At 73.7% G+C, this 42,935-nt stretch carries 39 protein-coding genes; 25 read left to right on the forward strand and 14 right to left on the reverse strand.

Annotation, left to right across the window (positions count from 1 at the left end; genetic code table 11):
- From GA0115242_RS18605 to GA0115242_RS18615, 3 genes are all read left to right on the forward strand, one after another.
- Positions 1 to 861: WS/DGAT domain-containing protein (locus GA0115242_RS18605; protein ID WP_141721639.1), on the forward strand; the 861-nt coding region annotated here is incomplete at its 5' end.
- A 102-nt stretch (positions 862 to 963) separates the two neighbouring features.
- Positions 964 to 2,439 carry an SDR family oxidoreductase gene (locus GA0115242_RS18610; protein WP_093829881.1) on the forward strand — a complete coding sequence of 492 codons (1,476 nt, stop codon included), beginning with the start codon at positions 964 to 966 and terminating at the stop codon, positions 2,437 to 2,439.
- 74 nt (positions 2,440 to 2,513) lie between these two features.
- Positions 2,514 to 2,750 (forward strand): hypothetical protein, encoded by a 237-nt coding sequence (locus GA0115242_RS18615; protein ID WP_093829883.1) that lies wholly within the window; start codon positions 2,514 to 2,516, stop codon positions 2,748 to 2,750.
- 37 nt (positions 2,751 to 2,787) lie between these two features.
- Here the strand turns inward: GA0115242_RS18615 and GA0115242_RS18620 are convergent, their stop codons facing one another.
- Both GA0115242_RS18620 and GA0115242_RS18625 read right to left on the reverse strand, forming a co-directional pair.
- Complete coding sequence (locus GA0115242_RS18620; protein WP_093829885.1) at positions 2,788 to 3,597, reverse strand: SDR family oxidoreductase; 810 nt, start codon at positions 3,595 to 3,597, stop codon at positions 2,788 to 2,790.
- Positions 3,598 to 3,622: 25 nt separating this feature from the next.
- Positions 3,623 to 4,072 (reverse strand): hypothetical protein, encoded by a 450-nt coding sequence (locus GA0115242_RS18625; protein WP_093829887.1) that lies wholly within the window; start codon positions 4,070 to 4,072, stop codon positions 3,623 to 3,625.
- A 457-nt stretch (positions 4,073 to 4,529) separates the two neighbouring features.
- On the opposite strand from GA0115242_RS18625, the gene GA0115242_RS18630 reads away from it, so the two are divergent.
- Positions 4,530 to 4,709: a hypothetical protein gene (locus GA0115242_RS18630; protein WP_093829889.1), complete on the forward strand. Its 180-nt coding sequence runs from the start codon at positions 4,530 to 4,532 to the stop codon at positions 4,707 to 4,709.
- Between the two features lie 52 nt (positions 4,710 to 4,761).
- Positions 4,762 to 5,244, forward strand: a complete 483-nt coding sequence (locus GA0115242_RS18635) for a GNAT family N-acetyltransferase (protein WP_093829891.1) — start codon at positions 4,762 to 4,764, stop codon at positions 5,242 to 5,244.
- A gap of 54 nt (positions 5,245 to 5,298) precedes the next feature.
- On the opposite strand, the gene GA0115242_RS18640 is transcribed toward GA0115242_RS18635, so the two are convergent.
- Positions 5,299 to 6,642 carry an amidase gene (locus GA0115242_RS18640; RefSeq protein WP_093829893.1) on the reverse strand — a complete coding sequence of 448 codons (1,344 nt, stop codon included), beginning with the start codon at positions 6,640 to 6,642 and terminating at the stop codon, positions 5,299 to 5,301.
- 714 nt (positions 6,643 to 7,356) lie between these two features.
- On the opposite strand from GA0115242_RS18640, the gene GA0115242_RS18645 reads away from it, so the two are divergent.
- Complete coding sequence (locus GA0115242_RS18645) at positions 7,357 to 9,207, forward strand: beta-N-acetylhexosaminidase (protein WP_093829895.1); 1,851 nt, start codon at positions 7,357 to 7,359, stop codon at positions 9,205 to 9,207.
- 185 nt (positions 9,208 to 9,392) lie between these two features.
- Here GA0115242_RS18645 and GA0115242_RS18650 read toward each other — a convergent pair whose 3' ends face one another.
- Positions 9,393 to 10,460, reverse strand: coding sequence for a LacI family DNA-binding transcriptional regulator (locus tag GA0115242_RS18650; protein WP_093829897.1), 1,068 nt, complete (start codon positions 10,458 to 10,460; stop codon positions 9,393 to 9,395).
- Positions 10,461 to 10,680: 220 nt separating this feature from the next.
- Between GA0115242_RS18650 and GA0115242_RS18655 the strand changes: the two genes are divergently transcribed.
- The 6 genes from GA0115242_RS18655 (at position 10,681) to GA0115242_RS18680 (ending at position 18,792) form a co-directional block, all read left to right on the forward strand.
- A complete protein-coding gene (locus GA0115242_RS18655; RefSeq protein ID WP_093829899.1) occupies positions 10,681 to 11,973 on the forward strand; it encodes an ABC transporter substrate-binding protein in 1,293 nt (430 codons plus the stop codon).
- A gap of 5 nt (positions 11,974 to 11,978) precedes the next feature.
- Positions 11,979 to 12,884, forward strand: a complete 906-nt coding sequence (locus tag GA0115242_RS18660) for a carbohydrate ABC transporter permease (RefSeq protein ID WP_093829901.1) — start codon at positions 11,979 to 11,981, stop codon at positions 12,882 to 12,884.
- Complete coding sequence (locus GA0115242_RS18665) at positions 12,881 to 13,780, forward strand: carbohydrate ABC transporter permease (protein ID WP_093829903.1); 900 nt, start codon at positions 12,881 to 12,883, stop codon at positions 13,778 to 13,780. Before GA0115242_RS18660 ends, GA0115242_RS18665 begins: the two co-directional genes overlap by 4 nt.
- Positions 13,781 to 13,838: 58 nt before the next feature.
- Positions 13,839 to 15,098, forward strand: coding sequence for a glycoside hydrolase 5 family protein (locus GA0115242_RS18670; RefSeq protein ID WP_093829905.1), 1,260 nt, complete (start codon positions 13,839 to 13,841; stop codon positions 15,096 to 15,098).
- Positions 15,099 to 15,232: 134 nt separating this feature from the next.
- Positions 15,233 to 18,250, forward strand: coding sequence for an alpha-mannosidase (locus GA0115242_RS18675; protein WP_093829907.1), 3,018 nt, complete (start codon positions 15,233 to 15,235; stop codon positions 18,248 to 18,250).
- A 74-nt stretch (positions 18,251 to 18,324) separates the two neighbouring features.
- Positions 18,325 to 18,792 carry a DUF4231 domain-containing protein gene (locus GA0115242_RS18680; RefSeq protein WP_093829909.1) on the forward strand — a complete coding sequence of 156 codons (468 nt, stop codon included), beginning with the start codon at positions 18,325 to 18,327 and terminating at the stop codon, positions 18,790 to 18,792.
- A gap of 13 nt (positions 18,793 to 18,805) precedes the next feature.
- Here the strand turns inward: GA0115242_RS18680 and GA0115242_RS18685 are convergent, their stop codons facing one another.
- On the reverse strand, positions 18,806 to 19,543 hold the full coding sequence (locus GA0115242_RS18685) for a FadR/GntR family transcriptional regulator (protein ID WP_093829911.1): 738 nt from the start codon (positions 19,541 to 19,543) through the stop codon (positions 18,806 to 18,808).
- A 162-nt stretch (positions 19,544 to 19,705) separates the two neighbouring features.
- Here GA0115242_RS18685 and GA0115242_RS18690 point away from each other — a divergent pair, with 162 nt between their 5' ends.
- Genes GA0115242_RS18690 through GA0115242_RS18715 form a run of 6 tightly spaced genes read left to right on the forward strand, consistent with a single transcriptional unit; the run spans position 19,706 to position 26,417 of the window.
- Positions 19,706 to 20,785 (forward strand): sugar ABC transporter substrate-binding protein, encoded by a 1,080-nt coding sequence (locus tag GA0115242_RS18690; RefSeq protein WP_093829913.1) that lies wholly within the window; start codon positions 19,706 to 19,708, stop codon positions 20,783 to 20,785.
- The gene (locus GA0115242_RS18695) at positions 20,782 to 22,290 is read left to right on the forward strand and encodes a sugar ABC transporter ATP-binding protein (protein WP_093829915.1); all 1,509 of its coding nucleotides are present in this window, start codon (positions 20,782 to 20,784) and stop codon (positions 22,288 to 22,290) included. The genes GA0115242_RS18690 and GA0115242_RS18695 overlap by 4 nt, the downstream gene beginning before the upstream one ends.
- The gene (locus GA0115242_RS18700; protein WP_093829917.1) at positions 22,283 to 23,308 is read left to right on the forward strand and encodes an ABC transporter permease; all 1,026 of its coding nucleotides are present in this window, start codon (positions 22,283 to 22,285) and stop codon (positions 23,306 to 23,308) included. Before GA0115242_RS18695 ends, GA0115242_RS18700 begins: the two co-directional genes overlap by 8 nt.
- 27 nt (positions 23,309 to 23,335) lie before the next feature.
- Positions 23,336 to 24,676 (forward strand): L-fuconate dehydratase, encoded by a 1,341-nt coding sequence (locus tag GA0115242_RS18705; RefSeq protein WP_093829919.1) that lies wholly within the window; start codon positions 23,336 to 23,338, stop codon positions 24,674 to 24,676.
- The gene (locus GA0115242_RS18710) at positions 24,673 to 25,428 is read left to right on the forward strand and encodes an SDR family NAD(P)-dependent oxidoreductase (protein WP_093829921.1); all 756 of its coding nucleotides are present in this window, start codon (positions 24,673 to 24,675) and stop codon (positions 25,426 to 25,428) included. Before GA0115242_RS18705 ends, GA0115242_RS18710 begins: the two co-directional genes overlap by 4 nt.
- On the forward strand, positions 25,425 to 26,417 hold the full coding sequence (locus tag GA0115242_RS18715; RefSeq protein WP_093829923.1) for an aldo/keto reductase: 993 nt from the start codon (positions 25,425 to 25,427) through the stop codon (positions 26,415 to 26,417). Before GA0115242_RS18710 ends, GA0115242_RS18715 begins: the two co-directional genes overlap by 4 nt.
- A 17-nt stretch (positions 26,418 to 26,434) precedes the next feature.
- On the opposite strand, the gene GA0115242_RS18720 is transcribed toward GA0115242_RS18715, so the two are convergent.
- Entirely contained in the window at positions 26,435 to 27,841 is a 1,407-nt protein-coding gene (locus GA0115242_RS18720; protein ID WP_093829925.1) for a lipase maturation factor family protein, read from the reverse strand.
- Positions 27,842 to 27,960: 119 nt separating this feature from the next.
- On the opposite strand from GA0115242_RS18720, the gene GA0115242_RS18725 reads away from it, so the two are divergent.
- From GA0115242_RS18725 to GA0115242_RS18735, 3 genes are read left to right on the forward strand one after another with little or no spacing between them, the layout of a single operon-like run.
- Positions 27,961 to 28,149: a hypothetical protein gene (locus tag GA0115242_RS18725; RefSeq protein WP_093829927.1), complete on the forward strand. Its 189-nt coding sequence runs from the start codon at positions 27,961 to 27,963 to the stop codon at positions 28,147 to 28,149.
- Positions 28,150 to 28,205: 56 nt separating this feature from the next.
- Complete coding sequence (locus GA0115242_RS18730; protein WP_093829929.1) at positions 28,206 to 30,296, forward strand: SpoIIE family protein phosphatase; 2,091 nt, start codon at positions 28,206 to 28,208, stop codon at positions 30,294 to 30,296.
- Positions 30,297 to 30,336: 40 nt separating this feature from the next.
- Positions 30,337 to 31,200, forward strand: a complete 864-nt coding sequence (locus GA0115242_RS18735; protein WP_093829931.1) for an Fpg/Nei family DNA glycosylase — start codon at positions 30,337 to 30,339, stop codon at positions 31,198 to 31,200.
- A gap of 21 nt (positions 31,201 to 31,221) precedes the next feature.
- Here GA0115242_RS18735 and GA0115242_RS18740 read toward each other — a convergent pair whose 3' ends face one another.
- The 3 genes from GA0115242_RS18740 to GA0115242_RS18750 form a co-directional block, all read right to left on the reverse strand.
- On the reverse strand, positions 31,222 to 31,875 hold the full coding sequence (locus tag GA0115242_RS18740) for a zf-HC2 domain-containing protein (protein ID WP_093829933.1): 654 nt from the start codon (positions 31,873 to 31,875) through the stop codon (positions 31,222 to 31,224).
- Positions 31,876 to 32,026: 151 nt separating this feature from the next.
- Entirely contained in the window at positions 32,027 to 32,539 is a 513-nt protein-coding gene (locus GA0115242_RS18745; protein ID WP_093829935.1) for a hypothetical protein, read from the reverse strand.
- A 137-nt stretch (positions 32,540 to 32,676) separates the two neighbouring features.
- Positions 32,677 to 33,222: a sigma-70 family RNA polymerase sigma factor gene (locus tag GA0115242_RS18750; RefSeq protein WP_093829937.1), complete on the reverse strand. Its 546-nt coding sequence runs from the start codon at positions 33,220 to 33,222 to the stop codon at positions 32,677 to 32,679.
- Positions 33,223 to 33,459: 237 nt separating this feature from the next.
- Here GA0115242_RS18750 and GA0115242_RS18755 point away from each other — a divergent pair, with 237 nt between their 5' ends.
- Positions 33,460 to 34,611 (forward strand): CapA family protein, encoded by a 1,152-nt coding sequence (locus tag GA0115242_RS18755; protein ID WP_093829939.1) that lies wholly within the window; start codon positions 33,460 to 33,462, stop codon positions 34,609 to 34,611.
- An 82-nt stretch (positions 34,612 to 34,693) separates the two neighbouring features.
- Here the strand turns inward: GA0115242_RS18755 and GA0115242_RS18760 are convergent, their stop codons facing one another.
- Positions 34,694 to 35,155 carry a universal stress protein gene (locus GA0115242_RS18760; RefSeq protein ID WP_093829941.1) on the reverse strand — a complete coding sequence of 154 codons (462 nt, stop codon included), beginning with the start codon at positions 35,153 to 35,155 and terminating at the stop codon, positions 34,694 to 34,696.
- A gap of 100 nt (positions 35,156 to 35,255) precedes the next feature.
- Here GA0115242_RS18760 and lysX point away from each other — a divergent pair, with 100 nt between their 5' ends.
- Both lysX and GA0115242_RS18770 read left to right on the forward strand, forming a co-directional pair.
- Complete coding sequence (lysX, locus tag GA0115242_RS18765) at positions 35,256 to 38,531, forward strand: bifunctional lysylphosphatidylglycerol synthetase/lysine--tRNA ligase LysX (RefSeq protein WP_093829943.1); 3,276 nt, start codon at positions 35,256 to 35,258, stop codon at positions 38,529 to 38,531.
- An 89-nt stretch (positions 38,532 to 38,620) separates the two neighbouring features.
- Complete coding sequence (locus GA0115242_RS18770) at positions 38,621 to 39,457, forward strand: polysaccharide deacetylase family protein (RefSeq protein ID WP_093829945.1); 837 nt, start codon at positions 38,621 to 38,623, stop codon at positions 39,455 to 39,457.
- A gap of 30 nt (positions 39,458 to 39,487) precedes the next feature.
- On the opposite strand, the gene GA0115242_RS18775 is transcribed toward GA0115242_RS18770, so the two are convergent.
- A complete protein-coding gene (locus GA0115242_RS18775) occupies positions 39,488 to 40,147 on the reverse strand; it encodes a class F sortase (protein WP_093829947.1) in 660 nt (219 codons plus the stop codon).
- A gap of 331 nt (positions 40,148 to 40,478) precedes the next feature.
- On the opposite strand from GA0115242_RS18775, the gene GA0115242_RS18780 reads away from it, so the two are divergent.
- Positions 40,479 to 40,964, forward strand: a complete 486-nt coding sequence (locus GA0115242_RS18780) for a hypothetical protein (protein WP_093829949.1) — start codon at positions 40,479 to 40,481, stop codon at positions 40,962 to 40,964.
- 142 nt (positions 40,965 to 41,106) lie between these two features.
- On the opposite strand, the gene GA0115242_RS18785 is transcribed toward GA0115242_RS18780, so the two are convergent.
- The 3 genes from GA0115242_RS18785 to GA0115242_RS41690 all read right to left on the reverse strand — a co-directional run bounded on the left by GA0115242_RS18785 (position 41,107) and on the right by GA0115242_RS41690 (position 42,824).
- Positions 41,107 to 41,691, reverse strand: coding sequence for a hypothetical protein (locus GA0115242_RS18785; RefSeq protein ID WP_093829951.1), 585 nt, complete (start codon positions 41,689 to 41,691; stop codon positions 41,107 to 41,109).
- Positions 41,692 to 41,912: 221 nt separating this feature from the next.
- Positions 41,913 to 42,677 (reverse strand): bestrophin-like domain, encoded by a 765-nt coding sequence (locus GA0115242_RS18790; protein WP_093829953.1) that lies wholly within the window; start codon positions 42,675 to 42,677, stop codon positions 41,913 to 41,915.
- A 15-nt stretch (positions 42,678 to 42,692) separates the two neighbouring features.
- A complete protein-coding gene (locus tag GA0115242_RS41690) occupies positions 42,693 to 42,824 on the reverse strand; it encodes a hypothetical protein (protein WP_256089470.1) in 132 nt (43 codons plus the stop codon).
- Between the last annotated feature and the right edge of the window lie 111 nt (positions 42,825 to 42,935).

Here is a 42,935-nt window from a genome sequence, read left to right on the forward strand (position 1 = left end):
GCCCTCCTCGACCCGCTGGACGTGCCCGCGCCCCGCCGCCGACCCGCGCCGCCGCCCGCCGTGCGCAGCCTGCCCGAGCTGGTCAGGGGCGCCCTCGCCGACGTCGGCCGGGCCCTCGACATCGGCGCCTCGGTCGCCGTCTCCGGACTGGGGGTGCGCTCCTCGGCCGCGCTCACCTCCGAGGCCACCGGCACCCGGCGCACCGCCGGCGTGGTCATCGACCTCGACGACGTGCACCGCGTCCGCAAGACCGCCGGCGGCACCGTCAACGACGTCCTGATCGCCGTCGTCGCGGGCGCCCTGCGGCGCTGGCTCGACGAACGCGGCGACGGCAGCGACGGCGTCGCCCCCCGCGCCCTGATCCCGGTCTCCCGGCGCCGCCCGCGCACCGCCCACCCGCAGGGCAACCGGCTCTCCGGGTACGTGATGCGGCTGCCCGTGCACGACCCCGACCCGCTCGGCAGGCTCGGCACCGTGCGGGCCGCCATGGACCGCAACAAGGACGCGGGACCCCACCGCGGCGCGGGCGCCGTCGCCCTCCTCGCCGACCACGTGCCGCCGCTCGCCCACCGGCTCGGCGGACCCCTGGTCGGCCAGGCCGCCCGGCTCTGGTTCGACATCCTGGTGACCAGCGTGCCGCTGCCCGGCGTCGGCCTGCTGCTCGGCGGCCACCCGGTCACCGCGGTCTTCCCGTTCGCCCCGCTGGCCCGCGGCCAGTCCCTCGCCGTGGCCGTCTCGACCTACCGAGGCAACGTCCACTACGGCCTGGTCGCGGACGCGGCGGCCGTCCCCGACCTCGACCGGCTGGCCGCCGCGCTCACCGAGGAGATGGCCGCGCTGCGCACCGCCTGCGGCTCCTGAACGGACCGGGTTTGGTGGACGGCCCGGCGCTCCGTAAAATTCCCTGTTCGACAGCGGGCGCGACCGAGCGCCGCGACGGCAGACCAGGGAACGGCAGCGGCCATGACGGTGACAGACAACGGCTCGACGACCACGGACGAGGTCGTTCCCGTGCCCGGCATCGACCCCGAGCGGCTCGCCGTCTGCCTCAGCGTGCTCGACGAACTCGACCGGCTGGACGTCGACCACCCCGACGCGATCGCCGTGCGCCGGGCCACCGCCGGCATCTACCGCACGGTCAAGCAGCGCCGCCGCCAGGAGCGCCGCGCCTCCAAGACCGCCCACGACAAGGCGGTCACCGAGGCCACCGCGACCGGCTCGGCCCAGCGCATCGACGACGAGACGGAGGGCATCCTGCCCTCGTCGGCCACCGAGCAGGGCAGGCTCGCCGGGATACTCCAGCGGCCCCGCTCCTGCTACACCTGCAAGTCCCGGTACGTCGAGGTCGACTACTTCTACCACCAGCTCTGCCCGAGCTGCGCCGCCGAGAACCGCGCCCGCCGCGAGGCCCGCGCCGACCTCACCGGCAAGCGCGCCCTGCTCACCGGCGGGCGCGCCAAGATCGGCATGTACATCGCGCTGCGGCTGCTGCGCGACGGCGCCCACACCACCATCACCACCCGCTTCCCCGGCGACGCCGTCCGCCGCTTCAAGGCCCAGCCCGACAGCGCCGACTGGATCGGCCGCCTGAAGATCGTCGGCATCGACCTGCGCGACCCGGCGCAGGTCGTCGCGCTCGCCGACTCCGTCGCCGCCGAGGGCCCGCTCGACATCCTGATCAACAACGCCGCCCAGACCGTGCGCCGCTCCCCGCAGGCGTACAGCGAGCTGGTCACCGCCGAGTCCGCGCCGCTGCCCGCGGGCGAGCTGCCCGCCTCCGAGGTCATCGGCACGTTCGGCTCCGGCGCGGTCGCCGCCCTCCCGGTGGCCGGTGGCGGCGCCCTCACCGCGCAGGACGTCACCGATCTCGCCCTGATCTCGGGCTCGGCCTCGCTGGAGCGGATCGCCGCCGGTACCGCCATCGACGCCGGTGGCCTGGTGCCCGACCTGCACGACACCAACAGCTGGATCCAGGCCGTGGAGGAGGTCACGCCGGTCGAGCTGCTCGAGGTGCAGCTGTGCAACTCGACGGCGCCGTTCATCCTGATCAGCCGCCTGCGTGCGGCGATGGCGGCCGCCGAGTCGCCCCGCACCTACATCGTCAACGTCTCCGCCATGGAGGGCGTCTTCAACCGCGGCTACAAGGGCGCGGGCCACCCGCACACCAACATGGCCAAGGCCGCCCTGAACATGCTGACGCGCACCAGCGCCCAGGAGATGTTCGAGAAGGACGGCATCCTGATGACGGCCGTCGACACGGGCTGGATCACCGACGAGCGGCCGCACCCGGACAAGCTCAGGATGGCCGAGGCGGGCTTCCACGCCCCGCTCGACCTGATCGACGGGGCCGCTCGGGTATACGATCCGATTGTGCGTGGAGAACAGGGCGAGGACCTGTACGGCGTCTTCCTGAAGGACTACGCACCCGGCAAGTGGTGATCCGCCTGCCCCGTGCCCGCCCCTGAGCCGTCCGGGAACCCCGGCCCTGCGGAACAGCCGCGCCGGGAGTCGTCATGGCAAGTCCGAGTCCGCACATCGATCCGCGCGCCTTCGGGGACGCCCGGAACCACTACGCGACCGACGACCAGTTCTACGGCAGGGACCGGCCCGCGCAGCCCGTCCTGCCCGAGGACCGGCCACGCGGCGGCGTCACGGGAGAGGTGGCCCGCCACCGGGGCACCTGGGCGACCGTGGGGCTGGTGGCCGTCATCGTGCTGCTGGTCCTGATCGGGATCGCCCTGTTCCCGTGAGGGAGTGAGCAGGCCCCGCCGCGGCCCGGGGGCGCCGTCACCGACCGGACTCCGGCGGGGTCCGTGTCCTGAGCCGGTCGTGGACGGCGTACCCGGCCGAGTGCGCCGTCCGCACCCGGGTGCCGCCGTCCACCAGCAGGTCCGCGCCGGTGACCCACTCCGCCGCGTCCGACACCAGCCACAGCACCGCCCGCGCGACGTCGTCCGGCTCGCCGATCCGCCCGAGCGGCAGCCCCGCCGCGACCTCCGCCTCGGCCCCCTCCCAGACGAACCGCGCGAGATCGGTCCGCACCAGACCGGGGGAGACGGCGTTCACCCGCACCCCGGGCGCCAGCTCGCCCGCGAGCTGCCGGGTCAGGTGCGCCAGGGCCGCCTTGCTCGTCCCGTACGCCCCGACGTTCGGCCCCACGTGCTCGGCGCCCTCCGTGCCGACGTTGACGACCACGCCCCCGTGCTCCCGCAGCCACCCCCGCCACGCGCACCGCACCAGCCGCAGCGGCGCCTCCACGTTCACCGCGAACGCCCGCCGCCACTGGTCCGGGTCGACGTCCATCAGCGGCCCGTAGGGCTGGTTGGTCGCCGCGTTGTTCACCACGATGTCCAGCCGCCCGAACGCGCGCAGCGCCGCCTCCACCACCTCCCGGGGGTGCCCGGGGTCCGCGAGGTCGCCCGCGACCCCGACCCCGCCGAGCGCCCCGGCGACGGCCCGGACCTCCGCCGCGTCCCGCGCGGTCACGCACACCCGCGCGCCCGCCCCGGACAGCCGCTCGGCGACGGCCCGGCCGATCCCGCGCGTCGCCCCGGTGACGACGGCGGCCCTGCCGCTGAGCCCGTACGACGGCGTCATCGCCGTACCGTCTCACGACGGACCGTCAGTCGTAAGCCCCGAGACGGGAGTTGCGCTCGGCGACGAGTTCCAGGACGGTCCGCCAGTCCTCCAGCACCCCGGCGTCGAAGCCGCCGTGGCGGCTCTCCTCGTCCGCGTGGCGCAGCCGCAGCAGGTCGTCGTCGCTGCCGGGTCCCGCGCGGTGGTGGGAGCGCACCAGCCGGGCCACCCGCTCGCCGAGCAGCGCGCGCACCGCGTCCGCCGCGCGGTCCTGGTGCGCCCGCTCCCCGCCCGGCCCCAGCAGCGGCCCGATGACCTGCACAAGCCCCGCCACCTGCAGCTCCTTGTCGGCCGGGCGCCCGCGGCGCAGCAGCGCGGCGGTCCGCAGCGCGCGCTGGTGCAGGTCGGCGCGGCCGTCCGGTGGTCCTGGGGAGTCCCACGAGCCCCGGCAGGCGTACAGCAGATCCATCAGCTCTTCGACACTGCGCAGCTCCATGCGCCGGTCCTCTCCGCCGGACGAGCCGTTTGCCGCGCGTCAGCAGATCATGGCCGCCTTGCGAATCGGCCAACGGGACCTGAACTGCGCTCCGGGCCGGACGCCCCGAGCGACGTCCTCTGTAGGCCGTTCGGGTGAAGGCAGATCGGGTCGTAAGCGGGCGAACAGTGGCATAGCATGTCCAGTGACTGCGCGCGGACTTGAGGGATTACCCGGTGTTTCCCCTCCCTATCGAGCGAGCCCCCGCTCATCTGGTTAATGTGGACCGGACGGACAGCACCAGGGTTCCACCCACACCCACGTCCGTCCCGGGGCATGCCGGTGCACAGCGGCCTGCTCGTACGGAAGACCGGCGCCACCGCGTCCGAACTGCTCGACCCACACCCGAGCGGGGTGTCACAGATCGGTCCGGACGACCGGCCCGCCCCGAGGGTGACCGACACATAAGGAGTGCGCGGTGACACCAGAAGAGACGAAGACTCGCGACGAACGCCCCAAGGAACCCGTGAAGGCCGCCGCCGGCCGCCGCAAGGGACAGCTCGGCAGCCTCGACGTGTGGGCCAGGTCCGCCCCGATCCGGCTGGCCGGGTACGAGGACGACCTCGCCGAGCCCCACATCCTGCCCAGCGTCGACTGAGCCGTCCGGCCCCCGCGACCGCCGACCGCGGGGGCGTGCCAGACTCACCCCCATGATCATCAGGGAAGCCACAGCCGGTGACTGGCCGCAGATCTGGCCCTTCTGGCACCGGATCGTCGCCGCCGCCGAGACCTACGCCTGGGACCCGGACACCTCCGAGGAGGCCGCCCGGGTCCTGTGGATGAACCCGGCGAAGCGCGTGTTCGTCGCCGAGGACGAGACCGGCGCCGTCGTCGCCTCCGCCTACCTCACCCCGAACTACGCGGGACCCGCCGCCCGCATCGCCAACGCGGGCTTCATGGTCGACCCGGACCGCTCGGGCCGTGGTCACGGCCGCGCCCTCGCCGAACACCTGCTGACCGCCGCCGCTGCCGAGGGCTACCGGGGCATGGTCTTCAACGCCGTCGTCGAGACGAACCCCGCGGTCGCCCTGTGGACCTCCCTCGGGTTCACGATCCTCGGCACCGTCCCCGACGCCTTCGAGCACCCCCGGCACGGACGGGTGGGGCTGCACGTGATGTACCGGGCGCTGTAGCCCGCTCGCGCTCGGCCGCGGGCCCGTCGACGGCGGGCGCACCGGCGGGGTCGGTCAGTCGAGCGGTGCCGTCCGCCGCCACGGGCGCAGGGACTCGATCCGCGCGGCCAGGTCCAGCAGGTCCTGCTCGGAGCCGGGGGGTCCGGCCAGTTGCACGGCGCACGGCGCACCCGAGGGCAGGGAGCCGAACGGCACCGACATCGCGGGCCAGCCGGTCAGGTTCCACGGCGGCGACAGCGGTGAACAGGCGCTGTTCACCAGGGCGTTGCGCAGCCAGCTCCGCTCGTGCCAGGGCTCGGCGGCGGGGGAGCGGCGGGCCAGCGCCGGGGTGAGCAGGATGTCGTGCTCGGCGAAGAACGGCTCCAGACGGCGGCGCAGCGCGTCCCGGGCGGTGCTCGCGCGCACCCCCTTCAGGAACCGGCGTCCCAGGGCCGCCTGGGTGCGGGTGCGGCGGGTGAGGAGCGCCGGGTCGAGACCCTCCGCGTCGACCGCGACGCCCGCGGTCCAGTGGGCCAGCGCGGTGACGGCCAGGGCGGCGGGGTACGGCGGTTCGGCCCGCCTGACCTGGTGACCGGCCTTGATCAGCACCCCGGCCGCGTCCCGCGCCGCCGCCCGGAACGGCGCGTCGACCGGGACCCCGGCCACCGGGCTGCGCAGCGAGACGGCGATCCTGCGCGTCCCGGTCATCGGCGCCCAGGACGGCTCGGTGCCCGCGAGGACGGCGCACATCAGCCGGGCGTCCGCGACCGTCGTCGCCAGCGGGCCGTTCTCGGACATCCCGAACCAGTCGCCCCCGCCGATCCGCGCGGGGAGCACCCCGTACCCCGGTTTCAGCGTGACGAGACCGCAGGCGGCCGCCGGGATGCGCAGCGAGCCCATGCCGTCGTTGCCGAGGGCGATCGGCGCCATCCCGGCGGCGACGGCGGCCGCGCTGCCGCCCGAGGAGCCGCCCGCCGAGCGGGTGAGGTCCCACGGGTTGCGGGTGATGCCGTGGACGCCGTCGGTGGTGCCGAACACGCACAGCTCGGGCACGTTCGTGAGGCCGACGACGACCGCGCCCGCCGCCCGCAGCCTGGCCACCGTCACATGGTCCGCCGCCGCGGGCGTGTCCGGTGTCGCCGCCGACCCGTTCCGCTTCGGCTCGCCGCGCACGTCCAGGTTGTCCTTGACGGCCAACGGCACCCCGGCGAGCGGGAGTTCGGCGAGGTCGCCGCGGGCGGCCAGTTCGTCCGCCTCGGCGAGCGCCGCCTCGGCCCTGACCGCGCGGAACGCCCCGACGCGCCCGTCCAGCCGCGCGATCCGGTCGAGGTGCTCGGCCACCACCTCACGCGGCGTGGCCCGCTTCTCCCGGACGGCGGCGGCGATCTCGACGGCGCTGCGGCCGACCCAACTGGTCACGACGGCTCCTCGGGGTGCGGTGCGTGGTCCTCGCGCGTACGGAAGCACTCTGCCCGGCCGGACACCGCACGTCGAGGGCGACGGGCCGCGCGGGCGCAACCGGCCCAACGGGTCCCCAGGGAGCACCGGTTGGGGACCGGCACGTCCGGCTGATGATGGGGGATCGGGGGATCGCCCGATGCTGCTCATCGAGCGTCGAGTGGCGACGGGCGGGTGCCGGGTGGCGATGGGCGGGTGCCGGGTGCCGGGTGCCGGGTCGCGGGTGCCGAGCGGCGGGTGGCGGGTGCCGAGCGGCGAGGGCCGAGTGGCGAGTGCCGGGTGCGAGGCGTGGAGTGCGGGGCGTGCTGGGGTCGGTGTCGGGTGCCGAGCGGCGGGTGGTGGGTGCCGAGCGGCGAGTGCCGAGTGCCGGGCGCCGGGCGCCGGGTGCGGGGCGTGGGGTGCGGGGCGTGCAGGGGGCGGTGCCGGGTGCCGGGTGCCGGGTGGGGTGTGCGGGGCGGTGCGGGGCGGTCGTGCCGCTGGCCCGGCGCTTGGACATTCGGGGGGCGGCTCTTGGACTTTTCGCGCCCGGCCCGGCTCCCGGCCGCCCGGCCCTGATCAGCGCGGAGTCGGGCGATCCGGCCGACACCCCTGGTTCCGGGCGCCGTTGACACCCGTCCGGGGCCGTCCGATCATCGGCCGTCCGAAGACCGGGGGCTGCCGGAAGGGTCGTGTGCCATGGCTGAGGTGAGACGGAGACTGCTGCGGCTGCTCGGGGTCGCGGTGGCGCTGACCCTGCTGGGGGCACCGGTCCCCGCGGCCGCCCGGGAGGCGGTCGCCGCGCCCGTCACGGTGCCCGCGCTGTCCGACTGGACGCCGCAGAAGGGGAGTTACCGGTTCGGCGAGAGCACCCGGCTGGTCGCCGGGAGCGCCGCCGAGCGGCGGGTGGCACACACCCTCGCCGACGATCTCCGCTCGGCCGGTCACGGACGGGTGCCCGTCGTGCGGGGCGCGGCACGCGCCGGGGACATCGTGGTCGGCGTCCGCGCGGGCCGCGCCGGTGCCCTCGGCGCGGAGGGGTACGAACTCCGCGCCGCCGACCGGGTCCTGATCACCGGCGCCACCGAGGCCGGTGCCTTCCTCGGCACCCGCACCCTGCTCCAGCTCCTCGCCCGGGGGGACCGGGTCCCGGCCGGGCGGACCGTCGACGTGCCGCGCTTCCGGGAGCGGGGTGTCGGCGTCTGCGCCTGCTACGTCCACATCTCGCTGCCCTGGCTGGAGAACCTCGTCCGGGAGATGGCGTACCACAAGCTCAACCACCTGCTCCTCGAACTGAAGGTGCGCAGCGACGCCCACCCCGAGGCCAACACCTGGGGCTACTACACCAAGGACGAGATACGGCGGCTGGTCGCCCTCGGCGCCCGCTACCACGTCGAGATCGTCCCGGAGATCAACTCGCCCGGTCACATGGACCCGTGGATCGAGAACCGCCCCGACCTCCAGCTCACCGACACCGACGGGGTGCGGCAGCCCGCGCGGCTCGACATCACCCGCCCGGAGGCGTTCGCGTACTACACGAGCCTGATCGACGAGTACGCCGAGGTCTTCACCTCCGGCTCCTGGCACATGGGCGCCGACGAGTACATGCTCGGCTCCGACTTCGCCCGGTACCCGCAGATCCTGCGGTACGCCCGCCAGCGGTACGGGGCCGACGCGACCCCGCAGGACGCCTTCGTCGACTTCGTCAACCGAGTGCACGCCTACGCGGCGGCCAAGGGCAAGCGGCTGCGGATCTGGAACGACGGGCTGACCGGCGCCAACACCGTGCCGGTGGCGGCGGACACCACCGTCGAGCACTGGCTCGGCGTCCCGGTCGGACCGGGCGAACTCCGCGCGCGGGGTCACGCGTTGATGAACGCGTCCTACGCGCTCTACCTGATCCGCGGCGGCTTCCACTCCGACACCGAGGGCCTGTACGACCAGAGGTGGGACCCGCGCTCCTTCGAGGGCGAGCGGCTGCCCGACGCCCGGGGCATCACCGGCGCCAAGATCAGCCTCTGGCCGGACAACGGGCGCGGCGAGACCGAGAACGAGGTCGCCGTCGGCCTCTGGCCCGCCCTGCGCCACCTCGCGCAGGCCACCTGGGGCGACCCGCACCCCGACGCCACGTACGCCGGGTTCACCGCGCGCGCGGCGGCCGTCGGCCGGGCGCCGGGCGTCCGCGACCTGACCGTGCTCCCGGTTACCGAGGGCACCCACACCCTGCGCACGCCCGGCACCTCCTTCACCGCCGAGGTGCGCCGCACGGCGGACGGCTACGCGACGCTCCGGACCGCCGAGGGGTGTCTTGAGGTGCGCGGCGGGAAGCTCACGCTCAACGTGCCGCTGGAGCCCGGGACCCTGGTGACGCCACGGACCTGCGACGAAGGCGACACCCTCCAGCGCTGGGAGGTGCGGCGGGTGGCGGGCGGCTTCCGGCTCGTCAACGCCGTCACACGGATGGCCGTCGGCCCCGCGGACGACGGGCGGCTCGTGCAGTACCCGGAGGACCAACGCGCCCCCGCCGTCTGGCGGTTGACCGCGACCTGAGCACAGGAGCAGCCACGGCGGCTTCGCGGCGATGCCTCGTCACCGCCACCGCCACCGCCACCGCCACCGCCGCCGCGCCGCCGCCTCCGGCGTCCCGCTCCCGGCCGGTGGCCGTCCGGTACCGGTGTCCGCGGGGCACCGGGACGCCGGGCGCGCCCGCGAGCGCGGATTCCGGCCTCTGCCGCTCACCCCGGTGGGCGCCCCGCCGCGCGGGCCGGTCCGGTGCTGTCCCGCACGATCAGGCGCGGCACCGGCACCCGGACCGTCCTGGCCGGGCCCCCGTCCAGGAGGGCCGTCAGCTCGGTGGCCGCGGTCCGGCCGAACTCCACGCTGTCCCGGGAGAGCGCGGAGAGCCAGGGCCTGACCATGCGGCAGAGCGCGGAGTCCTCCCAGGCCACCACCGACACGTCGGCCGGGACCGCGAAGCCGAGGTCGAGGGCGGCGGCCACCCCGGCGACCGCCATCACGTCGTTGTCGTAGATCAGCGCGGTGGGGGCGGACCCGCCGGAGGCGGCCAGGACCCGGCGGGTGACGGCGGCGCCCTCCGCGTCCGAGTAGTCCGTGGTCACCGACTCCACCCCGGTGAGCCCGCGCCGCCCGGCCTCGGCGCGCAGCGCGCGGATCCGGCGCTCGGTGTGCGCGAGGCCCGGCAGCCCGGCGATGTGCACGATCCGGTGGTGGCCGAGCCGGTGCAGCTCGTCGACGACGGCGGCCATCGCGCCCGCGTCGTCCGCCCACACCGTCGAGAGCCCGGGGTGGCGTTCGTCGGGCGGACCGCCGATCACCACGGCGGGCAGGCCCAGTTCGTCCAGGAGCCCGGGGCGCGGGTCGTCGGTGCGCGGGTCCACCACCAGGACGCCGTCCACCCGGTGTTCGGCCCACCAGCGGCGGTAGACCGCGCACTCGTCGGTGAGGTCCTCCACCACCTGGAAGAGCAGGCCGAGATGGCGCTCGGCCAGCACCTCCTGGACGCCGGAGACGAGTTGGAGGAAGAACGAGTCGACGCCGAGCGTGTGCGCGGGTCTGGCGAGGACGAGGCCGACGGTCGCCGCGCCCTCACCGGAGAGCGCGCGGGCCGCCGTACTGGGCCGCCAGCCGAGCTGTTCGGCGACCCGGCGGACCCGGTCGCGGGTCACCTCGGAGACCCCGGGGCGGTCGTTGAGCGCGAAGGAGACGGCGCTCTCGGAGACCCCGGCCCGCCGTGCGATGTCCTTCATCGTGGGTCGGCGGGCCGGGGACCGCTTCGCAGGCATGCCGCTTCCCGCTTTCTCCCTGACAACAGCTAAAGCGCTTGAGCTTCCGTACCCTAAAGCGCATTAGTCATCTAGGCAAGCTTTCGGTCATAGCCGTCCTGACCTGCACTAATGAAGACCTGATTTCTTTAGCGACGCCGAATCCATTGACTTTGCCGGAAGCTCCCGGGCATGGTCCTGGCATCCTCGCCGCCGACGCCGTCCAGGGAGCCGTGTCACCGTGCCCACACTCCGCAGAGCACTCGCAGCCGCCGCCGTAGCCGCCCTCGTCCTGCCGCTCGGCGCGTGCGGTTCGGGGGACGGGGGCGGTGGGTCCACCGACGCCTCCGGGAAGGTCGAGGGCGACATCACCTTCCAGACCTGGAACCTGCGGGCCAACTTCAAGCCCTACTTCGAGGGCGTGGTCGCCGACTTCGAGAAGAAGTACCCGGACACCAAGGTCAAGTGGATCGACCAGCCCGCCGAGGGGTACGCCGACAAGATCAGCGCCGACGCGGCGGGCGGCACCCTGCCCGACGTCGTCAACGTCTCGCCCGACCTGGTCGCCCCGCTCGCCAAGGCCGGACTCGCCCTCGACCTGGACAAGGCCGCCTCCTCCTACCGCAAGGAGTACCTGGACGGCGCCTGGGCCAGCCACCGCATACCGGGCATGACCGGCACCTACGCCTTCCCCTGGTACCTCAACACCGGGCCGCTGTTCTACAACAAGACCCTCTTCGAGCGGGCCGGACTCGACGCCGACCGGCCGCCGACCACCTACGACGACCTCTTCGCGCAGGCCCTGCGGCTCGCCCGGGAGACCGGCGGCAAGGTCGCCACCCTCGCCAACGTGCCCACCGTCGAGGACTTCGGCCGGTACGGCGTCCAGCTGATGAACAAGGAAGGCACCGGGTTCGCCTTCAACGACGCCAAGGGCGTCGAACTCCTCACCAAGTACAAGGAGTTGTACGACGCCAAGGCGCTCGACCCGCAGGCGCTCACCGCCACCCCCGAGTCCTCGGGCAAGAAGTTCCTCACCGGCGCCGTCGCCATGAACCCCGGCAGCGCCCTCGACCTCGGCAACTTCAAGAAGCAGGCGCCCGGCCTGTACAAGAACATCGGCATCACCGACCAGATCACCAGCACCGGGCACGTCAACATGTACGTGATGGGCGTGATGGTCAACTCCCGGACCAAGCACACCGCCGCCTCCGTCGCCTTCGCGCACTTCGTGACCGACGCGCAGCGGCAGATGTCGTTCGCCAAGAAGGTCGCCATCTTCCCGAGCACCGCGGGCTCCCTCGACGACCCGTACTTCACCGAGCAGGACGGCACCGACGAGACCCGGGTCCGGGTCGCCGCCGCCAAGTCCCTGAAGAACGCCGTCAATTACACGCCGGTGCTGTTCAGCGAGCAGATGAAGTCCGCGCTGCGCAACGAGGTGGCCAAGGCGCTCCAGGGCAAGGAGACTCCCAAGGCGGCCCTCGACAACGCTGTCAAGGCCTGCGACACGCTCCTTCGGCAGCAGGGCTGACCGACATGGCGAGCCCCACCGCCCCGGCCCCCACCACCCGCGTGCGCCGCCAACTGCCCACCAGCCCCTGGCTGTTCGCCGCACCCGGACTGCTGATCGTCGGCGTGTTCATCCTGTACCCGTTCCTGTCCACGCTGGTCAACTCCTTCACCGACCGGCGCACCCTGCTGCCCGGCCGCTACGTGGGGCTCGCCAACTTCCGCGAACTGCTGCACGACGACATGTTCTGGATCGGCCTGCGCAACAGCACCCTCTACGTCCTCGGCGTGGTGCCCGCGCTGGTGGTGCTGCCGCTGCTGCTCGCGCTCCTGGTGCGCAAGAACATCCCCGGCATCACCTTCTTCCGGTCCGCGTTCTACACCCCGGTCGTCGCCTCGATCGTCGTGGTCGGCCTCATCTGGGTCTGGCTGCTGGACGAACGCGGCCTCGTCAACGCCGTCCTCGAAGCCGTCGGGGTGGGCCGGGTCGGCTTCCTGAGCGACCAGTGGCTGCTGCTGATCAGCGCCATGGCCGTCACGGTCTGGAAGGGCCTCGGGTACTACATGATCATCTATCTGGCGGCGCTGGCGAACGTGCCGCGCGAACTGCACGAGGCGGCGGCCGTCGACGGCGCGGGCGCCGTCCGCCGCTTCCTCTCCGTCACCGTCCCCGCCGTCCGCTCCACCATGGTGCTGGTCGGCGCGCTCTCCTCGGTCGCCGCCTTCAAGGTCTTCTCCGAGGTCTACCTGATGGCGGGCCCCAGCGGCGGCCCCGCGGGCGAGGACACCACCCTCGTCATGCTGGTCCAGCGCACCGGCACCGGCCTCACCGGGCGGGTCGGGTACGCCTCCGCCCTCTCCGTCGTCGTCTTCGTCGTCACCGTCGCCCTGATGCTGCTCGTGCTGCGCGCCGACCGGAAGGACGAGTCATGAGCGTCCCGGACCGGGTACGCCCCGCACCCGCCGCGAACCGCCCGCCGCGTGTCACCGACGAGCACGGCCGCCGCGTCCGGGGCTGGGAACTCGCCCTGCGCTACCTGCTGTTGCTCGCCGTGCTGGCGCTGACCGTCGGCCCGTTCCTGTGGCAGCTCTCCACCTCGCTCAAGGGCCCCACCGAGGACATCTACAGCTCCCCGCCGGGCTTCCTGCCCGCCCACCCCACCCTGCACAACTACGAACGGGTCGCGCAGACCGTCCCGGTCTGGGACTACGCCCTCAACTCGCTGAAGGTCGCGAGCGCCAACGTCGTCACCAACTGCGCCGGTTCGGCGCTCGCCGGGTACGCGCTGGCCCGGCTGCGCTACCGGGGCCGCAGGGCCGCCACCCTCGTCTTCGTCCTGGCCATGCTGGTGCCGGTGGAGGGCATCATCATCGCCCAGTTCACCACCATGCGGGAGCTGGGCCTCAACAACACCCTGATCGGGGTCCTCCTGCCCGGCTGCGTCGGCGCGATGAACGTGCTGCTGATGCGCAACGCCTTCCTCAACCTGCCCTACGAGATCGAGGAGGCGGCCTACGTCGACGGAGCCGACGTCTGGCAGCGGTTCCTGCGGATCGCGCTGCCGTCCGTGAAGGGCACCCTCGCCGTCGTCGCGATCTTCGCGTTCATGGGCGCCTGGGACGACTTCCTGTGGCCGCTCATCGTGCTCAGCGACCCCTCCCGGTTCACCCTGACCATCGGCCTCAACTACCTGCACGGCACCTTCGCCAACGACGAACGCCTCGTCGCCGCGGGCACCGTCATCGCCGTCGCCCCGCTGATCGCCCTCTTCGCCTGCCTCCAGCGGTACTTCTTCCGCGGCGTCGGCGAAGGGGCCGTCAAGGGCTGAACCCCTCGCCGGGACACCGCCGTTCCGTCCGACCGCCCCCGCCCCGCAAGGACACCGCATGCCTCCCGCCGTGCGCTTCGGCGTCAACTACACGCCCAGCCAGGGGTGGTTCCACCACTGGCTCGACTTCGACCTCGACTCCGTCCGGGCCGACCTCGACTCCATCGCCGCGCTCGGCCTCGACCACGTCCGGGTCTTCCCGCTCTGGCCCTACTTCCAGCCCAACCGCACCCTGATCCGCCCCCGCGCCGTCGAACAGCTCGTCGCCCTCGTCGACGCGGCGGGCGAACGCGGCCTGGACGTCGCCGTCGACGGGCTCCAGGGCCATCTCAGCAGCTTCGACTTCCTGCCCGCCTGGACCCGCACCTGGCACCGCCGCAACCTCTTCACCGACCCCGACGTCCTCGACGGCCTCGCCGCCTACCTGCACACCCTCGCCGCCGCCCTCGCCGAACGGCCGCACTTCCTCGGCATGACCCTCGGCAACGAGGTCAACCAGTTCTCCGCCGGACCCCACCCCGACCCCGACCGGGCGACCGAGGCGCAGATCGACACCTGGCTCGACCACCTCCTCGCCGCCTGCGAGAAGGGCGCCCCCGGCAAGCTCCACCTGCACGCCGAGTACGACGCGACCTGGTTCCAGGACGACATGCCGTTCACGCCCCGCCAGGCCGCCCGGCTCGGTGCCCTCACCGCCGTCCACTCCTGGGTGTTCAACGGCACCGCCCAGCGCCACGGCCGCGACTCCGTGCCCGCCGAGCACCACGCCGCCTACCTCGTCGAACTCAGCAAGGCGTGGGCGAACGACCCGCGCCGCCCGGTCTGGCTCCAGGAGGTCGGCGCCCCCGCCCCGCTCGTCCCGCCCGAGCACGCCGCCGCCTTCACCGCGGCGACCGTCGCCAACGCGCTGGACTGCCCCGACCTGTGGGGCGTCACCTGGTGGTGCTCCCACGACGTCTCCCGCGACCTCGCGGACTTCCCCGAACTCGAGTACGGGCTCGGCCTGCTGACCAACGACCGGCGCCCCAAGGACACCGCGCGCGCCCTCGCCGACGCGGCATCCGGCGCCCACCGCCGCACCCCCGCGCCCCGCACCACCGCCCTCACCGTCCCCGCCGACCCGGCCGCCCGCTCCGGTTGCGCCCCCGGCGGACCGGTCTTCGACGCGTTCTTCCGGCTCACCGCCGACGGCGTCCGCCCCACCACCGTCCTCGACACCCTCGGCGGCGACCCCGCCCACCTGGCCGCCCGGGGCATCACCGACGTCGTCACCCCCGACCAGGTGCTGCCCGCCCCGCCACGCGGCACCCGCCCGTGAACCACGGCCGCCGTCGCGTCCCCCGCCGCGGACACGGTTCGAAGGGCGCGCCGTAGGGGAGCTGTACAGAGCGTCGGACCCCGTCACCGAGACCCACCCCTGGCACCCGCCACCCGAGTCCTGGAGCAACCCGCATGCATGACGACCGCAACCTGGTCGAGGCCCGTCTCAAGCGCGTCCTCGACGAGCGCATCCGCCCCGCCGTGTACCCGCACTCCGTCCCGCTGGAGGTCGCGGTCTGGGACGCGCCCGACGAGCCCGTACCGGTCGCCGAGGGACTGGCGGCCGAACCCCGGCCGATCGCGGTCGGCGCCCGCTGGGGCGCCCCCTGGGGCACGAGCTGGTTCCGGGTGACCGGGACCGTCCCCGAGGAGTGGGCCGGGCGCACCGTCGAGGCGATCCTCGACCTCGGCTTCGACGAGAACATGCCCGGCTTCCAGTGCGAGGGGCTCGTGTACCGGCCCGACGGCACCCCGGTGAAGGGCCTCAACCCCCGCAACCAGTGGGTGCGGATCGGGGCCCCGGCCGCCGGGGGCGAGGAGGTGCGGCTGCACGTGGAGGCCGCGTCCAACCCCGTCATCCTCGACTACCACCCCTTCCTGCCCACGCAGTTGGGCGACAAGGAGACCGCGGGCGACGAACCCCAGTACCGGCTGGCCCGGATGGACCTGGCCGTCCTCGACGAGACGGTGTGGCAGCTCGTCATCGACCTGGAGGTGCTCGGCGAGCTGATGGCCGAGCTGCCGGTGGAGTCCGCGCGCCGCTGGGACGTCCTGCGTGCCGTCGAACGGGCCCTGGACGCCCTCGACCTGCAGGACGTGAACGGCACCGCCGAGGCGGCCCGCGCCCGGCTCACGGAGGTGCTCGCCACCCCGGCCGCGCCCTCCGCGCACCGCATCAGCGCCGTCGGCCACGCGCACATCGACTCGGCGTGGCTGTGGCCGCTGCGCGAGACGGTCCGCAAGGTGGCCCGCACCACCTCCAACATGACCGCGCTCCTGGAGGACGAGCCCGACTTCGTCTTCGCCATGTCCCAGGCGCAGCAGTGGGCCTGGGTGAAGGAGCACCGGCCCGAGGTGTGGGCGCGGGTGAAGAAGGCCGTCGCCGACGGACGTTTCGTGCCCGCCGGCGGCATGTGGGTCGAGTCGGACACCAACATGCCCGGATCCGAGGCCATGGCACGGCAGTTCGTGCACGGCAAGCGGTTCTTCCTCGACGAGTTCGGCATCGAGAACGACGAGGCGTGGCTCCCCGACACCTTCGGCTTCGCCGCCGGACTCCCGCAGATCATCAAGGCGGCCGGGTCCAAGTGGCTGCTCACGCAGAAGATCTCGTGGTCCCAGACCAACACCTTCCCGCACCACACCTTCCAGTGGGAGGGCATCGACGGCACCCGGATCTTCACGCACTTCCCGCCCGTCGACACCTACAACTGCTCCATGAAGGGCGCCGAGATCGCCCACGCGGCGAAGAACTTCAAGGACAAGGGCGTCGCCCGGCACTCCCTCGCGCCCACCGGCTGGGGCGACGGGGGCGGCGGCACCACCCGCGAGATGGTCGCCAAGGCGGCCAGGCTGCGGGACCTGGAAGGCTCGGCGACCGTCGTCTGGGAGACCCCGCGCGCCTTCTTCGAGAAGGCCGAGGCCGAGTACCCGCACCCGCCGGTCTGGGTGGGCGAGCTGTACCTCGAACTGCACCGCGCCACCCTCACCAGCCAGGCCAGGACCAAGCAGGGCAACCGCCGCAGCGAACACCTGCTGCGCGAGGCCGAGCTGTGGGCCGCGACCGCCGCCCTGCGCACCGGGTTCGCCTACCCCTACGAGGAGTTGGACCGGATCTGGAAGACGGTCCTGCTGCACCAGTTCCACGACATCCTGCCCGGTTCGTCGATCGCCTGGGTGCACCGCGAGGCCCGCCGCACCTACGACCGCCTCGCCGGGGAACTGACCGCGATCATCGAGGACGCCCAGCGCGCCCTCGCGGGCGAGGGCGGCGAGCCGCTCGTCTTCAACGCCGCCCCGCACGCCAGGTCCGGGATTCCGGCGGGCGGCGCGGGGACCCCCGGCGCCGGGGACGCCACCACCGTCACCCCGCGCGAGGACGGCGGACACGTCCTCGACAACGGCCTGCTGCGGGTGGAGATCGACGGACGCGGGCTCGTCGTCTCCGCCTACGACCTCGCCGCCGAGCGCGAGACCGTCGCGCCGGGACGGGCCGCCAACCTCCTCCAACTGCACCCCGACTTCCCCAACATGTGGGACGCCTGGGACGTCGACGCGTTCTACCGCAACACCGTCACCGACCTGACCGACGCGGACGAGGTCACCGCCGCCGACGACGGCGCGGTGCGGATCGTGCGGGCCTTCGGCTCGTCGCGGGTGACCCAGCGGCTCTCGCTCGCGCCGGGGGAGCGGCGGCTGGTGGTGGACACCGAGGTGGACTGGCACGAGACGGAGAAGTTCCTCAAGCTCGCCTTCCCGCTCGACGTGCACGCCGAACGGTACGCGTCCGAGACCCAGTTCGGGCACTTCCACCGGCCCACGCACACCAACACCAGTTGGGAGGCGGCCAAGTTCGAGGCGTGCAACCACCGGTTCGTGCACCTGGAGGAGCCGGGCTGGGGCGTGGCCGTCGTCAACGACTCGACGTACGGCCACGACGTGACCCGTACCGTCCGCGAGGACGGCGACCACGGCACGACCACCACCGTCCGGGTGTCGCTGCTGCGCGCCCCGCGCTTCCCCGACCCCGAGACCGACCAGGGCGTCCACCGGTTCCGGCACGCGCTGGTGCCGGGCGCGTCCATCGGGGACGCGGTGCGCGAGGGCTGGCGGATCAACGTGCCCGAGCGGCGCACCGAGGGCGCGGGCGCGGTGGCCCCGCTGGTGACGGTCGATCAGGACGCCGTCGTCGTCACCGCCGTCAAGCTCGCCGACGACGGCAGCGGGGACGTCGTCGTCCGCTTCCACGAGGCGCACGGCGGGCGGGCCGCCGCCACCCTGGCGCTCGGCTTCGAGGCCGCGTCCGTGAGCGTCACGGACCTGCTGGAGCGTCCGCTGTCCGACGCGGCCGAGCCCGCCCGCGACGGCGACCGGGTCAGCGTGCGGCTGCGGCCGTTCGAGCTGGTGACGCTGCGCTTCACGCGGGCCTGAGCACGGGAGGGGGCCGGCCGGCCGCGCCGCCGGTCGGCTTCCCCTCGCCCGCGGGAGGAGACGATGATGGGCCGATGAGACGCAGAGCGGTCGACGACCGGTCCTGGGAGACGGACCCCGATCCGGTGCTGGCCCTCGCCCGCAGGGACCTCGCGTTCTACGGGCGCACCCGCGACTCGGCCAGGCGCGTCCACTACGTCACCGAACTGGGCGCCATCGCCGCGACCTCCGCGACGGTGGTGGCGGCCGGGCTGCACGCACCGGCCTGGCTGACCGCCCTGATCGCCGGGGGCGCGGTCTTCTTCACCGGGGTGCGTCAGTTGTTCGGCCCCGGCGCCCGCTGGGTCCTCGCCGCGCGCTCCCGGGAGACCCTGCGGCGGGCCGTCGACCGCTATCTGCTGCTGCCGCCCGCGGCCCGCGACGCCGTGGCCCGCGCGGCGCTCCAGACGGCGATCGAGGAGGTCGGCACGGACGAACTCCGCGAGTGGACCCGGACCCAGGGCCGGCGACCCGACCCGGCCCTGCCGAGCACAGACACCTGACCGGAGGGTCCGTCTAGGGCGCATCCGTGGGGAGTTGGGCGCGGAGCCACTGCTCCACCTCGCCGACGTGGGCCGCCGCCGCCGTCCGTGCCGCCTCCGGGTCGCGGGCGGCCAACGCGCGGTGGATGGCCGCGTGTTCGCGCCGGGTGCGGGCGAAGGCGCCCTCCTCCTGGTAGCCGCGCCAGACCCGGGCCCTGAAGGTGCGCGAGGAGAGGCCCTCCAGGATCGCGGCCATCGTCCCGTTGCCCGCCGCCGCCGCGATCGCGCGGTGGAAGGCCAGGTCGTGGGCGATGATCTCCTCCGGATCGTCGGTGGCGTTCATCGCCGCGAGGTGGCCCTCCACCTCCGCCAGCCGCTCCGGGGTCATCCTCGCCGCCGCCAGCGCCGCCGCCGTCGACTCCAGGATCCGCCGCACCTCCAGGATCTCCACCAGGCCCGCCCCGCGGGACAGGTCGGCGACCACCCCGAACGTCTCCAGCAGGTCACCGGCTTCGAGGCGGGTGACGTAGATGCCGGAGCCGTGCCGGGCCTCCAGCACCCCCAGCACGGTGAGCGCCCGGATCGCCTCCCGCATCGAACTGCGCGAGATGCCGAGCTGCGCCGCGAGGTCCCGCTCGGTCGGCAGCCGCTGCCCCGGCTCCAGGAGCCCCTCGCCGATCATCGCCTTGATCCGGTCGATGGCGCGCTGCGTCACCGTGCCCTTCGGCGCGGGCGGCCCGGTGCGGTCCCGCGCGGCCGGGGTCTCGTCCACGCGTGACTCCTTCGTTCGCCGTGCGCCGCAGTCTAGCCAGCACGGTGGTCCGACCACTCGGCCGATGTGACGCAGAACGGCGGGTTCTTGGGGTGTCCCGCTCCCAAGTGGTCTGATAAATATGCGGCACCTGCTCGATCACGCTCGATGAGGAGCTGACAGATGCGCGGCAGCACGGCGTGGAACGGACGGCACCACAGGCGAACCTCTTCCCGGGCACCGCGCGCGACGGCAGCGGCCGCCGTCGCCGCTCTCGCCCTCACCGCGTGCGGCAGCACCGCGGACACCGGCGCGGGCGGCACCGGCGGCACCGGCAAGGTCGGCGTGATCCTGCCCCTGCTGACCTCCCCCTTCTGGCAGTCCTACAACGACTACGTGCCCCGGATGGCGAAGTCCGAGGGCGTCGACGCGCTGAGGACGGTCAACTCCGGCAGCGACCCCGCGCAGCAGATCACCGACATCGGCAACCAGCTCAACCAGGGCGTCAGGGGCCTGGTCGTCGCCCCGCTGGACAGCGCCGCCATCGAGGCCGGGCTGAAGCAGGCCGCGCGCAAGGGCGTTCCGGTCGTCGCCGTCGACGTCGCGCCGGACCGCGGCGAGGTCGCCATGGTCGTCCGGGCCGACAACGCGGCGTACGGCGAGAAGGCGTGCGCCTACCTCGGCGAGCACGTCGGCTCCGGTGAGGTCGTCCAAATCATGGGGGACCTCGCCTCGGTCAACGGCCGGGACCGCTCGGAGGCGTTCCGGGCCTGCGTGAAGAAGGACTTCCCGGAGCTGAAGGTCCTGGAGATCCCCGCCAAGTGGGAGTCCGACACGGCCGCCGCCAAGCTCGACACCCTGCTCAACGCCCACCCCGGCATCAAGGGCATCTACCTCCAGGCGGGCGGCGTCTACCTCGCCCCGACCCTCCAGACCCTCAAGTCCAAGGGACTGCTGAAGAAGGCCGGGACCGCGGGGCACATCGCGATCGTCTCGAACGACGGCATCCCGCAGGAGTTCGACGCCATCCGCAGGGGCGAGGTGGACGCGACGGTCTCGCAGCCCGCCGACGCCTACGCCAGGTACGGCCTCCACTACGTCAAGGCCGCGATGGAGGGCCGGACCTTCCGGCCGGGTCCCACCGACCACCACTCGACGATCGTGCGGCTGCCCGGCGGCATCCTGGAGGACCAGCTCCCCGCCCCGCTGGTCACCCGGGACAACGTCGACGACCCCGCGCTGTGGGGGAACACGGTCGGATGAACACGGCCGCCCCCACCCCCCTCGCCGAGGCCCGGGACGTCGTCAAACGCTACGGACCCACCACCGCCCTCGCCGACGGCCGGATCACCGTGCTGCCCGGCGAGTCCCACGCCCTCGTCGGCCGCAACGGCGCGGGCAAGTCCACCCTCGTCTCCGTCCTCACCGGACTCCAGGCCCCGGACGCGGGCACCGTCCGCTTCGACGGCGCCCCGGCGCCCGCGCTCGCCGACCGCGACGGCTGGCGCCGCACGGTCGCCTGCGTCTACCAGCGGCCCATGGTCGTCCCCGGACTCAGCGTCGCCGAGAACCTGTTCCTCGACCGGCAGCCGCTGCGCCGGGGGCTGATCGGCTGGCGCAGGCTGCGCGCCGAGGCCACCGCGCTCCTCGACACCTGGGACGTCCGCGTCGACCCGGAGGCCCGCGCGTCCGAACTCTCCGTCGAGGAGTGCCAACTCGTGCAGATCGCACGGGCGTTGAGCCTCGGCGCCCGCTTCATCGTGCTGGACGAGCCCACCGCGCGCCTCGACAGCCGGGAGATCGAGCGGCTGTTCACCAGGATGCGCGCCCTCCAGGAGTCCGGCGTCACCTTCCTGTTCATCTCCCACCACCTCCAGGAGGTGTACGAGGTCTGCACCACGGTCACCGTGCTGCGCGACGCCCGCTGGGTCGTCACGGCGCCGGTGGCGGACCTCCCGCGCGCCGCCCTCGTCGAGGCGATGGCGGGGGAGGGCGCCGGGACGGGCGCCCACCGCTCCGCGGGCGGGCCCCGCGACCCCGCCGCCCCCGTCCTCCTCGACGTGCGCGGCCTCACCGCGCGCCCCTACCGGGACGTCCGGCTGACCGTGCGCGCCGGTGAGGTCGTCGGGCTCGCCGGATCCTCCGCCAGCGGCAAGGCCGAACTCGCCGAGACCCTCGCCGGACTGCGCACCCCGCTCGCCGGGACCGCCGAACTCGCGGGCGAGCGGCTCCCGTTCGGGGACGTGCGCGGCTGTCTCGCGGCGGGCGTCGGGTTCGTCCCGCGCGACCGGCACGACCAGGGACTCGTCCCCGGGATGACCGTCGGCGACAACGCCACCCTCACCGTCCTCGGCGCCCTCGGACGGTTCGGCCTGGTCCGCGCCGACCGCAGACGCGCCCTCACCGGCGACCTCGTCCGGCGCCTCGACATCCGCACCGAGGGCCCCGACCAGCCCGTCCGCGAACTGTCGGGCGGCAACGCGCAGAAGGTCGTCATGGCCCGCGCCCTCGCCTCCGCGCCCCGCCTGCTGGTCCTCGTCGACCCCACCGCGGGCGTCGACGTGAAGTCCAAGGAGTCCCTGCTCGCCCGGGTCGAGGACGCCCGCCGGGACGGCACCGCCGTCCTCGTCGTCTCCGACGAACTCGACGACCTGCGGCGCTGCGACCGCGTCCTCGTCCTCTTCCACGGCCGCGTCGTCGCCGAACACCCGGCGGGCTGGCGCGACCACGAGCTGATCGCCGCCGTCGAAGGAGTGGACCATGGCTGACACCCGGGCCCCGGCACAGCCGCCCGCCACCCGCCGGGCCCCCGGCCAGGCCCGCGCCCTGCTGATCCGCCGCGCCCGCGAACTCGCCCTCCTACCGGCCCTGTTGGCGGTCCTGGTGATCGGCGGGTTCGTCAACGACGCCTTCCTCACCGAGAGGAACCTCGTCTCCGTCCTCGGCTCGTCCGCCGCGCTCGCCATGGTGGTGCTCGCCGAGTCCCTCGTCCTCATCACCGGCAAGTTCGACCTGTCCCTCGAATCGGTCGTCGGCATCGCCCCCGCGCTCGGCGCGCTCCTCGTGCTGCCCGCGGCCAAGGCGGGGTTCGGCACCGAACTGCCCACCGCCCTGGCCCTGTCGGCGGTCCTGCTGGTCGGCGCCGCCGTCGGGCTCCTCAACGGCCTGCTGGTGGTGAAGCTCAGGCTCAACGCCTTCATCGTCACCCTCGCCATGCTGATCGTGCTGCGCGGGGTCCTCGTCGGCGCGACCCGGGGCAAGACCCTCTTCGACATGCCCGACGCCTTCTTCGCGATGGCCACCGGCACCGTCCTGCGGGTGCCGGTCTCGGTGTGGGTGGCCGCGGCCGCCTTCGCCCTCGCCGGACTGACGCTCCGTCACCACCGGGTGGGACGCGCCCTGTACGCCATCGGCGGCAACCCCGAGGCGGCCCGCGCCGCCGGCATCCGGGTGGACCGGGTGATGCTCGGGGTGTTCGTCACCGCCGGAGTGCTCGCCGCCGTCGGCGGGATCATGCGCACCGGGTACGTCGGCGCCATCAACGCCAACCAGGGCCAGAACATGATCTTCACGGTCTTCGCCGCCGCCGTCATCGGCGGCATCAGCCTCGACGGCGGCAGGGGCACCATGTCCGGCGCGCTCACCGGAGTCCTGCTCCTGGGCACCGTCGACAACCTGCTCACCCAGGCCCAGGTCCAGGCGTACTGGATCCAGGCCATCTACGGCGGGATCATCCTGCTCGCCCTCATGCTCGCCCGCCTCACCACCGGCCGTGCCCAGGACTGACGCCGTCCCCGACCAGAAAGGCCCTCCGTGCCCCAGGCCCCCGCGCGCATCACCGCCCTCGACACCCACGACATCCGCTTCCCCACCTCGCGGGAGCTGGACGGCTCCGACGCGATGAACCCGGACCCCGACTACTCGGCCGCGTACGCCGTGCTGCGCACCGACGCCGAGGACGGACCGCGGGGACACGGGTTCACGTTCACCATCGGACGGGGCAACGAGGTCCAGGTCGCGGCGCTGCACGCGCTGCGCCCCCATGTGGTGGGCCGCACGGTCGACGAGGTGTGCGCCGACCCCGGCGCGCTCAGCCGGGACCTGGTCGGGGACAGCCAACTGCGCTGGCTGGGACCCGAGAAGGGGGTGATGCACATGGCGATCGGGGCCGTCGTCAACGCCGTCTGGGACCTCGCCGCACGGCGCGCGGGCAAACCCCTGTGGCGGCTGCTCGCCGAGGCCGACCCGGACTGGCTGGTCGGCCAGATCGACTTCCGCTACCTCAGCGACGCCCTCACCCCGGGCGAGGCCCTCGACCTGCTGCGCCGGGGCCGGGAGGGAGCCGCCGACCGCACCGCGCGCCTGATCGGCCACGGCTACCCCGCCTACACCACCTCCCCGGGCTGGCTCGGCTACGACGACGCGAAACTCACCCGGCTCGCCGCCGAGGCCGTCGCCGCCGGGTTCCGGCAGATCAAGCTCAAGGTCGGCGCCGACCTCGACGACGACGTCCGGCGCTGCCGGGTCGCCCGTGAGGTGGTCGGCCCGGACGTCAGGATCGCCGTCGACGCCAACCAGCGCTGGGACATCGACGAGGCGATCCGCTGGACCCGCGCCCTCGCCCCCTTCGACCCGTACTGGATCGAGGAACCCACCAGCCCCGACGACGTCCTCGGCCACGCGGCGATCCGCCGGGCCGTCGCCCCGGTCAGGGTCGCCACCGGCGAACACGTCCAGAACCGGATCGTCTTCAAACAGCTCCTGCAGACCGGCGCCGTCGACATCGTGCAGATCGACGCCGCCCGCGTCGGCGGCGTCAACGAGAACCTGGCGATCCTGCTGCTGGCCGCCAAGTTCGGCGTCCCGGTCTGCCCGCACGCGGGCGGCGTCGGCCTGTGCGAACTCGTCCAGCACCTCGCGATGTTCGACTACGTCGCCGTCACCGGCACCACCGAGGACCGGGTCATCGAGTACGTCGACCATCTGCACGAGCACTTCACCGACCCGGTGACGATCAGAGCGGGCCGCTACACGGCACCCACCGCGCCCGGCTTCTCCGCGGCCCTGCGCCCCGAGTCGATCGCGCGGTACACGTTCCCCGGCGGCACCTTCTGGGCCGCCGACCCCGGCACGGCGGAAGGACACACGGCATGACCGACTTCACCGGACTGCGGGCCCTGGTCACCGGAGGCGCCTCCGGCATCGGCCTGGCCACCGCCCGCCTCCTCGCCGCACGCGGCGCCGAGGTCGCCGTCCTCGACCTCGAACCGTCCGGGGCGCGCCCGCCGCTGCGCGGCTACCGGGCCGACGTCGGCGACGCCCCCTCCGTGCGCGCGGCCGTCGCCGCCGCGGCCGCCGACCTCGGCGGTCTGGACATCCTGGTCAACAACGCGGGCATCGGCGCCCAGGGCACCGTCGAGGACAACGACGACGCCGAGTGGCACCGCGTCCTGGACGTGAACGTCGTCGGCATGGTCCGGGTGGCCCGCGCCGCCCTCCCGCACCTGCGCCGCTCCGGCCACGCGGCGATCGTCAACACCTGCTCCATCGCCGCCACCGCCGGACTCCCGCGCCGCGCCCTGTACAGCGCCACCAAGGGCGCCGTGTACTCCCTCACCCTCGCCATGGCCGCCGACCACCTCCACGAGGGCATCCGCGTCAACTGCGTCAACCCCGGTACGGCGGACACCCCGTGGGTCGGCCGTCTCCTCGACGCGGCCGACGACCCCGCGGCCGAACGCGCCGCCCTGGCGGCCAGACAGCCCTCCGGGCGGCTGGTCACGGCCGACGAGGTCGCGGGCGCCGTCGCCTACCTGGCGGGCCCGCTCTCCGGCGCCACCACCGGCACCTCGCTCGCCGTCGACGGCGGCATGCAGGGCCTGCGCCCGCGGCCGGAGCCCCGGTGAACCGGCTCGGCCGCAGCGCGGTGCGGGTCGGACCGCTCGGGTTCGGCGCCGCCGCCCTCGGCAACCTCTACACCGAGGTCGGCGAGGAGCAGGCGCACGCCGCCGTCGACGCGGCCTGGCGCAACGGCGTGCGCTACTTCGACACCGCCCCGCACTACGGCCTCGGGCTGTCCGAACGGCGCCTGGGGCAGGCCCTGCGCGGACGCCCGCGCGCCGCGTACACCCTCTCCACCAAGGTCGGCCGCCTACTGGAACCCGTCCGGGGCGACGACCCGGACGACGACCTCGCGGGCGGCTTCGCGGTGCCCGCCACCCACCGCAGGGTCTGGGACTTCAGCGCCGACGGCGTGCGCCGCGCCCTGGACGCGAGCCTGGAGCGGCTCGGCGTCGACCACGTCGACATCGTCTATCTGCACGACCCCGACGACCACGCCGAAGCCGCCTTCCGCGAGGGCTACCCGGCCCTCGAGCGGCTGCGCGCCGAGGGGGTGGTCGGCGCGATCGGCGCGGGCATGAACCAGACCGCGATGCTCACCCGCTTCGTCCGCGACACCGACGTCGACGTCGTGCTCTGCGCGGGCCGCTACACCCTCCTGGACCAGAGCGCCCTCACCGGCCTGTTCCCGGCCGCCCTCGACCGCGGCACCTCCGTCGTCGTCGGCGGCGCCTTCAACTCCGGCCTGCTCGCCGACCCGCGACCCGGCGCCACCTACGACTACGCGCCCGCACCGGCCGGGCTGGTCGAGCGGGCGCTGCGTCTGAAGGCCGTCACCGACCGGCACGGCACCTCCCTGCGGGCCGCGGCCCTCGCCTTCTGCGCCGCGCACCCGGCCGTCGCGAGCGTCCTGGTGGGCGCCCGCTCGGCCGCCGAGGTCGACGACTGCGCCCGCGGCCTCGCCGCCCCGGTGCCCGCCGCCCTCTGGACGGACCTGCGGGCCGAGGGCCTGCTCCCGGCGGGGGCGCCGGTACCCGGGCGGCAGGACACCTGACGACGGCGGCCGCCGGCCTACTCCGTGAGCCGGGTCGGCGGCAGGTACTCCCGCACGAAGGTCCGCTCCCACCACGCCCCCGTCTCCCGCAGCTCGCGCCAGGTCGTGAACCGGTAGCGGAAGAGGCGGGCGCGCACGTAGCGGGGTGGCGCGTCCGGCGGGAACGGCGAGTGGCGCAGCAGCCGCAGCGTGGCCCGGTCGTTCTCCAGGAGCCGTTCCACGAACGTCCCGAACCACGGCTCGGCGTAGGCGGGGGAGAGGGCGGCGAACCACATCAGCCAGTCGAGCCGCAGATGGTACGGCGCGAACTGGCGTGGCGCCCGGCGCGGATCACCCGGCTTGCCCCGGAAGCCGTACTCCCGCCAGTCGCCGTCCGCGCGCGGCACCGGGTCGGCGGTGCCCTCGACGACGATCTCGTACCGCACCCGGCTCACCGTGCCGAACGCGCCGTAGCTGTTGACCAGATGGAGCGGGTCGAAGGAGCGGTTCATGACCTGGCGCCGGGAGAGGAGGTTGCGCACCGGCCGGTACCCGAGGCCGAGCAGCAGCGCCGCCACGGCGAGGACCACGACCTCGTACCAGAGCGGCGCGGCGGGGGCCTGCCGCTCGCCGGACGGGAAGCGCACCGCCGACAGCGCCAGCGTGACGGTGAGCCAGTTCAGCCAGGAGAAGTTGCCCGACAGGATCAGCCAGAGCTGGGTGGCGATCATCAGGCACGCGGCCACCGAGGCGACCGGCTGCGGGGTGAACAGCAGGAACGGCACGACGAGTTGGGTGACGTGGTTGGCCGCGGCCTCGGCCCGGTGCAGCGGCCGGGGCAGCCGGTGGAAGAACCAGCTCAGCGGTCCCGGCATCGGCTGCGTCTCGTGGTGGTGGTAGAGGCAGGTGAGCCTGCGCCAGCAGACGTCGCCGCGCAGCTTGATCAGACCCGCCCCGAACTCCACCCGGAACAGCACCCAGCGCAGCAGGAACAGCACCACGACCGGCGGCCCGACCTCGTCGTTGCCGAGCAGGACGGCGAGGAACCCGACCTCCAGGAGCAGCGACTCCCAGCCGAACGCGTACCAGGTCTGACCGACGTTGACGATCGACAGGTACAGCGCCCACGGCAGCAGCCACAGCAGCATCCCCGCCCACAGCGGCACCAGGGAGTCCGCACCGGCGAGCAGCGCGACCGAGACGGCGCAGCCCGCCCAGGCGCAGAGCGCGAAGAACCGGTCGGAGTAGTGCAGCCGGAAGACGCCGGGAGCGTGCCGGAACGCCACCCGCGCCGTCAGACGCGGCACCGGCATCAGTCCCCGGCTGCCGATCAGCGCCCGGAACTGGAGGGCCGCCGTCAGGAACGCCACGAGGTACACGCCCGCCAGCGTCCGCTGCAGGACCAGCCTGCTCAGCCCGTACCCGGGCGCGGTGAACCACTCCACCCGAAACGCGCCTCCCTCCGTGACCGTGACCCTCCGTGTCCCCCCGCTCCGCTTGCGCAACCCCCGCACCGCACGCAGACAATAGTGACGAACCCACTCGGAAGTCGCAGGAGGAAAAGGTGCGCAGAGCCACCGGAACCCTGGCAACCGTCTGCGCGCTCTCGGCGGCGCTCCTCGTCGCGGGCTGCGGGGGTGACGGCGAACGGGCCGGCGCCCCGGAGACGGGTGCGGAGGTCCCCGTCCGCCCGGCCGGCGCCCCCGACACCAGCAGCATCTTCGACAGCCCCACCGACATCCTCAGCGGCTGACGCACGGATCGGCCGGACAAGTCGAAGAATCGGACAAACCCTGGCATGGTGGGCCCATGGTTGATCGGGGAGCGAGCGGCCTGTCCCTCCCGGACGACTGGCCCGCCCACCCGGACCCGATCCTGGCGCTGAACCGGATGGGCAGCTTCGACTGGGACCTGGCAGCCGGTCTCTTCCACATGGACGCCCAGGCCCTGGAGGTCTTCGACCTGCGCCCCGACGAGTACGACGGCCGCGCGGAGAGCCTCGCCGTCCGGGTGCCGCCCACCGAGGGGCACCGCCTGGACGCCCTCGTCGCCCAGGCCATCAAGGACGGCAGCGAGAACTACGGCGTCTACTTCCGCATCCGCTGCCGCGACGGCACCCCGCGCTGGACCCACACCCAGGGCTACATCCGGCGCGACGACACCGGTAAGCCCCACCGGATCATCGGGATCCTGCGGGACGCCACCCAGGAACTCGCCGACAGCGCGGCCCGCCGCGCCCAGGACGCCCAGGACGCGGCCCGCCGCGAGCAGACCAACGTCGTCCAGCTCACCACCGCCGCCCTCGCCCACGCCAGGACCGTCCAGGACGTCATCGACGTCCTCAAGGACACCCACGGCCTCACCCACCTGGGCGCCACCAGCCTCGTCGTGGGGCTGGTCGAGGGCGGCCGGATCCGCCTGGTCGCCGAGGGCCCGGAGGGCAGCTTCGTGCCCGGCACCCTGATCACCGGCATCGACGAGCCCTACCCGATGAGCGAGGTGGTGCGCACCCTCGCCCCGCGCTTCATCGAGTCGCCCGCCGCGTTCGCCGAGGGCTACCCGGTCCTCTGGCCGCACCTCACCGACCTGCACATCACCTCGGCCGCCTACCTCCCGCTCATCGTCCAGGGCCGCCCGATCGGCGCCATGGGCCTGCTCTACAGCGACCGCGACGGCTTCGCCCCCGAGGAGCGCAACGTGCTGGTCGCCCTCGGCAGCAGCATCGCGCAGAGCATGCAGCGGGCCATGTTCTACGAGCAGGAGAAGGACCTCGCCAGCAGCCTCCAGCAGGCCATGCTGCCGCGCGCCATCCCCGGCGTGCGCGGCGCCGACATCGCCGTCCGCTACCGGGCGGGCACCGCCGCAGGCTCCCTCGGCCGGGACATCGGCGGCGACTGGTACGACCTGATCCCGCTGCCCGGCGGCCGGGTCGGCGCCGTCATCGGCGACGTCCAGGGGCACGACGCGCACGCGGCGGCCGTCATGGGGCAGCTGCGGATCGTGCTGCGCGCCTACGCGGCCGAGGGTCACACCCCGGCCGCCGTGATGGCCCGCGCCTCCGTCTTCCTCCACGAACTCGACACCGACCGCTTCGCGACCTGCCTGTACGCGGAGGCCGACCTGAGCACCGGTGTGGTCCAGGTGGTGCGCGCCGGGCACATCGACCCGCTGCTGCGGGACACCGACGGCGGCTGCGCCCGGGTCACCGTCGAGGGCGGGCTCCCGCTCGGCCTGTCCGCAGAGTTCGGCCGCCTCGACTACCCCGTCGGCATCGTCGAGCTGGACCCCGGGACCGTCCTGCTGCTCTGCACCGACGGCCTGGTCGAACAGCCGGGCACCGACCTCGACGACGGCATGCGGACCCTCGCCGCCCTCGTCGCCGACGGGCCGCAGGACGTCCGCGACCTCGCCGACCGCCTCATCGAGCTGGCCGAGGAACGCGGCGGGGACGACGACGTCGCCGTCCTGCTGCTGCGCCGCCGCGGCCTGGACACCCCGCGCTCCGGCGGCCGCCTCCAGCAGCACGTGGCCCCCGGCGACCCCGAGGCGCTCAGGGCGGCCCGGCACCTGATCAGGACCGCCGTGCGGACCTGGGACGCGGGCGAGCGCGCCGACGAGATCGAACTCGTCGCCGACGAGCTGGTGACCAACGCCCTCATCCACACGGAGGGCGCAGCCGTCGTCACGCTCAGGATCCTCACCGGCGGTGGCGGGCGCCGACTGCGCGTCGAGGTCGAGGACGCCTCCAGCGCGCTGCCCCGCCGCCGCGACCCCGGTGACGCGGGGGTCTCCGGGCGCGGGCTGCTGCTGGTGGACCGGCTCACCGACGGCTGGGGCGTGGAGGCGCGGGGCGGCGGCAAGTGCGTGTGGTGCGAGTTCGACGTGACGGGCGGCGACTGACTCCGGTGGCACCGCGCGCCCCGGGTGGCACCCTGGACCTATGCCGGAACTCCCCGAGGTCGAAGCGCTCAAGGACTTCCTCACCGAGCACCTGGTCGGACACGAGATCGTCCGGGTGCTGCCCGTCGCGATCAACGTCCTGAAGACGTACGCCCCGCCGCTCACCGCCCTGGAGGGCCGCGAGGTGACCGCCGTGCACCGGTACGGCAAGTTCCTCGGCCTGGAGACGGCGGGCGGCCCGTACCTCGTCACCCATCTGGCCCGCGCGGGCTGGCTGCACTGGCGCGACCGGCTCCCGGACGGCCCGCCGCGCCCCGGCAAGGGCCCGCTCGCGCTGCGGGTCGCCCTGGAGACCGGCGAGGGCTTCGACCTCACCGAGGCGGGCACCCAGAAACGCCTCGCGGTGTACGTCGTCGAGGACCCCGCGCAGGTGCCGGGCGTCGCCCGGCTCGGCCCCGACCCGCTCGCCGACGACTTCGACGAGGAGCGCCTCGCCGCGCTGCTCGCCCCCGAGCGCCGTCAGCTGAAGGGCGCGCTGCGCGACCAGAGCCTGATCGCCGGGGTCGGCAACGCCTACAGCGACGAGATCCTGCACGCGGCGAAGATGTCCCCGTTCAAGCTGGCGGCCACCCTCACCCCGCAGGAGACGCACCGCCTCCACCAGGCGCTGCGCACCACCCTCACCGAGGCGGTGGAGCGCTCCAGGGGGGTGGCGGCGGGGCGGCTGAAGGCCGAGAAGAAGAGCGGTCTGCGGGTCCACGGCCGCGCCGGTGAGCCGTGCCCGGTCTGCGGCGACACCGTCCGCGAGGTCTCCTTCAGCGACTCCTCGCTCCAGTACTGCCCGACCTGCCAGACCGGCGGCAAGCCGCTGGCGGACCGGCGGCTGTCCCGGCTGCTCAAGTAGCGCGGGCCGAGTCCGGTCCGGTCACCGGGCGTTCAGGACCACCAGGCGTTCACCGGCCGCGGTGCGCACCTCGTAGCGGGCGATCTCCCCGGGGTGCAGGTCGGCGCTGCCCGACATGGTGGTGGCGGTCTCCTCCTGCCCGGGGACCGTCCAACTGGTCATGGTGTGCTCGGATCCGTCGTGGCCGACGGCGACCAGGCGGCAGGAGCGGGGGCCGGACGCGTCCTTGACCTCCAGCTTCACCTCGCTGCCGTACACCTCGTCCGCGACCGTCACCCGGGCCCAGACGCCGCTGTGTCCGTCGCTCGCGGTGACCCTGTCGCGGCCGCTCTCGTCGGCGCCCGCCTGCATCGCGACGGCGGGTCCGCCGACGGCGAGGACCACCGAGGCGGCCAGCGCGTACAACAGACGCCTGCGGCCCGCCCGGTGCCGGGACGCCACCTCGGACAGCAGCCGGTCGAGCAGGCCGGGGCCCGGGTTGGTCACGGGGTTCACGAATCGCGGCGTGGCCCGGCGGTACAGCATCAACTGCCGGGTACTGGGCCCGAATTCGGTCACGTGTGCCGCACAGCGCGTGCACTCCATGAGGTGGTCCTCGAAGCGGAAGGCATCCGCCTCGTCCAGCACGCCGAGCGCGTACGCGGCGACGTCGCGATGCCTCTCCAGGGACCTCATGCCGAATCCTCGTGCCTTTGGGTGCGGGTGGGGTTACTCGTTGCTCCCACCCGTACGCAGCAGGCCGCCGAATCACTCAAGGCGTGTACCGAATCGCAACCTAGGGGTTCGGAGCGGCCCGCGCCCCGGATTGGTCGCCGCCGGGATCCGGCTAGAAAAGGTGGATGGCCAGGTGCCCGAGCGGCAGGCCGAGCTGCCACGCCTTCGTCCAGACCTTGGGTCCCTCCTCCTCGCCGCCCGGGGCGCCGCCCGGGACCGCGTTGAGGTCGGGGGCCAGCAGTTCGGTCTCCTCCAGCCAGCGCCAGGCGTTCCCGGCCAGCTCCAGATCGGGCGCCTGGGCGCCGGTGGCGAGCGCGTCGGCGGCCCGGACCGCCAGCGCCTCGCGCACCCAGTCCTGCCACGGCTGGTCGTACGCCGTCAGCGACAGCCACGTCTCCAGCTGGGTGACGACCCGGATGCCGGAGAGTTCGCCCTCGGTGTCGGAGAGGAAGACGGTCAGGGCCAGGGCGTCCCGGCCGGCCCGGAACTCGAAGGACGTCGGCGGCATCAGATCGCCCGTCCGCAGCAGCTCGTCGGCGATGTACTCGGCGTACAACCAGGCCATGGGAACGGTCAGTTCGCCGCCGCCGGTGCCGTCCGTGCTCTCGTGACCTCTGTGCAGCATCGCTGCCTGCCTTCCTCCGGTACGTGCGCGTCGCCCGAACCCGGGCCCCCGGTCCGGAACACGGATAGAGGACAGCCGATTACCCAACAGGGGTCCGCAGCAAGGCGCTTTACCGAGGTTTGACCGAGGCTTCGGTTTCAGCGCAGGTCGGCCGCGTAACCCGGGAGCACTCGGCGCAGGGCGCGCAGCGCGTAGTACGCGCGCGACTTCACGGTACCGGCCGGGATGCCCAGGGTCTCGGCGGCCTCCGCCACACTCGCCCCCTGGAAGTACACCAGCACCAGGACTTCGCGGTGTTCGGGCGTGAGAGTCTTCACAGCCTCGCGCACGTCGAGCGCGGCGGTGGCCCGTTCGGCGTGGTCGGCGATGACCCGCGCGTTCTCCAGGACGGCGTCGCCGACCTCGGGCGGCCGGGCCTGCCGTGCCCGCCGGGCGTCGATGGCCAGCCGTCTGCCGACCGTCATCAGCCAGGGCCGCACGGAGTCGAAGGCGTCCGCGCGCAGCGCCTCGGGGTGCTGCCAGGCCCGCACCAGGGTCTCCTGGACGAGGTCCTCGGCCCGCTGCCGGTCGCCGTCGCAGAGCCGGAGCAGCAGGGCGAAGAGGGGCCGACCGTGCTCGCGCTGGAGCGCGACGAGCTCGTGGTCGGCGGTCGTCCTGTTCGTGAGCGTGGTTCCGGCCGTCATGGCCGTTATGGCATCGCAGCGTGGTGATTTGTGACAGGGCGCACACGTGGGTGTGCGGCGGACGGTCGATCGCGTCGACGAACGGTGCGGCGAACGGTCCCGAACGCGCCTGCGCCCCGGTGCGGTGACGCTCTGTCAGGCGTGGCGGACGGGCTAATCGGCGGGTCCGGGTCGTTTGGGGGAGCCGTCAAATCCGTACCTATTTGTATGTATATAGGACCACTCTGGGGTGAGCTGATGATTGCACGCAGACGACAGGCGGCCCTGGCCCTCACGGCGGTCCTCGCCGGGGGCGCCGCCTGCCACGCCCAGCACCACGAATCGTCCCTCCACGCAGGACAACCGGGCGCCGCGGCCCGCGGCGGCTTCACGCTCCTCGCCACCGGTGACGTCCTGCCGCACGCCTCGGTCATCGACCGCGCGAACTTCGACGCGGGCGGCGAGGGCTACGACTTCCGGCCCATGCTCGCCGACGTCGAACCCCTCGTCTCCCGCGCCGATGTGGCGCTCTGTCACATGGAGACGGTCTACGGCGCCAACGGCGACTACACCGGGTACCCCACCTTCAAATCCCCGCCCGAGGTGGCCCGCGGGCTCGCCGCCACCGGCTACGACGGCTGCTCCACCGCCTCCAACCACACCCTCGACGACGGCGCCGACGGAATCCGCCGCACCCTCGACGCCCTCGACCGCGCGGGTGTCCGGCACGCCGGGTCGGCCCGCTCCGAGGGCGAGGCGCGCACCGTCACCGTGCTGCGCGCGGGGCCCGCGAAGGTCGCCCACCTCGCCTACACCTTCGACACCAACGGCCTGCCCTTCCCCCAGGGACAGCCCTGGGCGGTCAACCTCATCGACCCGGACCGGATCGTCAGGGACGCGCGGGCCGCCCGCGCCGCCGGGGCCGACGTGGTCGCCGTCTCCGTCCACTGGGGCACCGAGTGGCAGGACGAACCCGACCGCACCCAGCTCGACCTGGCCCGCCGCCTCACCGCGGCCAACACCGCCGGCCGCCCCGACATCGACGTCGTCCTCGGCACCCACGCCCACGTCCCGCAGGCGTACGAGAAGGTCAACGGGACCTGGGTGGTCTACGGCATGGGCGACCAGATCGCGGGCGAGATGTACAACGACGAGGGCGCCCCCGAACCGCGCGGCAACCAGTCCACCATGGCCCGCTTCACCTTCGAACCGCCCGACCGCCCCGGCACCCGCTGGCGCGTCACCAGGGCCGAGTACGTCCCCCAGCTCTACGACATCGACGCGGGCCGGGTCCTCGACCTCGACAAGGCCGTCAGGGAGGGCGCCGACCTGGCCTCCGTCCGCGACCGCATCAGGGACGTGGTGCTCAGCAGGGGCGCGGCGAAGGACGGACTGGTCATGGGAGGGTAGCGGCCGTCCCCGGCACCCGGTGCGGTGACCGGCGCCCCGCTCCGGCCGTTCCCGGCACCCGGCGCGCCGTCCGGCTACGGGACTACGGGACCACCGTCACCGGCCAGCGGCCCGCCTTCACCAGACGCACCGCGACCGAGCCGACGATCCGGTGCCCCGCCTGCTCCGAGGCGCCCACCACCACCGCGTCCGCCGTCAGCTCGTCGGCCGCCTTCACCAGACCGCCGTACGGGTCGCCGCGGAAGGTGTGGAACTCCCACCGCACGTCGAATATCCCCTTCGCGCGCTCGGTCGCCTCCCGGATCTGCGCCACCAGCTCCTCGGCGATCTCGTCCGTCGTCCCGGTCACCGGCACCCCGAGCGCCGCGCCCGCCGCCAGCACCGGCTGCACGTACACCACCGCGAGCAGCGCGTGCTGGCGCCGGGCCAGACCACCGGCGTACGCCGCCGCCCGCAGGGAGGACGCCGAGCCGTCCACGCCGACGACGATGACCTTCGGGCCGTCCGTGCCCCGCTCGAACCGGTGCGCGTGCTGTTCCGTCACGGCGGTGAGGTTATCGGAAGCCGCAGGTCCCGCCGCCCGCCGGGGCCGCCGGCCGTCTCCCGACGGGCGGGGCGGCCCGGAGCTTCCTAGAGTCGGACGCATGAGTGCCACCGCCGGGACCACGCGGGCGAAGGACACCACGGCCCCGGACCGGCCGCCCGGTACCGGACCGCTGAGCCGGGTGCCCGAGGGCGTCGCGGTCTTCTTCGGCCTCCTCGGACTGCTCTGCCTGCTGCTCGCGCTCGTCCCGCCGCTGCGCGCCCTGCTGCGCCCGCTGGTCCGCTACCTCGACCTGCTGATCGTCCCGGTCAGCGCCAACCTCGCCTACGCCGTCTTCCTCTTCCTGCTCGCCGCCGCCACCGCCGCCCGCAAGAAGGTCGCCTGGTGGCTGGTCGTCGTCTACCTGGGCCTGCTGGCGCTCGTCGACGTCCTCGGCGTCGTCGCCGGCCTCTACCTGGAGTCCGTCGCCTCCCTGGTGATCTGCGGCTGCGCCCTGGCCCTGCTGATCGTCGCCCGGCGCGAGTTCTACGCCGCCTCCCGCCGGGCCGCCGTCCGCCGCGCCCTCGCCGTCCTCGCCGCCGGTCTCGTCCTCGGCGTCCTGCTCGGCTGGGGCCTGGTCGCCCTCTTCCCGGGCACCCTCCCGGACACCCAGTGGCTCGGCTGGGCCACCGACCGGGTCCTGGGCGGCCTGGTCTCCGAGCGCGCCTTCGACGGCCGCCCGCCGCACGCCCTCTTCTTCCTCCTCGGACTCTTCGGCGCCCTCGCCCTGCTGAACGCCGCCGCCGCCCTCTTCCGCTCCCAGCGCATGGAGGGCGCCCTGCACGACGACGAGGAGGCCCGCATCCGCGCCCTCCTGGGGGCCTACGGCGCCCAGGACTCCCTCGGCTACTTCGCCACCCGCCGCGACAAGGCCGTCGTCTTCTCGCCCAGCGGCAAGGCCGCCGTCACCTACCGCGTCGAGGCCGGGGTCTGCCTCGCCAGCGGCGACCCCGTCGGCGACCGCGAGGCATGGCCGCACGCCATCGCCGCCTGGCTTGACGTGGCCCGCAGACACGCCTGGGCGCCCGCCGTCATGGGCGCCTCCGAGGACGGCGCCAGGGCCTTCGCACGGGCCGGACTCGGCGCCCTCCAGCTCGGCGACGAGGCGATCCTGCACATCCCCGGCTTCGACCTCGACGGCCGGGACATGCGCGTCACCCGGCAGGCCGTGCACCGGGTCCGCCGCACCGGCGCCACCACCCGGGTGCGCCGCCACGCCACCCTCACCGAGCAGGAGATGGAGGAGATCGTCGACAAGGCCGACGCCTGGCGCGACACCGAGACCGAACGCGGCTTCTCCATGGCCCTCGACCGGCTCGGCGACCCCACCGACGGCGACTGCCTCCTCGTCGAGGCGCTCGCCGACGACGGCCGCCTCCTCGCCCTGCTCTCCTTCGTGCCCTGGGGCCGCGACGGCGTCTCCCTCGACCTGATGCGCCGGGACCGCGGTGCGCCCAACGGCGTCATGGAGTTCATGGTCGCCGAGCTGTGCGACGCCGCCCCCAAGCTCGGCGTCCACCGCGTCTCGCTGAACTTCGCCGTCTTCCGCTCCGTCTTCGAGGAGGGCGCCCGCATCGGCGCGGGACCGGTGCTGCGCCTGTGGCGGCGGCTGCTCGTCTTCTTCTCCCGCTGGTGGCAGCTGGAGGCCCTCTACCGCTCCAACGCCAAGTACCACCCCGAGTGGTACCCCCGCTTCATCTGCTACGCCGACACCGGCTCCCTGGCCCGCATCGGCCTCGCCTCCGGGATCGCCGAGGGGTTCGTCTCCGTGCCGTCCCTGCGCACCCTCTGGGGCCGCGGCCACTCCCCGGCGACCACCCGCCCCGCCACCACCGAGGGCCTGCCCCCGCTCTCCGCCCTCGGCCTGGACACCGGCGGCACCGGCACCGGCGCCCGCCGCCCCGCCCTCAGCGACCAGGTCCAGGTCAGGTACCGCACCCTGGAGCGGCTGCGCGCCGAGGGCGTCGACCCCTACCCGGTCGGCGTGCCCGCCCGCACCCACACCCTCGCCGAGGTGACCGAGGGCGCCGACGTCACCGTCGCCGGGCGGGTCATGCGGGTGCGCGACTTCGGCGGCATCGTCTTCGCCGTGCTGCGCGACTGGTCGGGCGACCGCCAGCTCGCCCTCACCCGGGACCTGACCGGCGCCGCCCTCGACCGGTTCACCGCCGACGCCGACATCGGCGACCTCATCACCGCCACCGGCCGGGCGGGCCGCAGCGACCGGGGCGAACCCACCGTCTTCGTCACCTCCTGGCAGCTCCTCGGCAAGTGCCTGCGCCCGCTGCCCGACAAGCGCCGCGGCCTCACCGACCCCGAGGCCAGGGTCCGCCGCCGACACCTCGACCTGATCTCCTCGCCCGCAGCCCGCGACATCGTCACAGCGCGCTCGCACGCCGTCCAGGCGCTCCGCCGGGGCCTGCTCGACCGCGGCTACCTGGAGGTCGAGACCCCGATCCTGCAGCAGATCCACGGCGGCGCCAACGCCCGCCCCTTCACCACCCACATCAACGCCTACGACCTCGACCTCTATCTGCGCATCGCCCCCGAGCTGTACCTGAAGCGGCTGTGCGTGGGCGGCCTGGAGAAGGTCTTCGAGATGGGCCGCACCTTCCGCAACGAGGGCGTCTCCCACAAGCACAACCCCGAGTTCACCATGCTGGAGGCGTACCAGGCGTACGCCGACTACGACGTCATGCTCGACCTCGCCCGCGACCTGATCCAGTCCGCGGCCGTCGCCGCCCACGGCGCACCCGTCGTCCGCCGGGACGGCGAGACGCACGACATCTCCGGGACCTGGCCGGTGCGGACCGTGTACGGCGCGCTCTCCGAGGCGCTCGGGGAGGAGATCGACGCCGGCACGCCCGTGGAGGCGCTGCGCCGCCTCTGCGACCGCGCCCACGTCCCGTACACCGACGACGACGGCCGCGGCGACGTCGTCCTGGAGATGTACGAACGGCTCGTCGAGGAGCGCACCCTGCTGCCCACCTTCTACAAGGACTTCCCGACCGACGTCTCCCCGCTCACCCGGCAGCACCGCACCGACCCGCGGCTCGCCGAACGCTGGGACCTGGTCGCCTTCGGCACCGAACTCGGCACCGCCTACTCCGAGCTGACCGACCCGGTCGAACAGCGCCGCAGGCTCACCGCCCAGTCGCTCCTGGCCGCGGGCGGCGACCCCGAGGCGATGGAGCTGGACGAGGACTTCCTGGACGCCCTCGCCCACGCCATGCCCCCCACCGGCGGCCTCGGCATCGGCGTCGACCGGCTGGTCATGTTCCTGACCGGCCTGACGATCCGGGAGACCCTGCCGTTCCCCCTGGTGCGCCGCCGCTGACCCCCGCGGCTGCGCCGGGCGGGTGCATTCCTGCCGCCGCACCGGTGTATCCGTGGTGCGGCGCGGCCGGATCGGGCGACCCATGAGTCATGACGAAGGATCAGTTGCTCACGCGGCGCCGGGCATTGCTCGCGGGCGCCGTCGCTCTGGGCGCGGCCGGTACCGCAGGCGCGCTGACGCTCGGCTCGGGGGACGCCCCGGCCCCCGCCCCCGTGCCCGCCGCGGGCGCCCAGGCGGGCCGCCCCCTCAAGCCCTCCGCCTACCGCCTCCAGCCCCTCACCGGATACGGCGCGCCCCGCACCCGCGCCGCCCCGCTCACGGTCCGCCACGAACCGTTCCTGCGGATGTCGGGACGCGGTCGCACCATGGTGCTGACCTTCGACGACGGACCCGACCCGCGCTACACCCCGCACATCCTCGACACCCTCGCCGAGCACAACGTGCGCGCGATGTTCTTCGTGTGCGGCGAGATGGCCGTCCAGCACAAGGAACTGCTGGCCCGGATGTCGGACGAGGGCCACGTCGTCGGCAACCACACCTGGACCCACCCGCTGCTGACCCAGATGAACCGCGGTCAGATCCGCTCCGAGATGGAGCGCACCAGCGACGTCATCGAGGGCGCCTACGGCGAGCGCCCGCAGTGGTTCCGCGCCCCCTACGGCGCCTGGAACCGGGCCGCCTTCCAGCTCGGCGCCGAGATGGGCATGGAGCCGATGGCCTGGACGGTCGACACCCTCGACTGGACCACCCCGGGCACCCGCTCCATCGTCGGCCGGGTCGAGGACGGCGCCGCCCCCGGTGTCGTGGTGCTCTCGCACGACGCCGGGGGCGACCGCTCCCAGAGCGTCCGGGCGATCCGCTCCTACCTGCCGGAACTCCTGGACTCCGGCTACCGCCTGACGGTGCCGCCGCGCCGCTTCGCCTGACGGGCCGCCGCCCGCCCGGCCGGGGATCCGTCAGCGGACCTCGACCAGGCGGGCGAAGGCGACGACGTTCCCGTCGTAGCCGTTCTGCTTGGAGAAACCGCCCCCGCACGTGATGACCCGCAGCTCCGGGGTGCCCTTGGAGCCGTAGACGCGGTCCCCGGGGAAGTTGTTCTTCTCGAAGACCTCGACGCCGTACACCTCGAAGACGGCCGTCTTTCCGTCCTTGCGGGCGATCTCGACCCGGTTGCCCTGCTTCATGGCGCCCAGCCCGTAGAACACGGCGGGACCCTGCCGGTTGTCGACGTGGCCGACGACGACCGCGGTGCCCTTCTCGCCGGGCGTGACGGCGCCGGTGAACCAGCCCGCCAGGTTCGGGTCCTCCGGCGGCGGCGCCCCGACCCAGCCGTCCGCGTCCAGCGCCACCGGCATCACCGGCGCGTCCACCTGGATCGACGGGATGCGCACCCGGTCGGGAGCGGAGTGCGGCAGCGCCGCCGCCTGGGCGGGGGCACCCGGCAGCCGGCTGTCCCGCGCCGCCGCGGAGGCGGGCTGCGGCGGACCGACCTCGAACTCTCCCGAGCCGTTGCGGATGAGCGCGAGACCGGTCAGCAGGACCAGCGCTATCACGCCCCACGGCGCACGCTTCCGCGGCTGCCGCTCCTCCTCTTCGGCCAGCTCGAACGCAGACATCCGATTCCCCTCTCGACCCGGCCGTCGCCGCGTCACTCGCGCATACCCGCACGCTAAGCCGGGGGCGCGCGAGCGGCGACGGGGGAGAGGCGAACGGGTGGCCGCCGGACCGGTGGTGCGCCATCCGGGTCGCGGCCGGAAGTTATTTTCTGACGGACCGTGACCTGCGGTGATATCGCGAACCCCGGTCATCGCCCGACGGGTCGGCTCACCAGGACGGACCATCGCCGAAATGCGGGCGCGTGAAGCGCGTCTGAAGGTCTCCCTGGGAGGCGCTTTCTCGCCGATCGACCGGGGAACGGCCCCCGGGGGCGTCTTCCGCGGAGGAAACATGCGTAGCACTCGTGCCCTGGCGGCGTCCGCCGTCGCGGTCGCCGCCCTCGGGCTCGCCGCCCCCGCGGCCGTCGCGTGGGACAGTCCGAGCAACATCGTGGCACTGCCCAGCGTCATCGCCCGGGGCGGGCAGATGACGGTCACCGTCGACGGCTGCCCGCGCGGCGGCACCATGCGGTCGGAGGCCTTCTCCCGGGCCTCGCTCTCGCCGATCGGCCGCTCCAACGAGACGTCCCAGGGAACGGCCTTCATCCACCACGACGTGCGGCCCGGCACCTACGACATCACCGTCGACTGCTCGGGGCGCACCCTCACCCGTCCGGCCGCCTTCACCGTCATCGGCGGCGTCCGCGGCGGTCTCGGCGGCAGCACCAGCTCCGGCGCCACGCCGACCGACATGGCCATCGGCGGCGGTCTGGTGGCCGCGGCCGTGATCGGCGGCGGACTGTTCTGGATGCGCCGCAGGCACGAGCGCCGCATCTGAGCCCCGCAGCGGGGGTCCCGGCCTCCTCCCCCTTCGGAGGCCGGTCCCTCTCCGCAGGCCGCCACCGGCAGAGCGCACACGACTTCGCCCCGGACACCTTCCCAGGGTCCGGGGCGAAGTCCTGTGCGCGGGCGCGGCGCCGTCAGCCGGCGTCCTCGCCCGAGCGGCGGCGCGAGAAGTGGTACGCCGCGCCGACGGAGCCCGCGACGAGCGCCGCGCCGAGCCCCAGCTCCTTGAGGTCGAACCCGGCCACGCTGCCGCCCTCACCGGCGTGCACACCGCGGTTGTAGTAGGGGTCCCGGTAGTCGTCGCGGCCGTGGTCCCCCCTGTCGTGGTCGCCGCGGTCGTGGTCGCCCCGGTCGTGGTCGCCCCGGCCGCCCGCGATGGTCACCTCCGTGGAACCGTTCATGCCGTCACACATGAACGTCACCTGGTACTCCGCCTCCGCGCGGGCGTCCCAGTCGACCGTCGTCGTCGCCGAGGAACGCCCCGGCTCGATGGTGACGGTGTCGAAGACGCCCGAGGAGACCCGTGCGGGCCCCTTGCAGCCACCGCGGTCCCGGTCGAGGCGGAGGGTGAGCTGACCGCCCGCCGCGATCGTCCTGGGCTGCACCGAGAAGCCGAACGGGGTGACGTGGTCGCCGCCGTTGGCGACGGCTGCGGGCGCGGAGAACGTGAGGGCGCCGGCGCCCAGCAGTACGGCCGAAGCGACGCGTATCGCGCGCATGGTGGTTCCTCCGGGTCCCCGAGGAGCAGCCGCGGACCTTTTCCGCTCATGTCGTCAATGCACCTCGATGACCGAAACGCTAGGAACACCTGTGCGTGCGCGCGATCCCGGTCGCGCGAATGGGGCAAGGGTGTGGGCCGCTCAGGGGACAGCCGTGCGGCGGCCGGGGGACCCCGGCGGCGTGGCGGTCGTCCCCCGCGGCCCACCCGGGTGAGCGGCCGTCAGCCCATGATCTGCGGGAACAACTGGACGAACGGTTTCGCCGAGGCGGTGATGCCCCGGCTGTAGGGCGAGTCGAAGTCCCAGATCAGGAAGAGCAGGAACGCGATCAGCGCGGAGAACAGCCCCGCCAGGACCATCTCGCGCCCGGTGCGCCTGATCTGGAGCGCGAAGACCATGCCGATGGTGATGACGGCCCCGGTGAGCAGGCCGAACCACACCACCCCCGGCATCGTCGCGCCCATCGCGTCGCCCCGGTCGGCGCGGGCCTCGGCCGCCGCGGCGATCTGGTCGAGGAGCGGCTGGTAGGCCTGCGCCTCGAAGTCCGTCTTCGGCTGGTAGTCGGTGACGTCGTCCCGCATCCGCTGGAACAGCTCGTCCCCGCGCTTCGTCAGGCGGTCGTGATCGGCCATGGTCTTCCACTCGGTGTGGACGACCTGTCCGACATAGGCGTTGACGTCGTCGCGAATGCGATCGCGGGCGTCGGCCGGGTAGACCCGGACCCGCTCCGAGATCTCGTGCAGCGCCACCGCCTCGGTCTGCACGTGGTCGGTGGCGGCGCCGCGCGCCTCCCACACCCCGGCCATGGCGAGGCCGAGGACGATGGCGTACACGACGCCGATCCACATCGTCATGTACTCGATGACGTCGGGGGTCTCACTCGTGTCCTCGTCGTCCGCGGCGTTGCGGTTGCGCAGGAAGGTGATCGCGATCACCACGACGCAGGCGGCCAGCATCGCGAGGGTGAGAACAAGCCAATCCGGCACGAGGTGCCTCCAGATTCAGCGGGGCCGCAGCGCGGCGACGGCGATCACGGCGGGCGCCGTGATGAGCAGGACGTAGGTGACCGGTGACGTCGTCCCGCCGACCGGCCGCTGGGGGGCGGGCTGCGCCCGGTAGTGCGGATAGGTCACCGGGGTGACCGACGGGCTCGGTGTGGGCGACGGCGACGGCGACGGTGACGGTGACGGCGGGGGAGTGGGCGACGGGGTCGGGGTCGGCGTGGGCGCGCGGGCGGGCACCGG

The sequence above is a fragment of the Streptomyces sp. SolWspMP-5a-2 genome, from assembly GCF_900091845.1.
Classification (GTDB): Bacteria; Actinomycetota; Actinomycetes; order Streptomycetales; family Streptomycetaceae; genus Streptomyces; species Streptomyces doudnae.

Excerpts from the sequence above, each read along its gene's own strand:
- GA0115242_RS18610 (WP_093829881.1), top strand. The coding sequence starts at position 964 with ATGACGGTGACAGACAACGGCTCGACGACCACGGACGAGGTCGTTCCC.
- GA0115242_RS18615 (WP_093829883.1), top strand. The coding sequence starts at position 2,514 with ATGGCAAGTCCGAGTCCGCACATCGATCCGCGCGCCTTCGGGGACGCC.
- GA0115242_RS18620 (WP_093829885.1), bottom strand. The coding sequence starts at position 3,597 with ATGACGCCGTCGTACGGGCTCAGCGGCAGGGCCGCCGTCGTCACCGGG.
- GA0115242_RS18625 (WP_093829887.1), bottom strand. The coding sequence starts at position 4,072 with ATGGAGCTGCGCAGTGTCGAAGAGCTGATGGATCTGCTGTACGCCTGC.
- GA0115242_RS18635 (WP_093829891.1), top strand. The coding sequence starts at position 4,762 with ATGATCATCAGGGAAGCCACAGCCGGTGACTGGCCGCAGATCTGGCCC.
- GA0115242_RS18645 (WP_093829895.1), top strand. The coding sequence starts at position 7,357 with ATGGCTGAGGTGAGACGGAGACTGCTGCGGCTGCTCGGGGTCGCGGTG.
- GA0115242_RS18650 (WP_093829897.1), bottom strand. The coding sequence starts at position 10,460 with ATGCCTGCGAAGCGGTCCCCGGCCCGCCGACCCACGATGAAGGACATC.
- GA0115242_RS18660 (WP_093829901.1), top strand. The coding sequence starts at position 11,979 with ATGGCGAGCCCCACCGCCCCGGCCCCCACCACCCGCGTGCGCCGCCAA.
- GA0115242_RS18665 (WP_093829903.1), top strand. The coding sequence starts at position 12,881 with ATGAGCGTCCCGGACCGGGTACGCCCCGCACCCGCCGCGAACCGCCCG.
- GA0115242_RS18670 (WP_093829905.1), top strand. The coding sequence starts at position 13,839 with ATGCCTCCCGCCGTGCGCTTCGGCGTCAACTACACGCCCAGCCAGGGG.
- GA0115242_RS18675 (WP_093829907.1), top strand. The coding sequence starts at position 15,233 with ATGCATGACGACCGCAACCTGGTCGAGGCCCGTCTCAAGCGCGTCCTC.
- GA0115242_RS18680 (WP_093829909.1), top strand. The coding sequence starts at position 18,325 with ATGAGACGCAGAGCGGTCGACGACCGGTCCTGGGAGACGGACCCCGAT.
- GA0115242_RS18690 (WP_093829913.1), top strand. The coding sequence starts at position 19,706 with ATGCGCGGCAGCACGGCGTGGAACGGACGGCACCACAGGCGAACCTCT.
- GA0115242_RS18695 (WP_093829915.1), top strand. The coding sequence starts at position 20,782 with ATGAACACGGCCGCCCCCACCCCCCTCGCCGAGGCCCGGGACGTCGTC.
- GA0115242_RS18700 (WP_093829917.1), top strand. The coding sequence starts at position 22,283 with ATGGCTGACACCCGGGCCCCGGCACAGCCGCCCGCCACCCGCCGGGCC.
- GA0115242_RS18710 (WP_093829921.1), top strand. The coding sequence starts at position 24,673 with ATGACCGACTTCACCGGACTGCGGGCCCTGGTCACCGGAGGCGCCTCC.
- GA0115242_RS18730 (WP_093829929.1), top strand. The coding sequence starts at position 28,206 with ATGGTTGATCGGGGAGCGAGCGGCCTGTCCCTCCCGGACGACTGGCCC.
- GA0115242_RS18735 (WP_093829931.1), top strand. The coding sequence starts at position 30,337 with ATGCCGGAACTCCCCGAGGTCGAAGCGCTCAAGGACTTCCTCACCGAG.
- GA0115242_RS18740 (WP_093829933.1), bottom strand. The coding sequence starts at position 31,875 with ATGAGGTCCCTGGAGAGGCATCGCGACGTCGCCGCGTACGCGCTCGGC.
- GA0115242_RS18745 (WP_093829935.1), bottom strand. The coding sequence starts at position 32,539 with ATGCTGCACAGAGGTCACGAGAGCACGGACGGCACCGGCGGCGGCGAA.
- GA0115242_RS18750 (WP_093829937.1), bottom strand. The coding sequence starts at position 33,222 with ATGACGGCCGGAACCACGCTCACGAACAGGACGACCGCCGACCACGAG.
- GA0115242_RS18755 (WP_093829939.1), top strand. The coding sequence starts at position 33,460 with ATGATTGCACGCAGACGACAGGCGGCCCTGGCCCTCACGGCGGTCCTC.
- lysX (WP_093829943.1), top strand. The coding sequence starts at position 35,256 with ATGAGTGCCACCGCCGGGACCACGCGGGCGAAGGACACCACGGCCCCG.
- GA0115242_RS18770 (WP_093829945.1), top strand. The coding sequence starts at position 38,621 with ATGACGAAGGATCAGTTGCTCACGCGGCGCCGGGCATTGCTCGCGGGC.
- GA0115242_RS18775 (WP_093829947.1), bottom strand. The coding sequence starts at position 40,147 with ATGTCTGCGTTCGAGCTGGCCGAAGAGGAGGAGCGGCAGCCGCGGAAG.
- GA0115242_RS18780 (WP_093829949.1), top strand. The coding sequence starts at position 40,479 with ATGCGTAGCACTCGTGCCCTGGCGGCGTCCGCCGTCGCGGTCGCCGCC.
- GA0115242_RS18785 (WP_093829951.1), bottom strand. The coding sequence starts at position 41,691 with ATGCGCGCGATACGCGTCGCTTCGGCCGTACTGCTGGGCGCCGGCGCC.